At 65.7% G+C, this 57671-nt stretch carries 48 protein-coding genes and 4 pseudogenes (1 of these 52 running past the window's edge); 23 read left to right on the top strand and 29 right to left on the bottom strand.

Translation table 11 applies throughout. The features are described from left to right. On the top strand, positions 1–171 hold the end of the coding sequence (locus ABEA10_RS04555) for a hypothetical protein (RefSeq protein ID WP_345457861.1). Its footprint begins 555 nt before the window's first position; the window shows 171 of its 726 coding nt (coding positions 556–726); the start codon falls outside the window, past its left edge; its stop codon occupies positions 169–171. A 460-nt stretch (positions 172–631) separates the two neighbouring features. Here ABEA10_RS04555 and ABEA10_RS04550 read toward each other — a convergent pair whose 3' ends face one another. Continuing rightward, the gene (locus ABEA10_RS04550) at positions 632–1342 is read right to left on the bottom strand and encodes an SDR family oxidoreductase (protein ID WP_345457858.1); all 711 of its coding nucleotides are present in this window, start codon (positions 1340–1342) and stop codon (positions 632–634) included. Positions 1343–1400: 58 nt separating this feature from the next. Here ABEA10_RS04550 and ABEA10_RS04545 point away from each other — a divergent pair, with 58 nt between their 5' ends. Then, entirely contained in the window at positions 1401–1763 is a 363-nt protein-coding gene (locus tag ABEA10_RS04545; RefSeq protein WP_345457855.1) for a MerR family transcriptional regulator, read from the top strand. Between the two features lie 483 nt (positions 1764–2246). On the opposite strand, the gene ABEA10_RS04540 is transcribed toward ABEA10_RS04545, so the two are convergent. Both ABEA10_RS04540 and ABEA10_RS04535 read right to left on the bottom strand, forming a co-directional pair. After that, entirely contained in the window at positions 2247–2663 is a 417-nt protein-coding gene (locus ABEA10_RS04540; RefSeq protein ID WP_345457852.1) for a hypothetical protein, read from the bottom strand. 151 nt (positions 2664–2814) lie between these two features. Continuing rightward, a complete protein-coding gene (locus ABEA10_RS04535; protein ID WP_345457849.1) occupies positions 2815–2973 on the bottom strand; it encodes a hypothetical protein in 159 nt (52 codons plus the stop codon). Positions 2974–3751: 778 nt separating this feature from the next. Here ABEA10_RS04535 and ABEA10_RS50995 point away from each other — a divergent pair. The 13 genes and pseudogenes from ABEA10_RS50995 to dbpB (ABEA10_RS04475) all read left to right on the top strand — a co-directional run. Further along, positions 3752–4219, top strand: a pseudogene (locus tag ABEA10_RS50995) (IS110 family transposase); the annotation flags it as partial. A gap of 350 nt (positions 4220–4569) precedes the next feature. Then, positions 4570–4959 carry a transposase gene (locus ABEA10_RS50990; protein ID WP_425550866.1) on the top strand — a complete coding sequence of 130 codons (390 nt, stop codon included), beginning with the start codon at positions 4570–4572 and terminating at the stop codon, positions 4957–4959. Between the two features lie 50 nt (positions 4960–5009). Further along, on the top strand, positions 5010–5891 hold the full coding sequence (locus ABEA10_RS04525; protein ID WP_345457843.1) for an LLM class flavin-dependent oxidoreductase: 882 nt from the start codon (positions 5010–5012) through the stop codon (positions 5889–5891). Positions 5892–6516: 625 nt separating this feature from the next. Beyond that, positions 6517–6786: a hypothetical protein gene (locus tag ABEA10_RS04520; protein ID WP_345457840.1), complete on the top strand. Its 270-nt coding sequence runs from the start codon at positions 6517–6519 to the stop codon at positions 6784–6786. A gap of 589 nt (positions 6787–7375) precedes the next feature. After that, positions 7376–8057: pseudogene (locus ABEA10_RS04515) on the top strand (IS256 family transposase); the annotation flags it as partial. 546 nt (positions 8058–8603) lie between these two features. Then, positions 8604–9308: a 7-cyano-7-deazaguanine synthase QueC gene (gene queC / locus ABEA10_RS04510; protein WP_345457837.1), complete on the top strand. Its 705-nt coding sequence runs from the start codon at positions 8604–8606 to the stop codon at positions 9306–9308. Between the two features lie 8 nt (positions 9309–9316). Beyond that, complete coding sequence (queE, locus tag ABEA10_RS04505) at positions 9317–9955, top strand: 7-carboxy-7-deazaguanine synthase (RefSeq protein ID WP_345457835.1); 639 nt, start codon at positions 9317–9319, stop codon at positions 9953–9955. After that, entirely contained in the window at positions 9955–10311 is a 357-nt protein-coding gene (gene queD, locus ABEA10_RS04500) for a 6-carboxytetrahydropterin synthase QueD (RefSeq protein WP_345457832.1), read from the top strand. Before queE ends, queD begins: the two co-directional genes overlap by 1 nt. Further along, on the top strand, positions 10308–11108 hold the full coding sequence (gene folE2 / locus ABEA10_RS04495; RefSeq protein ID WP_345457829.1) for a GTP cyclohydrolase FolE2: 801 nt from the start codon (positions 10308–10310) through the stop codon (positions 11106–11108). Before queD ends, folE2 begins: the two co-directional genes overlap by 4 nt. 3 nt (positions 11109–11111) lie before the next feature. Then, complete coding sequence (locus ABEA10_RS04490) at positions 11112–12092, top strand: hypothetical protein (protein WP_345457826.1); 981 nt, start codon at positions 11112–11114, stop codon at positions 12090–12092. Then, entirely contained in the window at positions 12092–13240 is a 1149-nt protein-coding gene (dbpB, locus tag ABEA10_RS04485) for a DGQHR domain-containing protein DpdB (RefSeq protein ID WP_345457824.1), read from the top strand. Before ABEA10_RS04490 ends, dbpB (ABEA10_RS04485) begins: the two co-directional genes overlap by 1 nt. Beyond that, on the top strand, positions 13237–14502 hold the full coding sequence (dpdA, locus tag ABEA10_RS04480; protein ID WP_345457821.1) for a tRNA-guanine transglycosylase DpdA: 1266 nt from the start codon (positions 13237–13239) through the stop codon (positions 14500–14502). Before dbpB (ABEA10_RS04485) ends, dpdA begins: the two co-directional genes overlap by 4 nt. Further along, positions 14499–15611 (top strand): DGQHR domain-containing protein DpdB, encoded by a 1113-nt coding sequence (gene dbpB / locus ABEA10_RS04475; protein ID WP_345457818.1) that lies wholly within the window; start codon positions 14499–14501, stop codon positions 15609–15611. Before dpdA ends, dbpB (ABEA10_RS04475) begins: the two co-directional genes overlap by 4 nt. A gap of 18 nt (positions 15612–15629) precedes the next feature. Here dbpB (ABEA10_RS04475) and ABEA10_RS04470 read toward each other — a convergent pair. The 10 genes and pseudogenes from ABEA10_RS04470 to ABEA10_RS04425 all read right to left on the bottom strand — a co-directional run. Continuing rightward, positions 15630–16308: pseudogene (locus ABEA10_RS04470) on the bottom strand (transposase family protein); the annotation flags it as partial. 252 nt (positions 16309–16560) lie between these two features. Then, positions 16561–18603: a protein DpdD gene (dpdD, locus tag ABEA10_RS04465; RefSeq protein WP_345457815.1), complete on the bottom strand. Its 2043-nt coding sequence runs from the start codon at positions 18601–18603 to the stop codon at positions 16561–16563. Further along, complete coding sequence (gene dpdK, locus ABEA10_RS04460; protein ID WP_345457812.1) at positions 18593–19120, bottom strand: phospholipase D-like domain-containing protein DpdK; 528 nt, start codon at positions 19118–19120, stop codon at positions 18593–18595. Before dpdK ends, dpdD begins: the two co-directional genes overlap by 11 nt. Beyond that, the gene (dpdJ, locus tag ABEA10_RS04455) at positions 19117–23529 is read right to left on the bottom strand and encodes a protein DpdJ (RefSeq protein WP_345457809.1); all 4413 of its coding nucleotides are present in this window, start codon (positions 23527–23529) and stop codon (positions 19117–19119) included. Before dpdJ ends, dpdK begins: the two co-directional genes overlap by 4 nt. A gap of 72 nt (positions 23530–23601) precedes the next feature. After that, on the bottom strand, positions 23602–24285 hold the full coding sequence (locus tag ABEA10_RS04450; RefSeq protein ID WP_345457806.1) for a hypothetical protein: 684 nt from the start codon (positions 24283–24285) through the stop codon (positions 23602–23604). After that, the gene (gene dpdH, locus ABEA10_RS04445; RefSeq protein WP_345457803.1) at positions 24282–27347 is read right to left on the bottom strand and encodes a protein DpdH; all 3066 of its coding nucleotides are present in this window, start codon (positions 27345–27347) and stop codon (positions 24282–24284) included. The genes ABEA10_RS04450 and dpdH overlap by 4 nt, the downstream gene beginning before the upstream one ends. Continuing rightward, positions 27340–28206, bottom strand: coding sequence for a protein DpdG (gene dpdG / locus ABEA10_RS04440; RefSeq protein ID WP_345457799.1), 867 nt, complete (start codon positions 28204–28206; stop codon positions 27340–27342). Before dpdG ends, dpdH begins: the two co-directional genes overlap by 8 nt. Next, a complete protein-coding gene (gene dpdF / locus ABEA10_RS04435) occupies positions 28206–30800 on the bottom strand; it encodes a protein DpdF (protein ID WP_345457796.1) in 2595 nt (864 codons plus the stop codon). Before dpdF ends, dpdG begins: the two co-directional genes overlap by 1 nt. Further along, the gene (gene dpdE, locus ABEA10_RS04430) at positions 30800–34201 is read right to left on the bottom strand and encodes a protein DpdE (RefSeq protein WP_345457793.1); all 3402 of its coding nucleotides are present in this window, start codon (positions 34199–34201) and stop codon (positions 30800–30802) included. Before dpdE ends, dpdF begins: the two co-directional genes overlap by 1 nt. A gap of 107 nt (positions 34202–34308) precedes the next feature. Next, complete coding sequence (locus tag ABEA10_RS04425) at positions 34309–34620, bottom strand: integrase core domain-containing protein (RefSeq protein WP_345457790.1); 312 nt, start codon at positions 34618–34620, stop codon at positions 34309–34311. A 1289-nt stretch (positions 34621–35909) separates the two neighbouring features. On the opposite strand from ABEA10_RS04425, the gene ABEA10_RS04420 reads away from it, so the two are divergent. Continuing rightward, entirely contained in the window at positions 35910–36293 is a 384-nt protein-coding gene (locus ABEA10_RS04420; protein ID WP_345457787.1) for an alpha/beta fold hydrolase, read from the top strand. A gap of 69 nt (positions 36294–36362) precedes the next feature. Here the strand turns inward: ABEA10_RS04420 and ABEA10_RS50985 are convergent. After that, positions 36363–36512 (bottom strand): annotated as a pseudogene (locus ABEA10_RS50985) (IS5/IS1182 family transposase); the annotation flags it as partial. A gap of 239 nt (positions 36513–36751) precedes the next feature. Between ABEA10_RS50985 and ABEA10_RS04410 the strand changes: the two are divergent. Continuing rightward, entirely contained in the window at positions 36752–37447 is a 696-nt protein-coding gene (locus ABEA10_RS04410) for an HAD family hydrolase (protein WP_345457784.1), read from the top strand. A gap of 459 nt (positions 37448–37906) precedes the next feature. Here ABEA10_RS04410 and ABEA10_RS04405 read toward each other — a convergent pair whose 3' ends face one another. Continuing rightward, positions 37907–38344, bottom strand: a complete 438-nt coding sequence (locus ABEA10_RS04405; protein ID WP_345457781.1) for a hypothetical protein — start codon at positions 38342–38344, stop codon at positions 37907–37909. A gap of 357 nt (positions 38345–38701) precedes the next feature. Between ABEA10_RS04405 and ABEA10_RS04400 the strand changes: the two genes are divergently transcribed. The 3 genes from ABEA10_RS04400 to ABEA10_RS04390 all read left to right on the top strand — a co-directional run bounded on the left by ABEA10_RS04400 (position 38702) and on the right by ABEA10_RS04390 (position 40670). After that, positions 38702–38866 carry a hypothetical protein gene (locus ABEA10_RS04400; RefSeq protein WP_345457778.1) on the top strand — a complete coding sequence of 55 codons (165 nt, stop codon included), beginning with the start codon at positions 38702–38704 and terminating at the stop codon, positions 38864–38866. Positions 38867–39032: 166 nt separating this feature from the next. Continuing rightward, positions 39033–40103, top strand: coding sequence for a serine/threonine-protein kinase (locus ABEA10_RS04395; protein ID WP_345457775.1), 1071 nt, complete (start codon positions 39033–39035; stop codon positions 40101–40103). A gap of 171 nt (positions 40104–40274) precedes the next feature. Continuing rightward, positions 40275–40670 (top strand): hypothetical protein, encoded by a 396-nt coding sequence (locus ABEA10_RS04390; protein WP_345457772.1) that lies wholly within the window; start codon positions 40275–40277, stop codon positions 40668–40670. Between the two features lie 410 nt (positions 40671–41080). Here ABEA10_RS04390 and ABEA10_RS04385 read toward each other — a convergent pair whose 3' ends face one another. The 4 genes from ABEA10_RS04385 to ABEA10_RS04370 form a co-directional block, all read right to left on the bottom strand. After that, positions 41081–41845, bottom strand: a complete 765-nt coding sequence (locus tag ABEA10_RS04385; RefSeq protein ID WP_345457769.1) for a suppressor of fused domain protein — start codon at positions 41843–41845, stop codon at positions 41081–41083. Between the two features lie 132 nt (positions 41846–41977). Continuing rightward, positions 41978–42814, bottom strand: coding sequence for a hypothetical protein (locus tag ABEA10_RS04380; protein WP_345457766.1), 837 nt, complete (start codon positions 42812–42814; stop codon positions 41978–41980). Between the two features lie 587 nt (positions 42815–43401). Further along, positions 43402–43812, bottom strand: a complete 411-nt coding sequence (locus ABEA10_RS04375; protein ID WP_345457764.1) for a GNAT family N-acetyltransferase — start codon at positions 43810–43812, stop codon at positions 43402–43404. 157 nt (positions 43813–43969) lie between these two features. Continuing rightward, on the bottom strand, positions 43970–44500 hold the full coding sequence (locus ABEA10_RS04370; RefSeq protein WP_345457761.1) for a DinB family protein: 531 nt from the start codon (positions 44498–44500) through the stop codon (positions 43970–43972). Between the two features lie 196 nt (positions 44501–44696). Between ABEA10_RS04370 and ABEA10_RS04365 the strand changes: the two genes are divergently transcribed. Then, positions 44697–45251, top strand: a complete 555-nt coding sequence (locus tag ABEA10_RS04365; protein ID WP_345457758.1) for a DUF3885 domain-containing protein — start codon at positions 44697–44699, stop codon at positions 45249–45251. A gap of 66 nt (positions 45252–45317) precedes the next feature. On the opposite strand, the gene ABEA10_RS04360 is transcribed toward ABEA10_RS04365, so the two are convergent. The 10 genes from ABEA10_RS04360 to ABEA10_RS04315 all read right to left on the bottom strand — a co-directional run bounded on the left by ABEA10_RS04360 (position 45318) and on the right by ABEA10_RS04315 (position 54807). Further along, positions 45318–45761 (bottom strand): GlcG/HbpS family heme-binding protein, encoded by a 444-nt coding sequence (locus ABEA10_RS04360; protein WP_345457756.1) that lies wholly within the window; start codon positions 45759–45761, stop codon positions 45318–45320. Between the two features lie 54 nt (positions 45762–45815). After that, on the bottom strand, positions 45816–46466 hold the full coding sequence (locus ABEA10_RS04355; RefSeq protein ID WP_345457754.1) for a LysE family transporter: 651 nt from the start codon (positions 46464–46466) through the stop codon (positions 45816–45818). A 146-nt stretch (positions 46467–46612) separates the two neighbouring features. Then, positions 46613–47068 (bottom strand): GNAT family N-acetyltransferase, encoded by a 456-nt coding sequence (locus ABEA10_RS04350; RefSeq protein ID WP_345457752.1) that lies wholly within the window; start codon positions 47066–47068, stop codon positions 46613–46615. A 118-nt stretch (positions 47069–47186) separates the two neighbouring features. Then, positions 47187–48524, bottom strand: a complete 1338-nt coding sequence (locus tag ABEA10_RS04345; protein ID WP_345457749.1) for an FAD-dependent oxidoreductase — start codon at positions 48522–48524, stop codon at positions 47187–47189. Next, positions 48517–49179 carry a VC0807 family protein gene (locus tag ABEA10_RS04340; RefSeq protein ID WP_345457747.1) on the bottom strand — a complete coding sequence of 221 codons (663 nt, stop codon included), beginning with the start codon at positions 49177–49179 and terminating at the stop codon, positions 48517–48519. The genes ABEA10_RS04345 and ABEA10_RS04340 overlap by 8 nt, the downstream gene beginning before the upstream one ends. Positions 49180–49181: 2 nt before the next feature. Then, positions 49182–49778 carry a TetR/AcrR family transcriptional regulator gene (locus tag ABEA10_RS04335; RefSeq protein ID WP_345457745.1) on the bottom strand — a complete coding sequence of 199 codons (597 nt, stop codon included), beginning with the start codon at positions 49776–49778 and terminating at the stop codon, positions 49182–49184. 98 nt (positions 49779–49876) lie between these two features. Beyond that, positions 49877–50776 (bottom strand): sulfotransferase family protein, encoded by a 900-nt coding sequence (locus ABEA10_RS04330; protein WP_345457743.1) that lies wholly within the window; start codon positions 50774–50776, stop codon positions 49877–49879. 107 nt (positions 50777–50883) lie between these two features. Then, positions 50884–51528 carry a response regulator gene (locus ABEA10_RS04325; protein WP_345457740.1) on the bottom strand — a complete coding sequence of 215 codons (645 nt, stop codon included), beginning with the start codon at positions 51526–51528 and terminating at the stop codon, positions 50884–50886. 1 nt (position 51529) lies between these two features. Next, positions 51530–52657, bottom strand: a complete 1128-nt coding sequence (locus tag ABEA10_RS04320) for a sensor histidine kinase (protein ID WP_345457737.1) — start codon at positions 52655–52657, stop codon at positions 51530–51532. 5 nt (positions 52658–52662) lie between these two features. Continuing rightward, positions 52663–54807, bottom strand: a complete 2145-nt coding sequence (locus tag ABEA10_RS04315) for an MMPL family transporter (protein WP_345457734.1) — start codon at positions 54805–54807, stop codon at positions 52663–52665. Positions 54808–54983: 176 nt separating this feature from the next. Here ABEA10_RS04315 and ABEA10_RS04310 point away from each other — a divergent pair, with 176 nt between their 5' ends. Together ABEA10_RS04310 and ABEA10_RS04305 are read left to right on the top strand one after the other, a co-directional pair. Next, on the top strand, positions 54984–56117 hold the full coding sequence (locus ABEA10_RS04310; RefSeq protein WP_345457731.1) for a hypothetical protein: 1134 nt from the start codon (positions 54984–54986) through the stop codon (positions 56115–56117). Positions 56118–56404: 287 nt separating this feature from the next. Continuing rightward, complete coding sequence (locus ABEA10_RS04305; RefSeq protein WP_345457728.1) at positions 56405–57262, top strand: COG4705 family protein; 858 nt, start codon at positions 56405–56407, stop codon at positions 57260–57262. The last annotated feature ends 409 nt before the right edge of the window (positions 57263–57671 follow it).

Raw genomic sequence — 57671 nt, 5'->3', positions numbered from 1 at the left:
CCGGTCGGACGTAAATTGGATTTGGAATCCGCCCCGCCCGGTTTTAGCGAAGATGAGACTGTAAAGGCAGTCCGGGTCTTCAGTGTGCCCAGCTCCTCGACGCTGTGGAGCGTGGGAAGCGTCGGCCGGGAGGAGCTGACGGACTGGTTCATCCTCCGCCGCCGAGATTAGAGCGGCCACGGAACGCAGAGTTTTGCCTCTCGGCGTGCTCTCGCCGAGGCTGGCGTCGCGGAGCACTGGACAACCGCAGCGGGATCCCTGAATTCCGATCTTCCATCGGCGGAGATCAGCCGCGAGTGCTGAGCCTGGGCCGCGTTGGGGTCGCCCCAGCCCGCCGGGCCGCGAGCCCCGCCGCGTCTGACGATAACGGTGACGACAACGACGACAACCAGCGGCACACGAACCCAGCCACCCGGCGCCGTATGTCCACGGTCGCGGCACATCGGCCATGCGCCGCCGCTTCACGCCGTGTGTCACTCGCAGAGTCCCGGCCTCCCAGCCCAGCGCGGACCAGTGGAGGCCGAGCACCTCACCGCGGCGCACCCCGTACGCCAGCGCGATCACGATGACCCTGCCCTGGCTGGAAAATCAACATCCTCTCCGGAGATTGCCGCAGTTCAGAGGGAAAGTGTCAGCCGAACAGGGAGGTGGCGATGTCAGCGTAGAAGAGCGCGGGGTCGCGCGAGAGGGAGGCCTTGACGTTGGCGGTGGGTGTGTCGGCGATCACTTCGAGTTTGCCCGCTTCCAGACCGTCCAGGGCCATGGTGACCACCTCGTGGGGTGGGAGTTTGGGGATGTCGAAGGCGGCCATCATGTCGGTGTCGGCTATGGCCAGGGCCAAGGCGGTGACCTGGGTTTTCTGGTCGGCCAGTTCAAGTCTGACGCCGTTGGTGAGAGACCATTCCGCCGCTTTTGAGGCGGCGTAGCCGTTGCTGGCGGGGGCGAAGGTGTACCAGCTCAGCGCCGAGATGACGTTGAGGATCGCGCCGCCGGCAAGTCTGGGGGCGAAGGCCCGGGTGACGTTGAGGGTGCCCCAGAAGTTGGTCTCGAACTCGCGGCGGACGTTTTCCGTGGAGGGGCCGAGCAAGGGGGCGTCTGTGGAGATGCCGGCGTTGTTGATGAGGAGGTCGAGGTCGCCTACCTCGGTGGCCGCGGCTTCGATGGACGTCGGATCGGTGATGTCCAGCTGGAGGGGCACGACGCCGGGGATGTTGATGTGGTCGGGGCGGCGGGCGGTGGCGTAGACAGTGGTGGCGCCGCGGGCGAGGAGAGCCTCGGCGAACGCCTTGCCGAGTCCGCGATTGGCGCCGGTCACGAGGGCTTTTGTGCCGTTAATCTGCATGCCGCTACGTTAAAACCTCACGTTGATGTCAGAGGCAAGTATTGTGAGGTGGATCACTGTGCGGATCGGGGACCTGGCGAGCATGACGCGCGTGAGTGTGCGGGCGCTTCGGTACTACGAGGAGCAGGGGTTGCTGGCCTCGACGCGTAGTGAAAGCGGGCAGCGGCTCTATGAGAACGCGGCGGTCAACCGCGTGCGGCTGATTCAGCAGTTGTACGGCGCGGGACTGTCCAGCAAGACGATCGCGGAGCTTTTGCCGTGCGTCGACGCCAAGGTGAGCACGCCGGAATCGCGGGAACGGCTGGCCGCAGAGCGGGACCGGATCAACACGCAGATCGCCGAGCTGATTATCGCCCGGGACAGGCTCAACGACATCATCAACGCGACGTCAAGGCCGAGTCCGGAGTGCGACTACGTATGAGCGTGGGCGCTTGCCTCCGGTGTCGTCGAGCAGGCTGCGACAGGGGAATCCTGCCGACGCCGAGGAGCGGCCACGCAGCCCCCTATCGATTCCTGGACACCTGGCATCTACGTGAGAACAGACGCGCCGCCCCATAGTCCGATCGCACGTCATCACGGCCGAATACGGTCAACGTGCGCTCCCGATCATTGCTCCCAGGGCACTGGGGTTGACCGCATGGACGTAGGCGGCCGTACGGGCTGAGAGACCCCTGCCGTCCCGGCCGCCCGTCGCGGTAGAGCCTCGTGATCCGAGCCGGTCGTACGGCCCGCTGTGCCGCCTCCCGATGCCGACACCAGTCGTCGATGCTCCTATCGTCGTCGTCCGGCACCGGTGGTTCGCCATCGGGGCATCGCTCTGTCCAGGATCTTCTCTACGACCTGCGCGGAGGCGACGATCTCCTCCTCAGAGCCGACGTTCCACAGCTGGAGCCGCATGGCCGGGTCATCCGGCTTTGCGCTTGTCGAACTCGGCCGCGACTGCGTGGATGGAGCCCCGGCCCTCGAGCTCGACGCTCTTTCCGTCGGCCATGCTGATCGTGACCGGCTGCCAGCTCTTGCCGCCCTCGACCTTGATGGACGTGATGCGCTCCAGCGGAATCTGACCGAGGTGCTCGCCGACCCGGTTGAGCATCGGGTCGGCAGCCCACACGTGCAGGGCGTCGTCGCTGATGCCGAAGACGACGGCGGCATCGAGCGGAATGTCGGTCTGTTCGGTCATCTTCTTCGCCGCCGCGCGAGCGGCCGGCCTGGCGATCAGGTAGTTACCGAGCGGCGAAAGCATCCGCGCGGGGCTGAGCGCGGTGTCGACTCTGGCGTACGCGGCCGCGACGATCTTTTCGTCGCTGAGCTGCTCGGTCAAAGCGGCGGCCAGTTCAGCGTCTTTTGCGTGCATCAATACTGCCCTTCAGTCCGAGTTCGGGGTACAGGCCATCCCACCTGCCACCCGCCGGGTGATCGTTGTGCGCCCAAGTGAGCGCGCGAACGCCTCCGCGGCAGTCCGCGCACCCAGGTCATTGCTGGTGGTCGCCGGGGTGGTGGTACGGCACCGGGCCTCCGCCGTCGCGGTACTGCAGTGCCTTCTTGTCGCTGGACAATGTGAGCGTGGCCTCGTCCCGGCAGCGGTCACGCCGTGCAGAGCACGCATCCCAGAGCTCCTCGTGATCGCCCATACCGTCAGCTTCGCGGCAGCGGGCGCCTCACGCGATCGGTGATCCGGTCATTCCCATGTCCACCGAACGACGGACAAGCCACCAACCGAGCCCGCGCCCGCCGCTGCCACCGCCGATCGTCACCGAGATCATGTGGCCGGCGCGTCGCTAGGGCACATGCCGCTGGGGCGTCGAACAGACCATCGCCCTGCTGCCGGTTCAGACGCCTGCGCATCCGCTGGAGCATCGTGTACCACGCCGCTGTCGTCGTTGGTGCGGACGTGCTCATAGCAGGTCTCTTCTCAGCCAAGCGGAAGGACTACCTCGCGCCGATGGACGCGGTGGCGGCTTAGGCAATTGGGCTTGAGGGTGTGCTTGGCTCCGGCGGGTCTCTCGGTGCGTGGCGCCTTCGGCCGACGACAGCGGTGATGACAACGACGACAGTCAGCGCCGTCCGATCCCAATTATCGGGCACCGTCTGTCCACGGTCGTAGCGCATCTGCCATGCGCCACGGGCGGCTACGGATCTGTGAGTGTGTTTTCCGGCGGTTCTGGGTGGACTGCCGTCAGGATCGGTGTCGGCGATACCGGGTGACCCGCTACGGATCTGGCCGCGAGACCGCGTGCCTTTCGTCTGACCTGTCCCCGGGGTCGCCGGCTCCGGCCTGGCCCACCGTGTTGTCCTGATCAGAAGCCTGTCCGCCTGTTGGCGTGACCCATCACAGATATGCCACTCGGTGACTCCATCCAGGCCGGTGCCGACATCGGCCCCTGATCCTAGAAGGAGACGTGAGGCCGTATGACCATGCTGGCAGAGGTGATAGATGCCGTCATCGGGATCGATACCCATCGCGACAGTCATGAGGTGGAGATCGCCGATGTGGCCGGCAGGCCGATCACCACGATGCGGATCAGTAACGACAGCGCCGGGTTCACGCGGTTGCTGGCAGCCATCACAGACCTGGGACCCGAAATCCGTGCGGTGGCCTCGGTGGAAGGAAGCCGAAGCTACGGGGCCGGGCTGGCACGGGCGCTGAGCGCGGCGGGCGTGCAGGTGATCGAGTGTGAGCAGCCCCGCCGTGCCCAGCGCCGCGGGAAGGGAAAATCCGATGCCATCGACGCGCACCTGGCCGTGCTGGCCGCACTGCGGCTGGACGCAGACCAACTCACGGCCCCACGCGCCGATGGAGACCGAGAAGCGCTGCGGATCCTGCTGGTCGCACGCCAGGAGATCACCGTAATGCGCACCGCACAGACCAACCGGCTACGCGCGTTACTGCTCGCCGGAGACAACACCGACCGCCAAGCCGCTCGCGGCTCCTTGACGCAAAGATCCCTCGCCGCTCTGGCGGAGCGTGAACTGCCGGCTCCTGCCGCTCGGGAACAACTGGTGCGACAGGCCGAAATCCGCCGTCTCGCCCCGGCGCTGACCCAAGCCGAACGCGAACTCAAGGAAAACCGTGCACAGCTGCTGGCCATCGTCGATGACATCGCCCCCGGCCTGACCAGCCGGTACGGCGTCGGGCCCGTCAGCGCAGCCCAGGCCATCGTGAGCTTTTCCACCCGGGCAGATGCCGCAACGAGGCCGCGTTCGCCGCACTCAGCGGCACCAACCCGATCCCGGCAAGCAGCGGCAAAACCACCCGGCACCGCCTCAACCGTGGCGGCGACCGCGCACTCAACCGCGCCATCCACGCCATCGCGCTCACCCGGATACGGCAACTGCCCCCGCACCCGCGCCTACATCGACCGCCGCACCGCCGAAGGCAAGACCCCACGCGAGATCCGCCGCTGCCTCAAGCGCTACATCGCCCGCGAGCTCTACCGAACACTCAACACTGCCATGACCGCTTGACAAACGTCAGAAGGTTGGGGATTCGAATCCCTCCGGCTGCGCATGTGGTGTCGGATCGGGGCAACGGCGTTCGTAGCAGGGGTGAGGCCGCTCACACGGGGCGCTCGAGGAGAGAGGATCGCGATCAAGAGATCGACGGCGGGTGCAGGTGAAGGGCAGCGCGCTCTGATCCTCCGGCTGCCGGAGAACGATCTCGTGGCGCATGACATGCAGGACCGGCACCCCATTCCTCCTACTGACGAGGACAGGAACGATGACCGATTCGACGACGACCGGCGGACCCAGGCCATTCCGATTCGGGGTCGTTGCCCCACTCACAACTGACCTGCCGACGTGGCGAGACCGGGTGCGCCGTATCGCTGACAGCGGCTACTCCACGCTGCTGATGCCCGACGTCCCGCAATGGCAGCCGGCGCCCGGCCCCACGCTGGCCGTCGCGGCGACCTTTGCCGACCTGCGGGTCGGCACTTGGGTGTATGCCTCCCCGCTGCGCCCGGCTTGGAGCACCGCGTGGGAGGCGCACTCGCTGTCGGTGCTCACCGACGGTCGCTTCGAGATGGGCATCGGCACCGGCAGGCCCGGCATTGAAAACGAACTTCGCGAACTGGGAATGCCCGTCCTACCACCGAGCGAGCGGCTGGCCCCGGTCCGCGAGACCGTGGCGGTCCTGCGCGATCTCGACGGCCCCGGCCTGCACACGCCGGTGGTGATGGCCGTACGCGGGCCGAAGGCCCAGGCACTGGCGGCCGACCTCGCGGACACAGTCACCTTCGCGCTCATGCCGGGAGACGATCGGGCCGAGATCACGCGGCTGGTACGCGACTTCCGCGCCATCCGAGACGTCGAACTCGCGCAGCACGTGGCGGTGATCGGCGACACCGTCGCGCCGTTCATGGCGTCCCCCGACACCGATCCCGCTGCGCTTCGCGCGGCGGACTCGCTGGCGGTACTTCCGGATGATCCCGCCGCGGCCGCCGAGGAGATCCAGCGGCGACGGGAGGAGATCGGCTTCTCCTACTTCGTCTTCGGCGCCGACTTCGCCGACGTGCTCGCTCCGGTCGTAGCTGAGCTGGCCGGACATTAGGCCGGCGGGCCAGGGGCGGAATCAAGAGTTCGCCAGCCGAGTCCTCATGACCGGTCGGCGGTTCCGGACCCGGCGACCACAACGGTCAAAGGCCCGTTCCGATGGTGGAACGGGCCTTTCCGCTAAGGGGCTTGCTATTCGATGTGGGTTCGGTGGTGCTCGGCGAGACCGTATAGCGGGCATGGCTGCCTCGGTTCATCTGGACACAGGACCCACTCGGTCCGGTACCCGACCGGCTTCGGAGACCGGATGACCCAGGAGGAACGGTCGGAGATGCTGCGGACGGCGGTCACGGCAGTCGACGACGATTCGGCGACAGCCGCGATCCTCGCCGCCGCCCGGGCGTGGCATCAGGCAGACGAGCCCCACGATCCCACGGGGGCGGCCGAGATCACCGACGCCCACCACGTGGCCGTGACCGCCGCCGTGGCCGCGGGTGACCTGCCGGGCGCGCGTACCGCCTTCCAGCGGGCGAGCCTGCACGATCCGGTCGCCGATCACCCCTTTCCGTCACTACCGAGGCTGGTACGGGTGCTCGCCCTGTCCGCGGTTCGACCAGGCCACCGAGGCCGCACAACTCCTGTCGGACGGCTGGGTCCGCGACGGCCGACCGGCGATGGCCTGGATGTCATCCGCGATCGCCGCGGCCACACTCGTCCACGGCCTCCGTGGTGACGGGCGGTACGAGTCGTGGCGCTCGCGGGCGTACACCGCCGCCAGCCACGGCGCCTCTACGCGTTGCGGCGAAATCGAGGCGATCATGGCGTTCGTCGAGGTGCGGATCGCGATCCAATCCGCCGGCGTCGACCGCGTCGGCGCGCTGGTCGATCGGGCCTTTGCGGCCTCCGTGAACGCTGGTATGAGGGATACGCCCGGGCGGCCGGTGCCGAACTGACGGCCGTCGTCGGCCTACCGGACGCGGCGCGAAGGCTCGACCAACTGGTACCGGTGGCGGCCGAACACCGCTGGGCGGCAGCCTGCCGCGCCCGCGCATGTGGACGTGGACGTCTGACGGGCGACTCCGGTGCGATCACTGAAGCACTCGCGGAACGGGACCACCTCGGAGCCCGGTTCGAGTGGGCTTGCACGTTGCTGCTACTGCCCGACCGGGAGGCCGAGGGCCGAGCCGAACTGAGCACCCTCGGCTGCTCGCTACCAGGCTCCAGAGCCTGAAGGCGAACCGGACACGGCGAAGTTTCTGCCGCGGGTTGTGATGCTGAAGTCTGTGCAGTGCGGCTACCTGGTCGACGGAACAACTGGCGGCAGTCGATGGGCGCGGTGGGCACCAGCGCCGACACCACCGCCGCCGAGGCGTTCAACGCCAGCCTCAGTCGGGAGTGATCCGTTCGCGGTGTCAGGTGCGGGGGGTTGCTTCCACGTTTGCGCGTACTCGCAGCGGTCGCGATGCGTGGCGAAGTCATACCTGCCACTCAGCGCGTCGCTGGCCACCTGTGGACGCCGGCAAGGTTTTGTCGGTGGCCGCAGTTAGGGTCGCCAACCGGCCGATCTACGTGGCCCTGGCGGTCACCGTCGAGGGCACCCGCGACGTCCTCGGCTATTGACCGGCGTCGGTGGCGAAGGCGCCAAGTACTGGCTTCAGGTACTGACCGAGTTGAAGCATCGCGGCGTCGCCGATGCGTGCATGGTCATCTGCGACGGGCTGTCCGGCCTGCCGACGCGGTCGCGCACGTCTGGCCCCACACGCTGGTGCAGACCTGCATCGTCCATCTGCTGCGCAACGACTTCCGGTACGCGGCCCGACAGGATCGGGACAAGATCGCACGTGCGCTCAAGCCCGTCTACACCGCGCCGACCGCAGCCGCTGCGATGGAACGGTGGCTGGAGTTCGCCGAACAATGGGGGACCAAGTATCCGGCGATCTTGCGGCTGTGGGAGAACGCCTGGGCCGAGTTAGTCCCGTTCTTGCAGTTCGATCCCGAGATCCGCAAGGTCGTGTGCTCCACCAACGCCATCGAGAGCGTGAACGCCCGGATCGGCCCGCGGCCACTTCCCCAACGAACAAGCCGCGCTCAAGTGCGTCTACCTGGCGGTCATGAGCCTGGACCCACCGGCAAAGGCCGCAAACGCTGGATCACCCGCTGGAAAGCCGCGTTGAACGCCTTCGAGATCACCTTCGAAGGCCGCCTGACCGCAGCCCAAAACTAGACCCTGCAAGACCGAGTTACACCGTTAGCTGGACAGACCCGCGCCCAGGTGTTTCCTATGTCTTGAGACATGCGTTCCGCTGCCTTGAGCGAGCACACGCAGCCCATCCGCTCGTCATCTACACCCAGTCACCCAGACGCACCTCCGCGTCACCGGCTCAACGGCCGCCCCCGAGGACTCGGGAGTTACTCGGCAGGCTCCTGAACGCCATAGTTGCAGCCGGGCCCGGCCTGTCGAGAGGCCCGCAGTACCTCGGCGCCATCAGCCTGGATGCTGATCGCCGGTTAGCCGCCGCTCAACTGCACTCGCACCGTTGCCACTAAGTGCTCTCAGCTCGCGAGCAGCGGTTGATGCAGTTTCAGTGGGTCGCCGCATCGTTGCGTCCCGACCCTCCCACGTCGGTCAGCCGCGGGGCCTCGTACCTAAGAGACATGTGAGACCTCAAGCACATGGCGAATTGCGGAGGTCGCGCGCACGAAACTACACTCATACGGTTACCTATGAGGCTGCAGTTTCCGCGCGGTGCGCAGGATGGGGGAGCGACAGGTGAGCACGGACAAGCGCAGGGCAGTGGTCCTGCTGAGTGGTGGCCTCGATTCGACCACCGTGCTGGCGATCGCCCGCGATGAGGGATTCGAGACGTACGCCCTCAGCTTCCGGTATGGACAGCGGCACACCGAGGAGCTCGACGCGGCGAAGAAGGTGGCTCGCGAGCTGGGGGCTACCGAGCACGTGATCGCTGACATCAATCTTGCCGTCTTTGGTGGCTCGGCACTCACTGATGAATCTCTCGATGTCCCTCACCATGCCAACGCGGACGAGCTGGACGAGGAGATCCCGATCACCTACGTGCCTGCGCGTAACACCGTCTTCCTGTCGTTCGCGCTCGCTTGGGCTGAGACCCTGGGCTCGTCGGATGTGTTCATCGGTGTCAACGCCATGGACTACAGCGGCTACCCCGACTGCCGACCGGTGTACATCGAGGCGTACGAACGCATGGCGAATCTCGCCACCAAGGCCGGTGTCGAAGGCACTCAGAAGCTCAAGATCCACACCCCGCTGATCGATCTGACCAAAGCTCAGACGATCGAGCGAGGTCTGTCCCTCGGCGTCGACTATGGCTGGACGCACAGCTGCTATGACCCCGTCGACGGCCGCGCTTGCGAGACGTGCGACTCGTGCTTGCTTCGCAGTCGGGGCTTCGCTGAACTCGGGCTTGCCGATCCCTCCTTCACGTCAGCAAAGGCTTGACGAGTCCTATGTACCGAGTTAAAGAGATCTTCTACACGCTTCAGGGCGAAGGGAGTCACGCGGGGCGTCCGTCGGTATTCTGCCGATTTAGCAGCTGCAATCTGTGGACCGGCCGTGAGAAGGACCGCCATCGGGCGATATGCCAGTTCTGTGACACCGACTTCGTCGGAACCGACGGCCTAGGCGGCGGTCGGTTTCAGACAGCCGCCGATCTCGCTGCGGCTGTCGCGAAGACCTGGCAGGGACGCGCACACCCGCGCAGCCGCCCTTACGTGGTCTGCACAGGCGGCGAACCGCTCCTGCAACTGGACCGCGAGGCTGTAGACGCCCTCCACACCAAAGGGTTCGAGGTCGCGATCGAGACCAACGGAACACGCCCCGCGCCCGAGGGTCTCGACTGGATCTGCGTTAGCCCCAAAGCCGGCACCGAGATCGTACTGACCTCGGGAAATGATCTGAAGCTGGTCTATCCCCAGGTCGGAGCCGAGCCCGAACGCTTTGAACACCTTGCTTTCGACCAGTTGCTCCTGCAGCCGATGGACGGTCCTGACCTCGTCGCTAACACACAAGCGGCGATTGACTACTGCCTCGCCAACCCGCAATGGCAGTTGAGCGTCCAGACCCACAAGACCCTGGGAATCCGTTGATGGAGATTTTCCGCGAGTTTACGTTCGAGGCTGCCCACCGGCTGCCGAACGTACCCGACGGCCACAAGTGCGCCCGGCTGCATGGCCACAGCTACCGCTTCGAGATACGCGTCAGCGGCGAAGTCGACCCCGCCATGGGCTGGTTGATGGACTTCGCCGAGATCAAGGCCGCCGTCAAGCCACTGGTCGAACAACTCGACCACTACTACCTTAATGAGGTGCCGGGGCTGGAGAACCCGACCTGTGAGGTGCTCGCCGAATGGATCTGGGACAGGTTGGTCGACAAGTTGCCGCTCTCGGCCGTCATGGTGCGTGAGACCTGCACTTCCGGCTGCGTCTACCGGGGGGGAAAGTGATCCTGCAGGACGTTCAGGCCACGCCGGACTCGCGTGGTGTCCCCCTCGACGAAGTCGGCGTGGAAGGACTCCGTTATCCGGTCCTGGTCGCCGACGGCCAGGAGGCCAAGCGGGAGACCGTAGGCACCGCCGCTATGTCGGTCAGTCTCGGCCCAGAGGTCAAAGGAGCGCACCTTAGCCGCTTCATTGAGGTGCTGCACGAGGCTCGTGAGCAACTCAGCCTCAGTAGCATCGCCACCCTCGCAGAGAACCTGCGGCACCGTATGTCCAGTCCCGCAGCGCGCGTCAGCCTCGACTTCCCCTACTTCCTTGAACGGCCTGCGCCGGTGACCGGGGCGCGCGGCTTCATTGACTATGCGTGCACGCTGGCCGCCGTCAGCGCGCCCGAGGAAAGCCGGGTCACGATAGCCGTCACGGTACCGGTGACCAGTGTCTGCCCATGCAGCAAGGCCATCAGTGACCGGGGCGCCCACAACCAGCGTGGCCACATCACGATCGTGGTTGAGCCGATCAACCCGCAAGGGGATCTCTGGTTTGACGATCTGATCGGCATCGCGGAGAAGGCGGCGTCTTCGCCCGTCTACGCCGTCCTCAAACGGCCGGATGAGCGCCACGTGACCATGGCGGCCTACGACCATCCTGTCTTCGTTGAGGACATGGTCCGCAACGTCGCCCAAGTTTTGAAGACGCTGAAAACCGTTGCTGCGTACCGGATTCGGGCACTCAACGACGAGAGCATCCACAACCATGCCGCCTACGCAGCGGTATCTTGGACCCGCCAAGCCGGCGAAGCATGAGCCATGGGCGACCACACCAGCACTCCAGGCGAACAGTCCGTCCACTTGGTCGTCACCTGCGCTAACCGCAAGCGAGGCTCGCTTTCCTCCACGCTCCGGGCACGCGAACTTCCCCCGGGCCAGGACACACAGGCGCGTTGCCACGACTGGATCCGCCGCCTCGCCGCCGGGGTAGCGACCACCCGTGCCGCCGACCTGTACGCCGGTGAGTATTGGCAGGTAGCGAAACAACTTGGACAGGTGGTTGGCCCCGCTGCTTCGATGTGGGTTTGCTCCGCCGGCTACGGGCTGATGCCGGAGGACGCGCACATCGCTGCCTATGCGGCCACTTTCGCTTTCGGCCAGAAGGACTCCGTCGCCTCCACGACCGACGATGCTCGCAGGTGGTGGGGAACCTTGGCCGAGTGGACCGGCCCTGCCCCCGGTGCTCCTCGGACGTTCACCGACCTCGCCGCCAGCAATCCGGACGCTGTCGTCATTGCCGTCATGTCGGACGCCTATCTAAGGCCATGCGCTTACGATCTTCAGCGGGCGGCCGAGAAACTAGCCGATCCGGATAACTTCGTAATCATCGGGCCGGGCCGCCGGTACCCGGGGCTGGAAGATTTCATCGTCCCAGTCTCTGCAGCGGTCCAGCCTGCTGTAGGCGGGAGCCTGCTCTCTTTGCATGCACGGGCCGCCCGCCGCGTGCTGGAGATGGCTAGAAAGCAGCACAAACCGTTCGCGCGGCCAGCGCTCGCTGTCCTCATGAAGGAGTTGAGAGAGTCGGCTCCTCCAGCAGTCTCCCGAGTCCCGGGTGCCCGGCTTAGCGACCACGAGGTGTCCGCCTTCATACGTGCAGCCATGGCGGAGGAAGTGGGACCCGTCTCTGCGACCAAACTGCTGCGCCGCCTACGCAGTTCTGGGCAGTCTTGCGAGCAGGCCCGCTTCAAGGGGCTGTTCCAGGAAATCATGCAGGAAGACGCGTCCAAGGACTGGTCCTGATGTCCACGCCCAGAAGCGAGCCTTCCATCGAGGTGCGCGCGCTTCGGATCATCCAGGTCAAGGACTATCCGCTCTACATCTTCATGTTGAAGGCCGAGCAAATCCTAGAGTTCGCCGACATCTCCCGCGTGAGTCGTGATGAGGCAGGCAAACTAATCGGCTATCAGCGCCCCCAGGTGCGCAAGCACATCCAGGAAATCGTCGAGTATCTGGACAGCCCGCTGCCGATCTTCCCTAACCCGATCATTATGGCGCTCTCGCCCGATGTCCGTTTCAAAGCCACCCGCGGCGGCAACCGGCTCCCAGATGACGGCGCCTCCGACACTGGCCGGTTGTTCCTTCCTTTGCCCAGGGAGGGCAAGCCGAAGCCCGCCTGGATCGTCGACGGACAGCAACGCGCGTTGGCCCTAGCGCGCGCTAAACGCAGGGACTTGCCAGTGCCTGTTACGGCGTTTGTTGCTGACACGGTTAGTTTGCAACGCGATCAGTTTGTACGCATCAACAATACGCGTCCACTCCCTCGCGGCCTGGTTACCGAGTTGCTGCCCGAAGTGGACAGCCCTCTACCCGCCCGCCTGGCCGTACGTAAGGCTCCATCGAGTCTGTGTGATGTGCTGAACACCGACAAAAAATCTCCTTTTCACGGGATGATCAAACGAGCCTCCGGTGCCGGGAGTCGCCAGTTCGGCGCGGTAGTTACCGACACCGGTGTCGTCGACATGATCCAAGAAAGCCTGACTTCCCCTTCCGGCTGTCTCTTTCCGTATCGCGACATCGGTCGTGGTGAGACGGATTACGACGGAATCATCCAAGCTTTGATCATCTACTGGACGGCAGTCCAGGACACCTTCCCCGAAGCATGGGGAAAACCACCGGAAAAAAGCCGGTTGATGCACGGTGCCGGAATCAAGGCAATGGGCCGCCTCATGGATCGCATTCTCGGTACTATTGACCCTCAACGCGATGATGCATACGAGCAGGTTCGCCAACACCTCGAACTTATCGCTCCGCACTGTCATTGGACCACTGGGACCTGGGAGGGCCTTGGGCATCGCTGGAACGAGATTGAGAATGTGGGAAAGCATGTTCAAGAGCTTTCCAACTACCTGATCCGTCTGTACCAGAGCGCACGCAGGGAACTCCTTTGAAGTTTTTCTTCCCAGATAGTCAAGACCAGGTCAGTCCGACGTTCGACTTTCGCAACGAGGAGTACTCTCCGCACCGCGTACGGCAGCGCGACGACAAGTACGCGCATGAGGTTCTAGCAAAACGCCCTTACCACGGGATTCTGGTCAGCAAAGCTATTGTGGACGGTTCAGTGCGAGGATCCGGGAAGTACACGATGCCGCAGCGAGAACGGCTTCACAGGTTGGGTGTGCAGAAGTACTTCAGGCTCCCGAATGGTGTCACCACGCTGGGCGATTGCGGCGCCTTCAACTATATTGACGAAACCGAGCCACCGTACAGTGTCCCCGACGTCGTTGATTTCTATGAACGCTGCGGATTTGATGAAGGCGTTAGCGTTGACCATGTGATCTTCCACTACGACCGGGACGCTACGGAATCCACCGTTGACCCAAAGTGGGCTGAACGCCGCAGGATCACGCTTAAGTACGCGCGTGATTTTCTCGATGAGGTGGACAAGCGGGAGCGTCCCATCGTCCCGGTGGGCGCTGCCCAGGGGTGGAGTCCCGCCAGTTACGCGGACAGCGTCCATCAACTCGAGGAGATGGGTTACCGACGCATTGCGCTCGGAGGAATGGTGCCCTTGCGGACCGGCGACATCTTGGATTGTCTCTACGAGATAGACAAAGTGCGGGGGAACGCAGAGCTTCATCTGTTGGGGATCACTCGGGTCGGCACCATCGAAGAGTTCGCCGCTCTCGGGGTCACCAGCTTCGATAGCACATCACCGTTTCGCCAGTCGTTCATGGACGACAAAAATAACTACCACACCGCCGATGGTGCTTACATGGCGATCCGGGTGCCCCAGGTAGACGGCAATCCGTCTCTGAAGCGAAAGGTGCTAGCCGGCGAAGTGTCGCAAGCCGAAGCGAAGCGCCTCGAGCGCGAGACACTTCGCCTACTGCGGGCCTACGACGAAGGTGATGCTAAAGCCTCCCTGGAGAAAGTACTGAACGTGCTCCGCGACTATGAGCAACTGGTTGAGGGCGACAAACTGGATCCTAAAAGGAAAGGTGCCAAGAAGTCCCGCATCTCCAAGTATGAGATGCTTCTCCAAGAGAAACCATGGAAGACATGCAACTGTGGCCTGTGCAGCAAGCTTGGCATTGAGATAGCCGTATTTCGGGGCACAGAACGGAACAAGAGTCGCGGCTTCCACAACCTTGCGGTCTTCGCTGCCAAGATCCAGCACATCGGCCGTGCGCCTAGTCAGGAGAACCAATGACCGACCAGCACACGCTTCGTCTTCCGGCGCTGGAGGTCCGGCAGGGTGATCGCCGCATCTACTGCTTCGCGGTTGACGGCAAGCGCCTGCATGAGTTCGCGGCTGTGTCCCGAATCCGACGTGATGACCAGGAGGAGCTGCACGGCTACCAGCGCCCGGAGGTAACCAACCACATCAAAGCGATCAAGCGCTATCTTGAGTCACCCTCGGCGATGTTGCCGAACGCGATCGTGCTGGCGTTCGACAGCAGGGTGAAGTTCGAGGCCGGGACAACCCCTGAGACAGGGGAAGGCTACTCGGTGACCGGAGAACTCGTCATTCCCGTTGACGAGGAGCTTCCCGAGGACCAGAAACCTGCTTGGCTGGTGGACGGTCAGCAGCGCAGCGCTGCCATCAGGGAAGCAGAGATCGACACGTTTCCCGTTGCGGCTGTAGGTTTCATAGCCGACAACGAGGCTGAGCAGCGAGCCCAGTTCATTCTGGTCAACAACACCAAGCCGCTGCCCAAGGGCCTGATCCACGAACTGCTCCCCAACACCAGAGGCCACCTGCCGCCGGCATACGCCCGCCGCCAGTTGCCGGCGGTGCTCATGACCCGGCTCAACGGGACCGCCGCCGGCCCGTTCTACAGGGCGATCGCAACCCCCACCTCGCCGGACGGCTACATCAAGGACAACAGCGTCCTGAAGATGATCGAGAACAGCATGTATGAGGGGGCGCTCTACCAGTACCGCGATGAGCATGGCGGCGGAGACGTCGAACGTATGTTGCTACACCTCGACACGTTCTGGGGCTTGGTCAAGAAGGTCTTCCCGGACGCTTGGAGCAAGCCGCCTCGCACGTCGCGGCTAACTCACGGCGTCGGCATCCAGGCCATGGGCTACGTGATGGACAAGCTCACCGAGGACGAGCCCGCCGAGGAACTCGATCGCCAACACATCCTCGAGAAGTTGAAGAACATCAAGGTCGTAGCGGCCTGGACCGAGGGAAGCTGGCACTTCGGCAGGGACGACGAGCGCAAGTGGAACGGCCTGCAGAACACCCCCAACGACGTGAAGTGGCTGACCAAGGGCCTGCTCGTCATGGTCGACCAGGACCCGCTGTTCTGATCCTTCACAGAGCCTTTTTCAGCGTGCTGCGGTCTCGCGGAGTTGCAGGGCGTGGATGGCTTTGGCGAGGCGGCCGGCGCGGTGGGGGCAGCAGCGCAGCTTCCGGAGGATTCTCCAAGAGTTGAACTGGGCGTTCGCGCGCTCGCCGAGTCCGTGGACCTTGGCGTGTGCGCGGCTGGCGTCCTTTTGCGGCTCGGGCTTGTCGCGTCCCTTGTAGGCGTGGGGATGTGCGCGCCGGCGTCCTGGCAGGCCTTGTCGGCCAGGACGAGCAGCCCGGTGGCGGCCAGTGCCCGGATGACGCTCCAGATCCGGGTCGCGGTCAGGTCGTGGATCGAGCCGCGCAGCGGTCCCGACACCCACAGCAGGGTTCCGTCAGGGGCTGCGATGACCTGGAGGTTCATGCCGTAGCGGCGGTGTTTTCCCGAGTAGTAGGGCCGGTCGGCTGCGACCCTGTCGATTGAGATCAGGGTGCCGTCCGGCACCAGGTACGGCAACTCGGCTTTGACCGCTTTGGTCAGCGTCGCGCCGAGTTTGGGCGCGCGGGCGACCAGTACGTCGACGGTCTCGTTGAGGTAGCGCCACGCGGTGGTGGTGGAGACAGCGAATCCAGTGCCCAGTTCGGCGTAGGTCTCGTTTTGCGCAGGTAGTCCAGAATCATCAGGGCCTGCAAGCCCCGGGGCAGGACCTTTGATGTCGACGTACCAGGCCGTGTAGCGGTGCTTTCCCTCGTTGCCCTTGCGCTTCGCGGACCCCAAGGCACCATCCTCCCTGGTCGTCCGTACGTGATTTGTCCGTGGACGGTGGCGGACGGACCATCCTTGTCCGTGGTGGTTGACATCGCTGCAAGCCGCCTATTTGGGATTAACGCGAATCGTCTTTACTTGCACGACCTTGAATTGGCTTTGATTTCTGTTTCACCGACGGTATCTTTCAAGGCTGCCTCGAGATCTTACCGTGGTCGCCGTGTAGAAAGTTCCTGCTGCCGAACTGCCAAGTCGTACAAAGCGTTGATAACTGCGTGAGCTACCGATGCCGAACCTGCACCCCGCGGATACACGACTTCTTTGGCATACTGTCCAATGCAGTTGGTCGCCGCGTGCGCGGCGCACTGCGTGATCATCACACTGAAGGCTGAGTTGCGTGCTGCGTCTTTTAGGCGCCGAGATGCGACCTTCTCTGCCGAGAGCACCACCTTAACCTGGGGGAACCGTTGGACCACGCGCTCTTGGACGCGCTGGAGTACACCTTTATCCAAGCCATAAACGAGGATCTGCACCGCTCCTACAAGGGGCTCATTATCGGCACTTTCCGATGAGGTCGGTTCTGGCCATCCCAGGCTCAGGCCAAGCTCATCACTGAGGGAGTGGGCCGTGGAGAGATATGCCTCATCGAGCCGTCGCGCATGGACGCGGAGGGGAGTCAATAGCATCTGGGCCGTCTGAATGCGGGCCTCTGGCGCCGGTGAAGCAAAGGCCGCCAGTCGGTCCACAAAGTCGAGGGCTTGTCCGGCGGTCTCCGGTGCCACCCACTGGTCGAAGCCGACGCTCATATGTTCCAGGAATTCGGTGTACTCCTGAGCGTTCGGAGCGGTACGGAGGAACAGTTCCAGAAGGAGGTCCAAGACAGCAAGGTTCGCAGGGTCGCAACGCTGGTTCACGATGCTTCGCATGACCGTGGTCAGTGTCTGCGGATAGAAGGCCTCTGAGCGGGTGAGTTCCTGCAGGAACGGCCCGAGCGCGTATTGCCACACGGCTTCGTACTCGGGGTCGGTGAGGTCAGCGAAGACGCCTGCCATCTCTGCGTCGGATACTGCCTCCACCTGGATAGGGACATCGCTTCGGCGGACATCCATTCTGCGACAAAGATCGAAGGCAGCCCTGTCGCCCTGGGCGACAGCCTTGACTATTTCTGTCCATGTGTTGAGCGCCGCTTTGCCGGTCGTCTCTTCGGGCTCGGGCTCCGTGGTGGCTACCGACTCGCGTTCAGCCAACTCTGCTGTCACGGCGTCCGCATGCACCGACTGGCGGCGATACGAGGCCAGCGCCTCAGGGACGGTGTCCCCGCGACCTTCGGCGTCGAGCAGTGCGATGCTGCGGGAGAGTTCCGCCCCATCACCTCGTCCGTGCATACCGACGAGCAGTACCGTGACCGCCTGCTCGCTGAGGGCCAGCAGGTCTCCGTCTGCCAGCAACGAGAAATAGCTGTCAGGCGCCTTCAGCGCGTCTACGGCGCGAGCCGGGTCACCTTCAGCAAGCGCAGGTTCGATGTACGCCGTGAAGAGAGCCGACAGCACCATATCCTTCACCGGAACCGGCGGGTCCTGAAGCAGCACTTCTCGCAGCCCGCGCAGTACTAGGACCTCGTTCGCCCTTCCCTGCGCGGCCAGAAGCCTGATCTCCAGGTGTTTAACATTGGTCGGTGAGAGGCCGCCCTGGCGGTCGATCTGCTGGAGAAGAGTCTTGGCAGTCTCTGGTGCACCGCCGAGGAGGGCTGCCTCGAAATCCGCCAGAAGACGCCCCAAAGGTTTGGGTGCGGACCATGACCGTGTGGGACTCCGCTCCACCACCTTCACCATGCGTTCCAGCGCAGTCCTCAGGCGCTTCCTCTCATCGGTGTCGGTCGTCGCCTGGACAACGAAGGTGCTTCCTGCCCCATAGCGCTCAAGAATCGCAGACTCATGCGGCCTGTCGAGCATGGCAGGTGTGTCGTAGCCGTACTTCGCAAACGAGGGACCGACAAACGCAACGAGAAGGTCGCGAACAGAATGGAACTGCTTGCGCTGGCGAGGAATCACGTAGTAGGCCATGCGCTGAGTGTTCTCATTCAGCCAAGGCAGCACCATGGGCGACTTACGATAATGGATGGCCGCGTTCCGAAGCAGCGTGATGCCGCGCGGGTACTTACCAGCGTCGTTGCGGTCCGGATGAAGAAAGTGGTCCACGAACTCCTGTGTACCGCCGGCCTGTTCCGCTACTTCTTCTTCAGACGCCACGTGCCGTCCATTCATGCTGATAGTCCACTATTGCCTGTGCCGCAGCGGATTCATCCAACGAATAGGTGATCTTCTCCTTGTTTCGGGCAAGGCCGTTGCGCGTGAAGTTCATGGAGCCCTCGAGCATCCAGCCCGGACCCACCAGGCTTTTCTCGTGAATTACCTGATCCAGGAACACCTCGAGATCCGTGGTCTCGTCACGGCCCAAGGTGAGGCGTTCCAGGAAAAGTGCGTTCGCAGGAGCGTCCTGTGTCACCACGCGCACGGCGGTGCCGCTGTTCGCCAGCATCAGCAGCAGGTCGGACAGCCGGCACTGCAGGGGGGGATCTTCGCCCAAAAGGTAGTCGAAGGAGCCATCAGCGTTGTCGACCAGGTCCACATCACTGACCCATGCAGACACCAGCCAAACTTCACCGCCGGGCGCCGACAATTGAGCCAGCAGTGCCGTCCGAATTAGTGAGTCCGCACGCAGGGCGCTGCGCGCATTGGTGCGGAGCGTACGAGGAGGGACAATCACTGCTCGGACTCCTTGATGACGGCCTTCACGACGACCTTGCGGCTGTCCCTGTACACCTGGGTTACCTCGCCGAACAGTTTGAGATTTCCACGGTCCACTCGCAGGGCGGGGATGTTCAGCAGCACACGGCGCAGCAGATCGGGCCTGTCCAGAGGAACGACCACTTCGGCTGCAGGGTGCGACGAAAGTGCCTGGACATACCTGGTGTGCCAATCTGGCGTCGTGGCATCCAGGCGCGGCCATGCCTGCGTGTGCACGGCGGCTGCCAGAAGCCGATCCAAGATCCGCGGGTTGTCTACCGCGCGGTATGGCTGGTAGGAGTCCAGATGGTAGTTCCGTGCCTGGTCTCCCCGGGGCCACAGGATGCTGAAGGCCTGGTCCGGGCTGGTCTTGCGAGGCAATTGGATCTTGGACGCGCCCACGGCGTAGGCGATTACCCGGGAGTCGAGCTCGATCCCGGTTGCTTCTTCCAACTGATCCCAAGCCTGCACCAGGGCAAGGGCCGTCGTGTCGGTCAGGCTGTCGGAGCCGCGGCGAAGCAAGCGCATCGCGAGGGACGCGACATCACCGTGCCGCGGCGCACCATCCAGTTCGCTCCAGGCGGACCGTATGCGCTGCAGTGCGTCTTGGCTGTCCTGAGCCGACGTCGCAGCCCGCATCTCGCTCATCGCCTGGGCCAACTCGCCGTTTGGTTCGGCCTCCACTACATGACGAAGCAGATTCGTGAGCCGTATGTCGGTCTGTTCGAAGCTGTTGGGACGCAGGGCCGCGCTCACCAGGCTCCAGAAGCGGGCAGGATCGCGCCCGTAGGTCTCCGCCAACTTCTCGATCACGCCGAGCCCGCCCTCGGACGTCTCGCTGATCCAGATGTGATCTGGCGTCGAGCCGGCACCCGGTACCACGTCGAGCATCAGGTCCTGCTCGCGTGCGTCGGGACAGGCTCGGGTCACTGCCTCCAGGATCGCGGCGGCCAAGGTGTCCCGGTAGGCGCGACGGGCGAGGCCGGCCGTGCGGACCTGGAGGTTCTCGCCGAACAGCAGTGAGCCGGCGTCGTCCAGTACGGCTACGACATCGGGGGTTTGGCTGAGTTCCTGCAGATCGCTGATGACGCGGTCGGTAGGACTGCCGGCGTCCGTAGGCGAGGCAGAGGGATCCTGCCTATACAGCAGCGGGATGACCTTCGTGATGCTGTCCCGCCAGGCACCCTGCGACAGTCCCGCGTGAATCGTCTCGGGCTTGGTGCCCTCCAGTCCCTCGAGCGCGAACGCGGAGAGATAGACCAAGGACAACCATCCGCGCTGGAACGAGTTAGTTGCCTCAGCGATCCGCTGGTCCTCCAGGACGGTGTTCATAAAGGCCTTCGAACGCCACTGGGGAGAGTTCAAATGCTCCACCACGCCCGGCGCACAGGGATCCAGGGCCTTGACCTGAATCCGGACAGCGTCGACGGATGAGGTGAAGCCCATGGCTGCCCTCGCTCCTTCGAGAGCGTAGCTGACTTGCACCTTGTGCCGCTTCCCCGGCCTGCCCGTGATCACTTCAGCCACAGCGCCATAGGTCATCCGTCGCACCTCGGTTGGGTTGCCTGAGGCGTGAGCGGCGAACCCGACGGACAGCACCCGATCACGCCACTCAGGCACCTTGGGTACGTCCGCTGCAACCGGAGGACCCGCAGGGTTGTCCACGAATTGGGTTGCCCACAAGGGGATACCTTGTGAGGAAGTCGCGATCTCCTGGTCTGGCTGCGCAAGGTTGATGCGTCGCGGGCGAGTGACCTCGACCGTCTTCACATCCGCGCGGCCGGTGTACCAACGGCCCTGCCGCTCCGCCGAGTCGAGAATCTTACCCAAATCGATCACTGCATCATCGACCCCGGTGGGAACCTCCAGCCACGTACGGTGGCGATCATCGCGATACCCGAAGCGGCGGCTGACACGCCCGGGCACAGCTTCACGCAGTGCGCGGCCGACGGGAAGCCTGTCCTCATCGTCGGACGTGGCGAAGGGAAGAACAAAGCTCACCTCCGGAAGATTCAGCGGAGCAAAGAGCGAGGTCGTGACGAACTCGGGCAGAAAAGCCCGTCGGTCGTCCGTGCCAGGATCCTGATGGATTGGCGACGCGCCGACACTAAGACGTCGCAAAAGGGTCGGAGCGACTGCCAACAGCAAAGACCGGGGCTGCTCCCACAGCAGGGCCTGCACTTCGTCGGGGCTCAGGCGCAGCGCCCCTCGTAGATGTTCGGCCAGAGAACGCAGGAGGGTGTCGTCCCCGTCGAGGAGTTTCTCCAGGTCCTCAATGATCGCGCGCCGGGCGGCGGGCAACTGCTCATCGTCATAGTCGGGGCAGGTGTTTCCTGTCGCCAGCGTTCGGGCGCTGGCCCAAAGGCGCCGGTAACGCAGTCGGCTGCCGAGCCAATCAATGAAAGCTTGAGCGCCTTGGATCTTAATGATGTGGCGGTTGTTCACAGGCAGGGTGCGAGGAGTTACCTCGGGAGCGAAGAGGGACACGTAGCCCTGGTAGGCCAGCCGGTCTCGCCCGAAGTCGGACAGTGCAACGATCGTGAGCGGGCGCGTGCCCCTCTCACGTCCGGCCCGGCCCCGGCGCTGCAGGAAGGAAGCTGGATCGCGAGGTGCCTTGTGCTGGACTACCAGGCCGACGTCGGGATCGTTGAAACCGACTTCGAGAGAGGCCGTCGCGACGATAAGGTCGGCGTCCGTGTCGACGCCTGCATCCTGGGATGAGGTCCGGCCGATCCTCAAAGGACGCTGGCTGAGATCGGAACTGAGGTTGTGCCCGATCAACTCCGGGAGGTTCCAGGACTGGCCCGCGAGGTAACGCTCCTCTTCCGCCGGCAAGTCCATGGAACGTAGGGCCGCCAAAATCGCGGCACCCCGCTTTCTACGGTTTTTCCCGTACTGCCCACCCTCCGCATCTCGCAGGTCGTCATACAGGCGGTTGGTGACGTCTAGATCGTCGGTGAAGAGGAATCCCTTGGTGCCGTGCAGCGTCGTTCCTGCCGGCCTATTCCTGTCGAGCAGGCGTCCATGGAGCATCGCCGTCTGGATTGTGGTAGACAAAAGGCTCGTGCCCGACAAAGGATCACCGCGCAGCGCGAGGTGGTACTCGCGGCCCTCCGATTCCATGTCCCTGCTGTGCGGCTCGATGAGGGTAACGTCTTCCGCGGGTAGTCCGACGAGTTCCGCCATGAAGCGGTCGGCCTGACGCAGGGTGGCGCTGAGCCCGACGAAGGCGACGGGGTCACGGCGTGCGTGGCGCCAGCGGCGCAGCAGCAGGGCTGTTTGGGCACCTGTGGAATCGGAGTACGTGTGCACCTCGTCGAGCAGGACGACGCGGGGACCGTACCCCGTCCAGCCGAGAGTCCTGCTCAACTTCGACCCAGTGCTGTTGCGGTTAAGCATCTCCGTTGTGGTGAAAAGCAGCTTGGGCGGAACCCTCTTAATTGACTCTCGGGTGAGAGCCATCACATCGTCAGGTATCTCCTCCTGACACACAGAGCACCGCAGCATCTCAACGTTGCGAACCCTGTCGTTCTCGGGCCAGAGCATGGCGCCGCCGTCCCCGGTCGGACAGGTTAGATAGGGACAGACACGGGCCTCTCCCTGTACGGCCCACTCATAGGTTCCGTGCGTTACATCGTCGCCTCGATGCGGCGTACGCCCGTAGAGCACGCCGATCCGGGGACTGGGAAGGCCTCGCCGCCGTAGTTCAAGGGCGTTTTTGATCGCTTCACGCAACTGGTCGCGCAGCAGTTCGATGCGCGGATACAGCGCGAGAGTATGCACCCCCACGCCCTTGTGGTTGGCCATCGCGGCGAAGGCCGGAAGGTAGAACGCGAGGGTCTTGCCGCTACCCGTGCCGGCACCGACCACGACGCCACGCGAACCCCCGTTAGCCAAGGAGTTGATGACTGCCTTGGCTGCGTCGACCTGGAAGCGTGAGAGTGCGTACGAACCGATCAGCACCCCGGCGACCACGGAATGCCTCTCGGTCCACCCCGGTATCGCTTCCATCTCGGCGATCGCCTGTGCGGCGGGGATGTTGCGCGTCGGATAGCGGCGCTCGGATACGTGCAGGCGGTAGTCGGCGACCAGAGGCTTGCCTCTCTCCCACCAGTCAGCCTGCAGTGCTGTTCCAGGCCAAGGGCCGAAGATCTGCCGCAGGGAGGCAGTCAGACGAATCCCCTCGGCGAACCTTGTCCGGTATCGTCCGGCTCCGCCGAAGGGAACATAGAAGAGAAGTTGCTGGTTTAGTAGCACCGCCTTCAACTGGTCGGCATCAGAGAACAGGGACGCCGCGTCCTCGTCCTTGTCGAGTACCGACCACAGAGCGTCAGCAACCTCTTCTTCGGAGAGCGCGCCGTCGGTGACGCCCCACTCAAGAAGGGGCAACTCCCGCTCCTCCAGGGCAGTGAGTGCCTTCCCCAAAATAGCGCGGCGCCGTGTCGTTGATGCCACAGGTTGTCAGTTCGCCTTCCGAGTGATGGTGTACCAGCGGTCCTGGTCGTACTCTCGCAGCAGCGCGATGTCCGCGTTCGTGAGCTCTCGGAGAGTGACTCCGCCTGCATCAAGCCGGTTGATGAGTTCGAGGAGATTTTCTGGTGTATCGGTCGGCGCATGCCGAAGGAGTGCCAAAAGCGTGTCACGCCTGTTGCAAAATGTCAGGATGCTTTCGCTGTCGACCTTGGGCCGGTTTGCCTTGGCCTTCATCGACTCATAGAGCTCACTCGCCTCCCGTCGCTCATCGGGGCCGAGGGTGGCGAAACGAGCAGGAGAGATCTCATGAATCCGTGCGGTGGCCCACGTCTTCCAGAACTGCCTGATAGAGGTATTCAACTCGCTGGTGAACGCCTCCAAGGCGCGTCTGGCATCAACGAAAGCCCGGTCTCCGGGCAGACCACCGCGCGACTTCGATGCGAGCTTGGCTCGTGCGGTGTCGAACCCGGAGACATCAAGAGCCTGGCCGGTGCGCTCGTGCAGCAGCACCGCGGTCCGCTGCTGCACCATCGCTGCCTGCAACGCTGTCCGCACCTCATCGATACGGCGGAGCACCCGCTCCTGGTCGTCTCGCTCCTTTTGGCTTTCAGCGATGCTGCGGGCCGTGTTCTGCAACTCCTGCGCCTTCTCCAGAACCGTCACGTTGCTCATATGCCTGCCTCCGTCTGGGATGATGTGGCGTCATCTACGGCCTGCTGCCACTCCGCGAGCAGGCCTGCCAACTGGTCCGCGGCATCGCTGACCGCATTCTGGGTCTGCATCCGCGCTGCCGCGAGGGCCGTGTCAAGCAAGGCGTCGGCGGTCTTCAGGTAGTCGTGCATCTCCCGCAGATGCGGTGACCGTGGCGCGGCAACTATAACCAGGAGGCTCTCGGCCGACTGGTCTTGGAGGCTATCGGTGACACGGGACAGTTCTTTCTCCAGCACGGACACCGTATTCCAGTCGGCTTCTGCGACGGCTGCAGCCCGCGCCTCCAGTTCGGGTCCCTGGGGTCCAGTGATGCCTTGGGCGTTGGCCATCTGCAATGCCGTGGACACTTGCAGGATGAGACGGTCACCGGGGCCGCTCGACTTGGGGAAATGTTCTCGAATCTCGTGGACCAGCGTGGTCAACTCTTGCAGTTGACCGCGTACCGTAACATCCCATCCGGAGCGAAGGGGAAGTGCGGCCTCCTTGGCCCATTTCGGCAGTTCGACGCTCGACAAGTCCCACTTCTGCGCAGCCTTCCTCACGAGGGCAACGGCACGTGCCGCGTCAAGGACGTGGACGGCCCCCGTGGCACCCTGGCCGAGCCCCAGAGAACTCAGCAGGGCTTCCACAAGACCGGCGCGATGCTGCAGGTGCGCCTCAAGCCGCTTCATCCACGTCTCAGTGCGCGATGAGCTATCCGGTCGAGCCCACGCCTGCCCCTTGTCGAAGGCGGCGGCATAGAGGGCATCGATCGGCATACCCGGCACAACCTGCCCGGCAAGGGCAGCCCCGAGCAGAGATACGCGCAGTCCAGCGACCAGGTCCTCATCGGAGTGTTCAGCATTGAGTGCGACCCGTTCACGCAGGGCCGTTCGGTACGTCTCGGCAGTGCTGGCGAGTCTGACCACGTCTTGAGGCCGCATCCCGTCGGCATCCTGGGCGTGAACCCGTACCAGGCTCTTGAAGAACTCACCGTTTGAGGGATTGCGCTCCAGGACGATCGCTGCGCTCTTGTTGAGCGCCTCGGCACTGGCGTCCTCGATCGAGACTGTGCTGGCTTTGACAGTCCAGCCAGCCGCTTCCGCATCGCCGACTCCGATCGGCTTCATGGGAGGCGTGAGCCAATCCTCCCTGTAATGAACCGATCGGGAGACCATGGTGCGGACGATGTTTGCCACCTCGGTGGTGAGGCGGGATCCGCTAGCCGCCCAGTCTTCCACTACTTGGAGTTTGCGCTGGAGAGCGGGGGGAACGGGAGGTGCCTGCGGCGCATCGACGAGAGTGATCGCGGGCTTAGACGTCTCTCCCGCGGGCAGGGAGCCGACGGGACCGGCACCTCGCCCGTCTACGTCCAACTCCGGCAGAGAGAATGCCTCGCCGATGCCCTGCGGCAGGTTCACCAACTGGGCGGGGGCATCAGCCCAGAACTCCAGCGCCTTGCGTCGGCGCTTGGCGTTCAGGGGGTCACGTGCATCGACGTCTTCGCTGACGCTGTTGGGCAGTGCTTTGTCGACGCCCCTGACGGCCTTGTAGTTCTCCTGGAAAAAGGCGCTCGGGAACTCGCCCTTCCCGATCGACCTATAAGCATCGTTGAGGATCGGGATGACTCCGCTGCCCAGAACGGTGCGCGGGACGAATGCGTAGGGGTTTTCCTGCGGAGCCACGCTGTGAACGACACGCATCAGAGCCGCCCGATTGAAGGGGTAGAGGCCGAACCCGTCGGCCGATGCACCGAAAGAACTGTGACACAGGCCCTTTATGGTGCAGTCGTCGCACTTGTTGGGGATCGAGTCGTCGCCAGCACGCTCCAGTGCGTCACGCCCCACTCGTGCGGCGTTGAGGTACTTCGCGACAAAAGTGACGATCTCCTCTGTCCCCGTCTTGCCTTCTCCTAGGACGATGTTCAGGTTGTAGACAAATCCTCCGGTAGATGTGCTGATCCTGGTGGCTGCGGTTTCCGGAAGGTCGTGGAAATACCCGCTCGTGATCGCCATGAGGGTCCGCATGGGTGCGAGAGCTGTTTTCCCGTACCGCTCCGACGTCTCGGTGATCGCGTCGAGCAGGTCTCCCTGGACACCTTGGATGAGGGCGAAGTCCTCTACCAGGAGGACGATCTCCTTGCCCTGGCGGGCGTAGATCTCACGTACTTTCTGCATCGCTCCCAGGAGGCGACCGCCTCCCAGCGACGATAGTTCCTGGACGGCCTTGTCCCAGTGCGCGTTGAGCAACTCAACAGCCAGCACCTGTAGTTCAGGTCTGGACATTAGCATGCCGAAGATTTGTCGCGTAGGAGCCGCCATGTCGCCGGTGATGGCGTCCGGGCTCAAGGGGAGGTCGTCCAAAGAAAAACGTGGAGGGCGTTCCTCGCCGGTCTCCCGATCGCTGAGGAAATGCTCGGCGAACCGGGGAATGAAGTTGTCGGGCTCCAACATCTGTCCCTGCAGAAGCGGATCCTGCAGGAGCAGGGAGATGCCTCGTGGCCCGACGAGTTGCCGTTTCTTCCCGGAGACCGCGTCCTTGCCGAGGTCGGCTAGAGTGACACTCAACTGGGTAATGAGACGGCGCGCCAACGAGGCGGCGGTGAAGGTCCCGGTGACCTGCCGGATGTCCTTGCGGATCTGTTCGATCTCTTCGTCTTCAACTCCGTCGAGGAGGGAGTCGATCACATGCCGCAGACTCGTTTTAGACTTCTCGAGGTAGATGATCTTTCGGTCATCGGAGTGCTTGATCTTCTCTTTGACCCAGCGCACCAGATGGGATTTCCCGGATCCTGATTCACCAACCACCGGCAGCAGCAGCGTCCCGGTGTTCGTGCGTCGGCTTAGGAAGTCGTTCCGGACATCCTCTTCAGTAACGCTCTCACCCGTGCTGCTGAACGACCGGCCATTAATCCGGCAACGCTGAATACCCAGCCGCGTGTGTGTGGAGAGGAAGACACCAGGTGAGGCGACAACCGCCTCCGTCTGGATCGTGGAAATGACCTTCTCCACGTCCCAGCAGACGTAACGATGGAAGTCAGACATGGGCGGCCTCCTGTCGGGCGATGGAGGAGCAAAGGCGCATGGACGACTGCTCGGGGTCCTGCACTTTGATCGGTTGCTTCGCGTCCGAGTCGCTGCTCAATACGAGCCATTTCTCGTACTTGCCTCGCATCAGAGCGAAGGAAAGTGCCGCGCCGGCAGTCCGGTCGTCTGCAAGCCCATAACCCAAATTGTTGGAGATGGCTCCACCCGGAAGGACGGGAAGGTGTTCGCGTAGCAGGCGCAGGACATCCAGAGCATCAGCAGGAGCCCCTGGCGGCAGATGCTCTTCCAACACCTGTTGCACGGCCCGCGTGCAGTCCGGAATGTACCGTTGGGCGATGTGCGGTGCCGGGGCTCCCAAGCCGAGGGAGGTCGCCCACGCCATGAACGGCGACCATCGAGTGTCGTTCACAAAGACCAACTCTCCGTCAGGTGCGTCCCTTTGGTGCCGACTGTCCACCACGGTCCAATTGAAGGACTCCGAGAACGGATCGCGGGTCAGGCTCCAGACCAGAGCCCGCCGCAGGTCATCGGCGGTCTCGGCCGGTTGATGCCCGCGCAGGCCCAGCACGGCGGACCGCAGGGCGCGTTGGAAGGCCGCATAGTCGTCCCAAGAAAGCGCTGTAAGGTCACCCGCCAAGGCCCACTCTTGACTGTCGCCGCTTTTCTCGGCGAGCCCTAGTGATCGCAGGGTGGTGAGGGCGTAGTGGACTGTGGTGAGCTTCTTCGATTCGCGGCTGTCGGGCTCGAGGAAGGTACGGAGCGTGTCGTAGGCCACAGGCCCGGACCGCGAGGCCAGGAAGCGCACGACGGCCCAGATTTCGCCGGGATACGGTACGGGCGTGTTGAGCAATGCCATTACCTGAACTCGCTTCTCGCGTGCTCGATGTTCAACGACGGGTGGGTGGTCACGAAGGGGACCCCAGGCCTGGTCGGGTCCTCTACCTGCCGGGGGAGCAGGAGGTAGACAGGGTCCCCGTCCTCAAGCCGGTACCGGACTTCTTCTTCGAGGAGCGATGTCGCCTCATCGGCAACCCAGGCGACGGTGGCCGGGGTGCCACTGCTCATAAGGCTGCTGTCATGATCGACGAGCACCGGATGACCTGGTGCCTGTTCCTGCATCTGCCGGGCCAGTTCCGCGCCAAGGCCGGGGCCGGCGAAATGAGAGACACCCGACCGTGCCAGCTTCACCAGCACAGGCAGCAAGTTCTCTCTGCGCTGCGCAGGGTCATGCCAGTAGATGCTGAGGTGAGAGGTCTGGGGGTGCAGGTGGGCCAGAGGACTGTCGGACAGGGGCCACTCAACAGCGGCCGGATCCGGCGAGAGCGGCCCGCGATAGTGAAACGCCGCTCCTTCAAGCGGAAGTCCCTGACGCCGACACGCAGGACAGCCACGGCAGGATGCCATGGTGTAGTGGCGCCCACCGCTGCTTCCCGCGATCGAGTAGTACTCGGCCAGGGTGTCAGCAATGCACCGCTTGTGACCCAAGACCGTCAACATCGCGCGCAGAGAGTTGCGCTGGGCATCCTTGGCACTCGAGCGAATGCGCTCGTAGGCGACACGGAAGTGCTCTGGATTGTTGGTCTGCCCATCCACCAATTCGATCTCGATCCGGTCCCGGGCGGTTTCGTAGAACTCTGTGATCAGCGCCTGCCAGGCCACGGCATCTTCGCCGGGCTCATGCATCGGCGGTGTGGGAGGGAACACCCGGATCAGGCCGATGCGATCCATCATGTTGAGCAGGCGAACGTTCCAGTCCTTGTGCGTGGCGTACCCAACGGACATCCGCGGTGGCCGCACGGTCAAGTCGAGCAAGTAGCGGTTCCCGTGCAGGTGATGCCCCTTGGTGAACATCGCCCGCCACCGTTCCCACGCCGTGTCCGCCATGAGGATCTTCTGCTCGTTCAGGGACTGGGCTGTGGTCTGGTCGGCAGGGGCCGACGCCAGGTAGGCGATCGAGGGACTGCCGTCGCGGCCGCCTCGTCCGACCTCCTGGTAGTAGCGGTCCACCGTCTCGGGCACGCAGGCGTGTACGACACTGCGGACGTCGTCGAGATCGACGCCCAACCCGAAGGCGGAGGTGCCGACGACGACGTCGTACTCGGTCGCGACAGCACCATGGCTCGTGCGGCCCGACCAGCCCTCAAGCGCGCGACGACGCCCCGCGTCGTTGATGTCTCCGTGCACGACGGTGACGCGCTGCATCCCTGCAGCGCGCAGAGCATGGACCCACTCGGTGGCGCGCTTCTTCTGGGTCGCATACAGCACCATCGGTTTCGGGAGGCGTGCAACAGCCAGGAGCACTGCTTGGGCGCGCGCCTCTTCCGAGTCGAAGGCATCCAAGAAGTAGGCAGGTTCGCTGCGCAGTTCGGAGGACCAGACCACGCGGGTGCTTTCGCCGGAACCGAACAGGTCACGCAGCGTTGTGACCTGTTGCTCGGTGAGCGTGGCACTCATCGCGACCGTCCTGGGGGCACGCCCTTGGGGTGCGATCTCGCGCCAAGCCCGGTGCGGGGCGGCGAGACTCTGAAACCCTGAACGGAACTCGTTGCCCCACTGTTCGACGAGGTGCGCCTCGTCCAGGATGACGTAGTTCAGGTGCCCGTCCTGAGCGGCGTCGCGCAGGGCTTTGCTCAGGCCGGCGACCACGGCTTCCGGCGAAGCGATCACCAGTCCCTGCCGTCCCACTGAGATATCCGATCGCATTTGCTCCTTGTCGGCCTCGCTCAACTCCCCGAAATAGGCGTACCGCTTGTGAAGAGCGCCGGGATCACGCCTGCTCAGCAACTCACGGACACGCCGCTCCATGTCGATAGCCAAGACCACGGTGGGCACAACCATCACGGACACGCCGCTGCGTCGGTTGGCCAGCATGGCCCCAGTGAGCGCCACCGGTGTCTTGCCGTGGCCGGTAGGCAGGCAGACCAGGAGGGTCTCACCCGGCGGCATAAGGGCTACCGCGCGAGCTGCTTGACGCTGCCCTTTGGAAAGGTAGTGCTCGTAGCCGAGGACGTCTGTCCAAAATGGATCGGCCGGCGCAGCTTGCAGAACCCGGGCCAGACCGGAGTCCTTGCCCAGGACCGCTTCACGGACCTGCGCAAGACCTGCCTCGTGCGCAGGTTTGTCACCCTCGCCGGGAGCCCACTCCTGGCCCCGCACCAGCGCGCGGCTCCCGTCGACCACCACGTCGCAACCGCCCGCTCGCCACTGATCGACGGTGGGCAGACCCTCTCGCAACGGCACCGACAACCGGCCTGTCCGTCCCAGTGCCTGGTGGTGCAACAGCAGTTGTCGAGTCAGCGAGACGATGTCCAGCCAGCCAGTGCTGCCGTTGTCTATCCCACTCAGGGCATCTGCCAGACGGCGTAGAACGCCTTTGGCCAGTATGTCCGGCTTCACCTCGGGCCATTGGTTGAGAAGGTGCTGAGCGCTTACCCATGCGTCGTCAGACATCAGTAGGCCAGTTCCAATCCGCGGCGGACCAGGCAGGCAGCCGCCACGACCCGGACAACCGGCTGCGACAGCCCCTCGGCGAGCGAAGTCAGCACCTTCGCATCGGTGATCAGGCTTTCGGTGTCGCGCAGCAGTCGGCCAGCTGCCTGCCGAGCCTGGGCCTGCGAGTGCAAAATGGCGGAAACCTCCAGCGCCTTCTGCTGGGCGTTCTGGCAAGCTGCCGCGAGATCCGTACGTTGGTGCAGGAACCTCAGTGCTGCCTGCTGTGCGTCACGGACGTACGTGGCCGCATGCTCCTGGCCTCCGAACACCTCAAACAGCTCCGAGACGCGCTGGCTGTTGTAGTTTCGGTCACCCTTGCTCTTGTTGTAGCGACGATTCAAAAAGGCCAACTGGCCCTCGACGGTCACGGGCTCGTTCGTGCCCGCCTCGATCCAGACGCGCCTGATGACAGGAGGGAAGATCCGATCCGCCTGGCGGCGCAAAGCCCTTGCCGCGTCCGCGCTGCCTTGGACGTGCTTCAGCGCGGCAGAGGTGTCCGCCTGGATGAGGAAGTCGAATCCGAAATACGGCTGCGGTTCGTGCCCCGGCGGCATCCCCCGGTCGATACGCCGGAAGGCGGCACTCTGTCCGAGACTGTCATTGAGGACGGCATCGGACAGCATGTCCACCAGGGGATTGCCGACGCGGAACAGCCGTGCGTCCCGACTGCGCAGCGCACGCGACCGGTTGAACATCGCATGAGCGATCTCATCGTTCGGGATACGAGTCTTGATCCGTTCCCAGTGGCGGGGAGCAAGAAGCGGACGGCTCGAACCGTTGTTGATCAGAAAGCGCCGCGCCGGGGATCCTTCGATGGAACGAACGAGGGAAGGCAGCTTGATCCCCCCTCCAGCGGCGTCCGTATAAGCCAGGAGCGCCTCTTCTGTCTCGGACCAGTCACGCTCGATATCAGTCAGCGCGGCCGGAACGCTGCGCAAACGCTGCGACGACACGTGGATGGATTCCAAGAGGTCCATCTTGCGGATCTCGTCGCGTTCCTTGCCGAGCCGGGCAAGCACGTCCTGCTGCTGCGCCACCAGCCCTTCCGGTCCGTCCTCAACTGCCCCGGTCCATACACTCATGAGCGACTGGGTTATGGCGTTCTGGAGGGTAGAGACGGAACCGTCGAAGACCTTGTAGGCATCCCTGAGCAGGGTGGCCCATGCCTCAGCGAAGGAGCCGTCGGGGCCGTGTTCCTCGGCCAGCCGCAACTGGGGCGCGGGACCAGCGGCTCCAGGCAAAGCCGGGCCCGGGTAGCGGTCGACGCGGCCCAGACGCTGTTCCAGTTGGTTGGGTGACCAGGGAAGCCTCAGATGGACGACGCAGTCGGCTGCCTGCAGGTTCAGGCCGTCTTCGGCCGTGTCGTCGGCCAGGAGCACCGCTTGCCCGGGCATGGGGGCGGCCCACCGAGAGATTTCGGTTGCCGCCTTGGCCGCGCCGAGCGTACGCGTGTGCTGGGCGGTCACTACCTTCGGGAAGTCACGGCGCAACCTGCCTGCGAGCGCGTCAGCCAGCCGGCCGGGTCCGCAGAAGACGACGGCGCGCTTTGCCTTGCGCATCACGGGAAGAAGCGCCCGGATGACGTGCTTCAGGTTCTCCTCGCTCGGCTCGGCCCCCGCAGGCCAGTCTTTCTCGGCCTCAGCCAGCACGGTCTTCTCACATGCAACCACCGGCACGCCGAGGAGCAGTTCCCTCTCCCGCGGTGAGAGCCCGGCACGTTCGCCAGCATCGGCGTCGCCCTGTACCCGCCACCGGAGAGCATCGATGGTGTCGTAGGGAAGCGCGGGTGCCCGCGAGGTGAGAATCGCCAAGGGCATGGCGAACCGCGAGAGCTGGATGGTCATGCCCTCGTTCTCCAGGTGCTCGCGCACCTTGCTCCACCAGCGCATCACGAATGCATCCCCGGCCTCTACGATCGCCGAGGGCGAATGGATGAGTTCAGGTCGCCGGCGGCCGCGTACTTCATAGGGGAGTGCCTCGGCGTCCGGGCCGCTGCCCTCTCGTAGCACCGCCTCACGCCGGTTACGAATCACTCGGCGGTGGATCCGGTACGTCTCACTGATGTGAGCGCGCAGCTCAATGACCCGACGGGCGAACTCATCTTGCGCATCGGGGTTGATCAGCTCGTCCTCCTCGTCGAGCAAGCTGAGGACCTCATCCGCGAGCCGAGCCAGACGGACATCACTGGAGGGAACCTGTGCTCGGATCTCCTCGATGGAGTCCCGGATGACATACGTGTACTCCGGGTTCAGGGAGTAGACCGAGTTGGCCAGATCCTCGCGCATGCGGTAACGGTCCTCGAAGTCCTGGCGCCGCTCCCACGAGTAGAGTTCTTTGTCGAGCAGGTGAAGCAGACCGAGGTTCGTCAGGTATCCGGACGTCACGGGGGTGGCGGACAGCAGCAGCAGCCGCTGGGCCGAGTGCGCGAGTTCGCGCAACTCCTTGTAAGGCGTCTCATCCGGACCTACCTGCACCAGTGCGTGAGCCTCGTCCACGACGACGAGGTCAGCCTGCCTGTAGCTAGCCCACTTCTCGGGATTCTCGTGACTGATGACGACGATCGTTGCATTAGGGAAGTCCCCGATGTGGAACTTGTCCCTGAGTTCGGATAGCCACTGTCGGCGAAGAGCGGCCGGCGAGACCACCACCACGCACGCCTCGGGATTGTCGATGAGGATCTGACGCACGACGTATCCGGCCTCAATCGTCTTCCCGAGGCCGACCTCATCGGCCAGGAGGTACCGCTGGACCGGGTCGGAAAGGACCGTGAGCGCGGCGTTCACCTGGTGCGGAAAAATCTCCACCGTCGACGACAGGAACGTGCTCATGCCAGCGCAGGCGCCACGCTGCCGGACGAGGTTTTTAAGGATAGGGAGCCTTGCGTCCCGGTACGGCGTTGTACTGCCGCCGCGGACTGTCAGATCCGCTGTGGGGTCCAACACAGGGCGATCCCACCGCACGTAGAGATGTTCCTCGCGAACAGGTAGGTCGTAGTCCACATTGGGGAACCGCACGATGTAGGAACGCTGGGCGGGCTCTGCCTGTATCACTCGACCTGCGTTCCATAGACCATCCGGGCTCTTCCACCAGATGCGCTCCTCGCGCTTCAGGAGGACACGGCGAACCAGGTGCTCCGCCACCCACTGCGACTGTGCGATCGTCGCGGCCGGCGACTCAAAGTAGTCAACGCGGACGCGCCCCGCATCCGCCTCCCCGACCTTGCCGATCCCCGGACCCCCCGGTATCCGGACGAAGGCACCAAGTTGTCTTGCGCTGCTCGCGTGGCCCTGCTTCACGATCTTGCCCCCACCTGTTGTGCAGATCGCCCTTCCCCAGGGCGCAGCGCCCCCCGGCGCCATAGCAGCACATCTTCTACCATTTGATCACAAGTTCTCTAGGTCGTTGAACCCTTGAGGATGCGCCGTCTGTAAAGAGCGGATGCAGTGACACCCCAGGGTGCGTCCAGTTAATGGCTCTGTCGCTCTTTCGGCTGGTGAGCCGTACTGGGTTTGGTGAGGTCCGGGTTACCTGGCATCGGTTGGCGCGGGGTGTTGATGGAACGGTAGTGGTTGGCTTCGTATTCGGCAGGTGGTACGTCACCGATAGTGGAGTGCAGACGGCGGTGGTTGTACCAGCCGATCCATTCGACGATGGAGTATTCGACCTGGTCACGGGTGCGCCATGTCTGCCGGTGAATCAGTTCGGCCTTGAAGGTGCCGTTCAAGGCTCTGGCCACGGCGTTGTCATAGAAGTTGGCGACCGAACCGACCGACGCCATGACGTTGACGTCGGCTAGGCGGGCGACGTACCGGGAACTGGTGTACTGGCAGCCGTTGTCGCTGTGGTGAATCAGGCGGTCGGCCCGCGGACGTCCCTCGCGCCGCCGTTGCCACAGCCCATCTCCAGGGCGTCCAGGAGCAGATCGGTACGTAGGCGGTCGGCCAGTTGCTAGCCCACGATCCGGCGGGAGAAGGCGTCCATCACGAACGCCACGTACACCAGCCCTCCCAGGTGCGCTCAGCAACCCGTCGCCGAATGGTATGGGCCGCAGCCTCGCCGTGCCCCTCACGGCCAGTGTCGACCCAGCCGAAGACTAGTCGTTTGTCTGGGTCACTCGCCCAGCGAGGGAGGATCCAGATGCCGCCGAGAAGAAGATCCAAGACTACCTGCGCGCAAAGAAGTATCAGCTTCCTGCACGACGAATCGACTCGGGATCTCGTCGGGCCTACTACGACGGACACATCGGGCCGCTCGACACCGAGTTCACAGCTACCGTGAGGTACCTGCGGCCCGCTTCGGACCTACAGAGCCGACTCCATCCGAGCGCCAAGCTGCCACCGAACGCCACCAAGAACAATCGGAGAACGCGAAGCGGAAGCAGAAGCGTTAGCACCTCAGCGTAGCGAGCGACTGGCAGTCAGTGGCCGTGGCGGATAGCCATGAACGGGGGGTGGACTGTAAAGCATCTTGCTAACGGGAACGCTAACAACGCTGGTTGCTGCGACCTCCCTGACGACAGCGTTGACGACAACGGTGACAAGCGAGGCCACACGATCTCAGCCACCAACCACCGTCAACCCATGGTCGAGGTGTACCCGGGCGTGCGCGGCCGTCGGCTACGGATCAGCAGGTAGGGGTTTGAATCCCTCCGGCTGTGCAGGTCAAGGGCCTACTCCGATCATTGGAGTAGGCGCCCTTTTCGACATTCGGGACTGCTCGGTGTCACTACTTCTCATGCCCACCAGCAGAACGCGAGGCCGCCAGCACGGCCATACACACTGCAGACGGCTCACAGCCACCTCCGGTACCCAGGGGCGTTCGAGCCCTACGACGGTCCGAGCAACCGACGAAGAAGGTAGGGCGAACGGACGGCCAGGCTGGCGTTTGTGAGTGTTGATAGGGCGGATGTACAGGGATATATGAGGATTTGACCGCCGTCGGCGGGACATGAGAACAACGGGGACTGCCATGGACGTGAACGCAAGCGATCATCATCATCGGGAGCGCGTCGCTGTCTGCAGCACGGAGATGAGCTACGTGGACGTCGGCGAGGGCGACCCGTGAGTCTTGCTGCACGGCAACCCGACATGGTCCTACCTGTGGCGCAACGTGATCCCCTACCTCGCCGGCCAGCGGCGATGCCTCGCGCCTGATCTCGTTGGCATGGGCCGGTCCGGACCTGCCTCGGACGGGCAGTACCGCTTCACCGACCACGCCAGGTACCTGGATGCCTGGTTCGACGCCGTCCTACCGGACCAGCCGGTCGTCCTCGTCGTGCTCGACTATACGGGGGTCTGCGGATCTGAAACACGGCTTGCGAGAGCTATCCGAATCCAAGAAAATGGCGTTACGGGTGCAGGGCTATTGGTGGGCTTGACTCGCGTGCACGCAGCCTTAGAGGTGATTGTGATCACCTCCGCTTGGCCAGTCACGCGCGAAGTGAAGGGATGAGGACGCCTGTTGCCGACGGGCAGAGAAGACCGCACGCCAACTCCTCCATGAGGTATACGGAGCCTTTTCACTGGCTTCGCGGTTGTGCAGGACGTGGATGGCTTGCCGAGGTGACCGGCCCGGTGGGGGGCAGCAGCGGAGCTTGGTCAGGGTCTTCCATGTCTTGAGTTGCGCGTTCGCTCGTTCGCCGGGGCCACGGAACTTGGCGTGGGAGCGGTTGGTCACCGACGCCGGCAGGGCCTCCTCCCGCTGTCCGACTGCCGCCGGCAGCCATCGCAGCAAGGCCCCCGCCAAGATCCCCACGCAGTCCAACAGCGTCTCGGCGGACGGGCGTCCTACCAGTTTGATCACCGTGGCCGGTCCCTGCTCACACGGTATGAAATTGTGAGGCGGCAGATTCGGAGCGGCGTTGCGGCACCCTTCGGCAGAGTTGTCCGCACGGCGAGAAGGAGCGGGTTGTGAGGGAAAACCGTGACGGGCGGAAGGTTGTTTCCGACCCATCGGCATGGGCCGGCATAGTCTTCGTCGACATTGACGGCACCCTCGTACCGGCCCCCGGCTCCGCTGTCCACGTAGCCCGATATCTGGGCACGGAGGAGGAGATGGCTAAGGCCGAGGCAGCCTACGCGGCTGGTCAATTGACCAACCCCGAGATCGCGGCGGTGGACGCCCTCGCATGGGCGGACCGTACCGAACGGGAGATCGACGACTGGCTGACTCAACTGCCGCTCGTCGACGGAATCGCGGAGACGGTCCAGTGGTGCCGTGCGCATCGTCTGCTGCCGGTACTGGCCACCCTGGCCTGGCAGCCGATCGGAAAGCATCTCGGGAAAAGGTTCGGGTTCGCCGCCTACTGCGGACCTGAGCTGGAAATTCTCAACGGGTCCTTCACCGGCCGAGTTCGGGCCACCTTCGATGAGTTCGATAAACGCGACTTCGCGCTGCGCTACGCGGAGAACCTCGGCTTCGGCCCGTCCCAGTGCGCCGCCATCGGCGACAGCCGGTCGGACCTGCCGCTGTTCGACGAAGTCGGCCTCAGTGTCGCCTTCAACGCGGACCAGCAGGCACGTGACAGGGCCTCGACGACGGTGGACGGCGGGGACCTACGGGCCGTGACACCGCTTCTGGCGGATTGGCATCAGCGCATTCGTTGAAGCGCCCAGCCGGGTCCGGCGCATGTCGTCATCCGTACCCGGCCTGGGTGTTCGGGAGTAACGGCAAAGCGGGGGCGCCTGGACGGCTCTGGCGAGGTGGCTGTGCCGAATCCGTGCCCCAGACGAAGGGCGTACGCGCGCTTGGGATCCTGTTCCAGCTGGTCAGCGGGCGATCCATTCCCGCGGGGATCGAATGTGGCGTTATCCGGCCTCCGGCCGCAGCTCAAAACGCGGCGAGCCGCGGCCGGAGCCCTCAGAGTCCGGGGCACGATGGATACGAGTCCGCTCAAGCGCCGGCACTGCCATTCGTTGATCCACCGCCGGATTTCCGTAAGCCAGCCGACGCGGTCCACGTCGCGGTGCGCCACGATGAAGCGACGGGCCGGAGCCTTCCCGCCGTGCCGATCGGGCGGCCTGGCCCACGATCGCCTTCCTCCGACCATGTACCGGCGCTGGCCGTCATGCCATCCAGCAGTACACCTCGTGACCCTCCTGGATGGCCAGCCGTGCCAATCCGGCGACGTCATCGAGGATGAGCCGCGCCATCTCCGGGTCGAAGGCACCGCCGTCGCCGGCATCCCGCCGAACCCACTCTGAAACAACACCATCGAGCCGGGCATCATCGGCCGCGGCCAACCCGACACGAAGAGCAGGAGAGAACGCGAAGACCAGGCAGGAGCTCCCGTCCCCTGCATCGGCGACGATGCGCGGCATACCGAGCGCGACAAGCTCGGCGAAGCCACGGCCGGTCAGAATGCTCTCCCACTCGATCACAGCCGTACCGGCGACGAAGTTGCCGAACGGCACCGACTCGAAGACACCCTCCGGTCCGGCATCCAACACACCGGCCGCCGCCACGTCATCCGGCGCGACAAAGAACTCGACGATGATGCTCACCGCCGCATCCTGCCTGCCATCCCGGGCCATGTCATCCGCGACGTCATCCGCGACGCCCGATGCAGACGGTCGGCCTCCCGCCGACGTGATCGCGCCTCCGGCGGGAGCCTCCGCCTCGGGGATCGCAGGGGCCGGGCGCCGGGGTGAAGGTGGTCACGGGATTGGGGATGAACGAGGTCACCAGCAGGTCAGCGTCGTAGTCGCCCCGCGTACTATGCGCGTCCTCGCCAAGGCGCTTGCCCGTCATTGTCGCCCACGTAGTACAGGCTTCGAAGACGGATACCGCCACGCGGCAGGATCGCTAAAGCCGTCGTCGGTGCGCGGCCCCCGGGAGCCACCCGGGCGCACGATCTCGAGATGGACCAGCTCGCGGCCCCACGCGCCGACGGGGAGCGAGAAGCGCTGCGCATCCTGCTGGTCGCGCGCCAGGAGATCACCGTGATGTGCACCGCAGACCAACCGGCTACGCGCCTTGAGGGTGCTTTCCACGCTAAGCCGCCAGAAACCGAAGTCCGCTGCTGAGCGCGGCCGGGTCGGCCATAGGTTCAGATAGACCGACCCGCCATCCTCGGTCGGGACCCGATGTACGCAGGGAGCCTCGGTGATGCGCGGCGAGAGCAGGAGCCTCAAGGAGGACACTGGGGATCACCCAACACAGGCCATGACCTTTGATAATGTCCTCTAAATTATGCCGGGCCTGGGAGGGTTCTTAGCCATGCAGGCAGGACCGTCTGAGCCCTTCATTGCCTCTACTATCATCCCGGCTGCGATTCTAGTCGTCGTTTTCATCCTGTGGCGGGCCGCGATCCGACGGAGTCAAAAACAACGCCGGCGGGTAGCGCAGCATCCCAGGGTTGCGGTTCAGTCGATGACGGCTCCGATAGCCGCCGCTGCGCGGCCTCACTCGACACCGCCTCTGCCCGGGAGCGGGCACGGACCTGGGGCCATCACTTTGTCGGCGGGCCGGTTCACGCCGTTGGAAGAACTCGGCCGTGGCGGCATGGGTGTGGTCTGGCGCGCGAGGGACACGGTGCTGGGTCGGCAAGTGGCGATCAAACAGCTCCTCCCGCCCGTTGGGCTCTCTGCCGACGCGAGAGGAGCCATGCGAGCTCGCATGCTCCGCGAGGCGCGGGCCGCCGCGCAACTCGACCACAGGAATGCCGTGACCGTTCACGATGTCCTCCTGGATCAGGACTCGGTGCTCATCGTGATGGAACTGGTCAAAGCAGTGACGCTGGCCAAGACCGTGGAGCGCGAGGGGCCGCTGCCTCACGCACGGGTTGCCGAAATCGGCCTTGACATGCTCGATGTGCTGACCGAAGCGCATGAACTCGGAATCATTCATCGCGACGTTAAGCCCGCGAATGTCCTTGTACGGGGAGACGGATCGATAAAACTCGCCGACTTCGGCATTGCCAGGTTCGAGAGTGACCCAACGCTCACCGAAGCGGGCGCCATCATCGGTACCCCGGCCTACATGGCCCCAGAGCAGATCCGAGGGCTGGAGAGCTCACCCGCCATCGACCTGTGGGGACTTGGAGCCACGCTCTTCTACGCTGCTGAAGGGCGGCCCGCGTTCGGTGGACCGAGCCCGACAGCGGTAATGGCCGCCGTCCTGACCGACCCACCACGTACCCCGCAACGCGCAGGATCTCCACTGGGTCAGCTGCTCATCAGCTTGCTCGCGAAAGATCCAAAGGACAGGCCAACAACGGCACAGCTACGTTCCGGCCTTTCACAGCTCACATCGAGGTCTTGATGTATCGCAGGTTGGGAACTCAACCAGAAGGTGGGGCGTTAGTGAGCAGGGCCATTACTCTGAGCACCTTGCTAAAAGTTCCATATCGAGGGTGGACGTATGTTGAGACGACGTAAGCGGCAGGGTCGCAGCGCATCACCGGTCCCCACGGACGCCGAGACAGCCGCCTTCATGCAGCGACTGGCGGACACCTTCGTCGAGAAGACACGAGCGGACGGTTACGTCTTCGACTGGAACCCGGAACACGTCGATCAGCTCGACAAGTACTGTGACGAATTCATCGCCGGCCTTCCCCCGAGGGAGGTCAAAGAAAGTGTGGCCCTGGGCGTGGGGGCATATCTCGGTGAACTCATGCTCCGCAGCAGCGGAGGACGCTGGACCTACTGTACGGAACAGAACCATGCGCGTCTTGAACTGGCCAACGGGCTCGTGGGATACCCCCACGGCAAGGTCGCCAAGCGCCTGGAGCACGGCAGCGAGCACAGCCTTGAAGCCTTCTATTGGTACGGCGTCACCCGCGAGCCGCCCCCGAACACGATCGCCACGCTGGTGAACCCCACCGACTGAGTCGGTCTCCTAGCTCCTGTTTCCTTCTCCGACAAATCAACGCCGTCTCGATCGGCGAGCAACCGATGTTGCCAATCTGTCGGATGCACCACTTGGCGGAGTGGTCGCATACTCGTCGCATGGGGCGACGTACGGAGCCGCGGGAGGTTGTGAGGCGGGAGGGCCGTAAGCAGTTCGCGTTCCTCATCGCGGAGGGTGGCTTCACGGGTCCAAAGGAGATCGAGGACGGCGTGGTCTACGACCAACCTGAAGACGGTGACCAAACGTGTCCATCAACGGGGTTGCCCAAGATCTTGCCCGCCGTGTTGGGGCCCAACCTTCGCGAGACGGTGCGGTGCTGTCAGGGGCGGCTACTGCCCGATACGTGATCCGTCGGAACGGTCGGCGTTTCCTTGCGTGCCGTTGCGGTCTTAGACGACGGGGCGTCTAGCGACGTCGTAAGCGTCCCAGTCGAGTTCCCAGAATGGCTGAAGGCCGTGTTCGTCGATGTACTGCCGCTCGGTCCCGTGGATCGGGTACAGGCCGGCGAGGTGGATGATGTCGTGTCCCTCGTGGCCGGGAGGGCTGACGTCGATGCGGCAGTCGGTTCGATCGGCAACGGCTGGGGCGAAGACGACGAATGCCGTCATGTCCGATTCCGGGGACACTCGTTCTCCGAAGTCGATGGTGTTGCCGTAGCTGAATGGACAGGATCCGCGAAGGTCTTCGGCGAGATACCCGACGGCCCACGCCCAACGGTCGTCTTTGGATCGCACGCTGAGACACAGCTCCGGGCGACCGAACTTCCAGTCGGGATGCTCGGCCAGCGACAGACCGTAGGTGAGAGCGGTCGTCAGATCCTCGGGCATGTCCTGGTAGGCGATGACCGTCACGCCCTTGAGGTTCTCCTTGGTCGAGGCGACGGGTAGGAATCGCGGCTCGACACCGCCGCTGAGACGGTCCAAGTGAGCAAGGTAGCTCTCCACACGGCTGGGCACACACCGATCTTCCCGAACATGCTCGCCCCGTGGAAACCTAGCTAGAGCTCGTGCGATCCGGAGAAGGCTGCGGGTCTTCATGTCGTTGACGGGCTTACACGGATACCCCTCCAGCATCCCACCGTAGGTCGAGGACAGCCGCGGCTCGGAGAGCTCAATCGAGCGACCGGACGAGAGGGCGAGGCTGCTCAGCGGCATGTCCACACCCTACGGCCCAAGATCCATTCCAATACACGGTTCCGACCCCAGCGCGATGCGCCGATGGGTGAGGTGCCGGCTCGGCGAGGGGCAGGCCGGCGCCTCATTCAGGCGCGCACGCCGGGGGGCAGGTCACGCCGGAACGATGTAGAGGTGGCTCATCGCCGATCGATGCGTCGAGGCGGAACCGCGCCGGTCGGGTAGGCCGACCGCCGTGCCCTGCACCGCGCCGGTCTGGCCGCGCAGCCAGTCCACCCGCACGTAGGCGTTGAAGACCGGGGCGCAGCCCGGTGCTGTCGACACCGCGAAGTGCGGGGTGTACAGCGGCACCACGACGTGGTGCACCCAGTACGGGACCGTCTTGGTGACACTGCTCGTCGACGAGTCCGTGTGGCAGACTTTCGTGCCCGCTGCGTTCCACTGGTTGACGATCAGCGTGAACCGGGCAGTCGAGGAACCGGTCTTGTCGCAGGCGACGCCGCGCGCACACACCTGGTAGTCCACGTCGCCGAAGACGTTGAGCTGGTGGAGCCCGGCCGGTGCAGTGGTGATCGGGAGCGCGGGCTGCCGTACGGTCCGGTGGGTCGAGTCCACCGGCAGGTCGCCGTAGGGCATCTCGTCGTCGAGCGGCTTGCCGTTCGCCGCGTTGTCGACCGACGTGTCGGCGAACCGCAACGAACCGCCCGCGATCCGCACCGCGGATGTCTGCTTGTAAAGCGAGGCGACCCTCGCGTACGTCGTGCAGGTGGCCGTCGCGGCCACGCCGGGGTGCAGCAGGAACTTGGTCACGATCCAGGTGTCTTCCCACTGCGGGTTCTGGCCCGTGCCCGCATAGATGTTCTGGCCCATCACCAGGTTCTTGCTGCCACCCGGCCACGTGCACCGCACCTCGTTGTCCACCAGCGTTCGTACGGTGGCCGCGTTCGCGCGCAACGACGAGACCACGTACGCGGTCTGCTTCGCGGTCATTGCCAGCCGTACGGTGCCGAGCGCTACGACGTTATGGTCGATCCCCGATTTCGGCGGCGGCGGGCCGGTGACCCGCTGCGCCTTGAACGTGACCGACGTGACCGACGTGGCGGCGGAAGCCGGGACCGGAGGGCAGTGGTCTGTGGACTTGGAATCACCCGAATGGTCGTTCTGATCGGTGCACTTCGTGCTGGCCTTCGCCTGCGCACTCGCCGTAGCGCTCGCGCTTTCCTGGGCCGGAGTCGCGGTGCTGGTGGGAGACGAAGCGGCGTCCACCGCATTTCCTCTGCAACCGGTCAGGGAGATTCCCAGTGTCACTAGTGCGACCGCACCGAAGACAGCCCTCTTCGCCGCCAAAAGACTCTCCTCAGATCGCTGTGCGTGCTCCTGCGATCGTGCCACATATTGGTGATGCGGTGGGGCCGGAGAAGTTTTCCGGCGAGAAAAGGCATCCGAAGAAGCATGATTCCCCGTTCGGCCAGAAGGCCACCGGCCGGACCCGCGGCGGATTCGGCCGCCGCCGCTGGCCCCCACGGCGCCATCGCGGCCGTACGTCGAGTCGGTCAGTGGTCGAGGTGGAGGCCGGGTCATTCCGGGGCAAGCGTCTTGCGCAGAATCACCGCTTGCCTGTCATAGCCCATCCGGTTTTCGTAGAACGGCACGGACAGGGGGCTGCTCAGATTCGTGTCGGTCACGGCGACCTCCGCGCCCTTCCGCCGTCCCCACGTCTGAGCGGCTTCCATGAGCGCCGTACCTGCGCCCTTGCGGCGATATCCCTCGGCGACGGCAAGCGCGGTGATCACGAGTCGTACCCGGGACAGATCACGTTGAAGTTGCCAACGGGCGTCCGGGCTCGGCCGGTTCACCACGGCTTCGATGACCCCGACCACCTGCCCGTCATCCTCGGCGACGAGCCACAGCGTGTCATCGCTCCGCTCATCGGCTATGCCCCGCTCGAACCACTCCGCCAGGCCCTGAGCATCGGGTTCATGGATCACCTCGGGTACGAGCGCGGCGTAATACCTGCCGGCGTCTCGCCATGCCCGCGCGCATCCGTCACCGTCCCCTGGCCGGATTCCGCGCACTATGAGTCCGCTCATCTCATCAATATCCACCCATCGGGCGAACATCGGCTCGCCCGACCGAGGCAGGGCATCAGGCCACCGTCAGATGCGGGTACAGGTCCCGCAAGACCCCCAATTCAGCAGCGTGGTGGACGAACTCATCCAGCACATGGAGCACGATGTCCGTCGCAGGGCGATCGGCGAAGGCGAAGAAGGGTGCCCCGGCCGGCTCCCACCACCGCTCGTCGGCCATCCTGCCGAGCGGCTCACGCCAGTGGACGCGATAAGCGTTCTCCAGGAACTCCGTCCCGGCCGCCGCTGTGCCGAAGAACTCGACATCGTCGAGCGTGATGTTGCGTCCGTGAAAGAGGCGCGTTCCGAAGTCGATGAACATCAATCCGATATGCCCCATGCGCCACGCGATCGTGCTGATCGGCACGGGGTCGGGTGCCGGGCCACCACCGCCCTCCCCATCCATGCGCCACCGTCCCTCGGCGTCCGCACGCAGCGTCCAACCGCCCGGAGCGGGTTCCCAGAGGTACTCGTCATCAGTAAGGCCCGCAAGCCGGTGCTGAGTGCGCTGCCAGACATCGTCGAATACCGAGGTGATCGAGGTGCGCATGGCGGCCATGGAACAAGTTCCCCTCTCTCGGCGGCCCGTGATCCGAGAAAATGCTGGAGAGCCGGCCGCCGCGGATGAGCCCCTTCCACAATGACGTGCAGGACGTCGATGGACTTCGGTTAGGCAGGAAAACATCGCCGTCGTCCGTGGCCGTGGGCGACCACGTACGACTGGGGGGTTCGTGACAGAAGACGAGGTGGCATCGCTCACGGCGGCGTGGCGTACGCGGTGGGGCGGGGCTCCGATCGCGTACGAGTTCCGCGGCCGATATGCCGATCGCTGGATTCGGTTTCACAGCCTTCCCCGGTCCAAGCGGTACGCGGAGACCGAGGAGGAGTACGGCATCATCCTCGCGCGGCATCACGACGTGCTGGCCGAGCTCGGTGCGGGCGATGATCTTTACGTGATCGCCGGCTACTTCGCGGACGCGCAGGGCCGGATCATCGTCGCCCGCGCTCATCAGGGGGCGGTCCCCTGGATGACGATCCAGCCCGATGAGCGTTCGGCCTTCGAGATTCCGATGACGCTCTACGCCGGCACGACCTCCCTCGAGGGATCGACTCTGAATCCGTTCTTGCGGGCCGTGGCCGACGACCGGATCGCGTACGCGATCATCGCTCCGCCGGACCTGAGGTGGCTGTATCACCCCTACGACGGCGGAGCCGATGTCATCGCCCCGACCGCGCACGACCGGGATGTGCTGAAGGAACGCCACGCGGACTGGCTGTCGGCACACCCCGCGGGTCTGTAGCGGCTCAGGCGGCCGGTGACGACGGGTGCGGAAGAGAGGCGACCCGGCACTCCCCGTAGAGCCGCGTCACTCCTGGCCGTCGGCGGAGCGGTTCTCCTGCCATCGCTGCACCGCCGTCCGTACGGCCTCTTCGTCTTCAACGGCATGGGCACCGGACGCGCCCGCGGCACCGAGGATCAGCTCACCGTCGGTGACCAGAACACCGCCCGCCCACGGGACGAAGTCGCCGCGGTAGAGATGCTGGATGCCGTCGACGATCCCCCCAGGCAGGTCGATCAGGCCGGAGGGCTTCAGCGCGTACAGCGCAGTGCGCGCCTTGGCGACAGCGATCCGGCTGGTCATGGGCATACCGCCATCGGCACGCCGCAGGGCGATCACCTCTCCGGCGACATCGATGACGGCCACCGCCAGCGGAGGGAAACCTCGCTCCGCACCGACCGCCAACGCGGCTCGCACCAACCAGTCCGCCTCGGCCGACTTCAGTCCGGGAAGACGCGGAGTATCAGGCATGAACCGGGAAATTAACGGCGACGGCCCTGATGGTCAAAGCGGCCGGATCCCCGCTCACTGGGCGAGCAGATGCACGGCGAGGGCGAAGATCACGGCGCTGGAGGTCACCGTCGTGATCAGCCGCCCTCGGCCGCCGGTCAGCGCGCGGCCGAGCAGCGCTCCACCGCCGGCCAGGAGCAGTTGCCAGCTGGCGGACGCCCCGAACGCCGCGAGGACGAACACCCCTTGCCGCAGATGATCCGGTGCGACCGTGCCCTGGTCGCCGAGCACGAGCGCGGCGAAGTAGATCACGGTGATGGGGTTCATCATGGTCAGTCCCAGCAGCGCCAGGTACGCCCGGACGGGGCTGATCGGGGTCTCACCGGCCTGAGCCGTCGCCTGGGCCCCGCGGTGCCGGCGGATCGCCCGCGCCGCCGACCGGGCCGCCAGCGCGATCAGTACCAGGGCCGAGGCCCAGCGCAGAGGCTGCATGATCGGCCGGATCACCGGGGTGACCGCTGAACCCGCCACCGCGGCGACCAGGGCGTACAGGCCGTCGGCGGTCGCGACACCGAGTGCGGCGAACGCGCCGATCCGCAGGGTCGTCCGAGCGGTGAGAGCCACCAGGTAGGTCGCGACCGCTCCCACCGGCATGGCGATGCCGTAGCCGGCGAACAGCCCCGCGACCAAGGCGGCGATCACGCCTTTGAGAGCGTCGACCTCCATGGCCGGCCGGACTGCTGTCGGCCGCGCACCGAACGGACGGCGTGGCACGGCAACAGAGAACGGACGAACGTGGTCATGGCCAGATCCTCCGGGTAGCGGGCGCACCCGTACAACTCATTTTCAAGCCAACCCGGCGATCGGAGTCTCTAGAGCAGCCTTGTCATGAAAACGCTGTTCGGATCGGGGCGGTAGGCCGCGAAGGGCTCGCAGTAGTCGAAGCCGAACTTCTCATACAGCTTCCTCGCCGGGAGGAAGAACTCGGCGGAGCCGGTCTCCAGGCTCAGCCGGGCGAAGCCCATCCCCTTGGCTTCGGTGAGGATGTGACTCAGCAGCCGGGACGCGATTCCGCTGCGCTTGCGCGCGGTCGCGGTACGCATCGACTTCAGCTCGGCGTGGACCGCGTCCAGTCTCTTGATCGCGCCACAGCCCAGCACCGAGTCGCCGTCCATCACCGACCAGAATGTGACCTCCGGCCCGCGCAGCGCGTCGAGGTCGAGCGCGTGTTTGCTCTCCAACGGCGTAATGGACCGCATCTGTCGCACGTGCTCGTGGAGGAACTCGGCGATCTGCGGGCCGGACAGGTCGTCCACCACGATGTTCATCTCGCTCCTTCGTCGACGCCTCTCATGACCGACAGGTCCCCGCGCGTTTCAGCGGCCGTACGCGAATCTAACCGTGGAAGAGCCGCCCCCGTACGGCGAGGTGCCCCGAGAGTGCCGTTCAGTTCGCACTCGAAGGGCCGCACCATCGGCGCAGCGCCGCGTCCAGGCCCGGTCCGCCGGCCCATGCCACGTAGCCGTCGGGCCGGATGAGCCGCGGTTCCGTGCCGTCGCGGGCCTCGACGCGGCCGGCCCAGCCCACGGGCGGTGACGCGCCGACGAGCACGGCGCGGCCGTCGGGCGCGACCGGGACGTCGGCGGCGCGGCCGACGATGCCGGGGTAGGTGATCCCGATGCCCGACAGCTCGAACGCCACGGCCCGGCGCGCCTCGGGGACGGCGAGCAGCCCGGTGACGATCTCCCGGACGGCCGCGGCGTCGGGGATGGGCACGCCGAGCACTCCCTGCGCCCGGGTGCTGAGCAGCACGCGGGCGGCGATCGGGTGGCGCTCGTCGTGGTAGCTGTCGAGCAGCCCGTCGGCGGCGTGCCCGCGGACCTGCGCGGCCAGCTTCCAGCCGAGGTTCACCGCGTCCTGCAGACCCAGGTTGAGCCCCTGGCCGCCGACCGGAAGGTGGATGTGCGCGGCGTCGCCCGCGAACAGCACACGGCCGTGGCGGTAGCGCTCCAGCTGCCGTGCCGCGTCGCCGAACCGTGAGGCCCACAGCACCTCGCCCACCTCGATCCCCGGCCCGTGCGCGTCGGTCAGCCCCCGCTGCATCTCGTCGGCCGTGACGGGCGCGTCGCGGCCGAGCCGCTGCTGCTCCTCGCCGCCGACGACCGCGCGGTAGCGCCCACCCGAGAGCGGCAGCAGGAACCCCGACCCGCCCGACGGCAACTGCCAGTCGTCGGCGAGCCCGGCGGGCTTCCGTGCGAGCGTGAGGTCGGCGACGACCAGGGAGATCCGCGCCGAGGTGCCGGGGAACGCCGCCCCCAGCAGCCTCCGGACCGTGCTGTGCCCGCCGTCCGCCGCGACGAGCCACCCCGCCCGGTGACGGCGCCCGCCCGCGGTGACGGTGACGCCCTCGCCGTCCTGCTCCACGGCGGTGACGGCGGCGTCGCGCAGCACCGGCAGGCGCAGCCGCGCCTCGATCGCCGCCGCGACGTACGCCTGCTCGACACCGAGCTGGTACGGGAAGCGCGTCGGCAGGTCGGCGTAGTCGATCGGGATGCCCGAGAAGTGCCCCGCGGGCACCCGAGCCTCGGCGTGCGCCTCGACCGCCGCCAGCAGGCCGCGTTCGTGCAGCACCTCGATCGACCGGGGCTGGAGGGCGAGTGCCTTCGACTGCGTGGTCGGCCGGGCGTCGCGCTCCAGGACCAGGACGTCGAGCCCGGCGCGCTCCAGCTCGAACGCGGTCAGCAGGCCGGTCGGGCCGCCGCCCGCCACCAGGACGTCAGGCATCGAGGTTCTCCTTGCGGAGGTACCAGACGTGCCAGGCGATCAGGCAGCCCAGTGCGCCGAACCACGCCACGTTGGTGACCAGGGCGATGAGGTCGATCGGCAGGGTGTAGACGAGCACGATGTGCACCACCGCGTTGGCCACGAGTACGCCGCCCCAGGCGGCCGTGTTGATGCGCAGCCCGCGCCGGAACCGCGCGTCGGTGTCCCAGCGGGCCGCCCACGCGGCCGCGCCCTCGGCACCACGCTTGATCTCGGCGATCGTACGGCCCAACGTCAGCTGGGCGGGTTTGCCGACGACGATCGTGACCAGCATCCACGCGCCGAACAGGCCACCCAGAGCGGCGGTCCACCCTTCCCGGATCGCGAGGGTGCGCGGGTCGTCTGACAACAGGCCGAGCACGACGGACAGCACCAGGACGCTCAGCGTGACCAGGGCGATGAGGTCGATGCGGCGGTTGCGCACGATGGCCCACACCGCGTACGGCGCGGCCACGAGGACGCCGGCCATCAGCGCCCACCACTGGCTCACGCCCGCGGCGCGCAGGCCGTAGAAGAGCACCATCGGCACGACCACCTCGAACACGACGGCCATCACGTTGGCGCGGATCACCCGGCGCAGGCCCATGTCGGGCGCGGTCTTCTCCTGGGTCAGCATTCTCAGGCTCCCTCGGGATCGGCTGCGGTCGCCCGCACGTACAGGTCGGCGAGCTCGCGGCCGATGCGGGCGAGCTCGGGGGGTTCGGTCGCGGCGGCGGCCGCGGTGACGACCACGGCGTCGAGGCCGCTGGTGAGGGCGATCGCCACGGTCCGTGGATCGAAGGGGCGGAAGACGCCCGCCGCCTGCCCGGTGCGGAAGTGCTCCTCGAACAGGGCGAGACGTCCGTTGACGGAGGCGCTCTGCGCGCTGCCGTTTTTCACGATGTCGATCAGCGCCCGTACCGCGGTGGGGTGTTCGCCGACGAGTGCGACGTTCGATTCGACATAGGCGCGCAACTGCGCGACGTGGCCCTCGGCGGCGTCGACGCGCGGCCCCATGAACGCCTCGGTGACCTGCTCGATCTCGGCGACGCACGCCGTGAGCAGGTCGTCCTTGCCGGCGAAGTGGTAGCTGATCATGCCGGTGCTCGACAGGCCCGCGTGCTTGGCGATCCGGCTGAACGACGCCTTGGCGAAGCCGACCTCGGCGATCACCTCGATCGCCGCCGTCACGATCTGGGCGCGCCGGCCCGACTCGGTGAAGGTTTTTGCTCGCATGAGCAAAACTTAGCTTGCTCAAGCAAATCGCGCAAGGCGTGCGGTCGTAGAGGACTTCGGGGTTCAGAGTCGTGCGGGTACGGCCACCGCTCGTGCGGTCAGTAGCCGAGTGAGTGCGCGAGGGTCGTCATCCGGTCGCAGATCTCGTCGTCCAGGCCCCAGGAGGGGTCGAAGACGACCGGCCCCGGCGCCGGAACCGGGCGGAGCGCCGGAGAGCGAAGGAACTTCGGGTCGCCGCCGAGGAGGTCGTCCGAACGACCCGTTCCGGCGAACCGCCAGTGCTCGGTGAGCAACATCCGTTCGACGAGCCGTGGCTCGCTGTCGAGCCTCAGCCAGGACAGGATCCGCGGCAGCCAGACCCTTGGTTCCGTGAGCAGGTCCTCGGCCCGTACCCGCATCCACTGCTCCGGGGGCAACGGCGCCAGTGCCTCGATGATCCGCTGATGTGACCGGTACCAGAAGGCGGCGGCCTCGGCGACGAGCGCCTGCTCGGAGCGGAAACGCCCGGCCGGCCGCCAATGATCGTGCAGCGACCGCTGGTTCGTCACCGGATGGCGTACGAGGTGCAGGAAGCGCGCACGTGGATAGGCCGTCATGCACCGGGCGAGCATCGCGTCGTCGCTGGAGGTGTCCGGCGACTTCTCCAGGCTGACGCGAGGCCGTACGAGGTCGATGAGGTGGTCCATCAGACGCTTGGTCGACCACTCGGCGCGGTCGGCGAGCCAGGTACGGGCGCGGGCCACCGCGTCGTCGTCCTGGCCGCCCTCGTGCAGGTCGGCGACGGCCCGCCAGAGGCCGCTCAGCCGTAGCGGAAACCGCGCCCATTCCGCTCGTTCGCCGATCAGCTCACCGACCGTGGCGGCGGTGAAGACCAGCGTCTCCGGAAAGCCGTACACGTCGGGGTGGCCCGACAGCATGGCCACGGCGACGGTCGAGTAGCTGCGGGCCGGCGCGAGGAGGAAGACCGGCTCGGCTCCCGCACCGTCGGATTCACTCACCGGATCGCAGCTCAGTGACATATCCGCAATTTACGCACAAGATCTACTCCGGACACATGCCTTGAAGTCGTCGCGGTCCTGTGCGTGAAGGTACTACCGCCCGCGCCTCAGGAGAGAGGGCGCGTCAGCAGGCCCCGCTCCAGGGCGACGACGACGGCGCGGGTGCGGTCGGCGACGTCGAGCTTGGCGAAGATGCGCAGCAGGTGGGTCTTCACCGTGGCCTCCGCGATGACCAGTCGCTTACCGATGTCGGCGTTGGACAGGCCGTCGGCCACGGCGTTCAGCACGTCCACCTCACGCGGGGTGAGCGCCGTCGGCGCGGGCCGGCGCATCCGCGCCACGAGGTGCCGGGCGACGCGTGGGGAGAGGACGGTCTCGCCGCGGGCGGCGGAGCGCACGGCGTCGATGAGCTGCTCACGCGTGGTGTCCTTCAGGAGGTAGCCGACGGCGCCCGCCTCGACCGCCCGTTCGATGTCGGCGTCGGTGTCGTAGGTGGTGAGGATGAGTACCTGCGTCGAGGTGGGACCCTCGACGATCCGGGACGTGGCGGCGACGCCGTCGAGGACGGGCATCCGCAGGTCCAGCAGCGCCACGTCGGGGGCATGGCGTTCGACGAGGTCGACCGCCTCGCGGCCGTCGGCCGCCTCACCGACGACGGCGATGGCCGGTTCGGCGGCGAGCAGAGCGGCGACACCCGCCCGCATCGCCGGGTGATCGTCGGCCAAGACGACCCGGAGCACGTCCTTGGGCATGTCACTCCTCGATGGGGAGCACGGCGAGGACACGCGTGCCGTCGCCGGGCGAGCTGGTGACGGTGAGCTCGCCGCCGAGCTCGGTGAGGCGCCGGCGCATCCCGGTGAGGCCGAACCCGCGGGCGTCCGCGACCGAGAAGCCGCGGCCGTCGTCGGTGACCTCCAGCTCGACGCCGTGCGGCTGCGACGCGAGGACGACGCCGACCGTGGAGGCGGCGGCGTGTTTGCGGACGTTGGCCAGCGACTCCTGGACGCAGCGCAGGAGCGCGATCCGGGTGGTCGGGTCGCACTCGACGTCGGCCAGGTCGGCGTCGACGGCGATGCCGGTGTCCTCGGTGAAGCGATCGAGGGTGCGCCGCAGTGTCCGGGAGACGGAGCCGGCCGCGATCGTCTCCTGCGGGGACGTGCCGACCAGCACCCGCGCCTCGGCGAGGTTCTCGCGTGCGGTGCGTTCGATCGACAGCAGTTGCCGGGCCGCCCCCTCCGGATCGTCGGCCAGCCCCGACCGTACGGCCTCGGCGAGCACGACGATGGAGGCGAACCCTTGGGCGAGAGTGTCGTGGATCTCGCGGGCGAGCCGTTCGCGTTCTTCGGCGGCCCCCTGCCGCCGGTGCGCCTCGGCCAGGTCGGCGCGGGTCGACGTCAGTTCGTCATCGAGCCGGCGGGCGCGGGCCTCGGCCCGGTCCGCGACGCGCCGCGCGGCCAGGCCGAGTGCGGTGCCCGCGGCGTACGCGACCAGGGTCACGACCGTGTTGCCGGTGGCGAGGCCGCCGCCTCCCAGCACTCCGCCGCCGACGGCCGTCGCCGCACCTGCCGCGCTCAGCAGCACCGGCCACCGTGCGCTCCGGACCGGGAGCCAGAAGTACGGGAGCGAGACGATGTAGAGGGACGCGGCCCCGTCCCGCAGGAACGACACCGCCCCCAGCCCGGCGATCAGCGCGTAGGGGAACCAGGAGCGGCGAGCCGACACCGCGCCGACGAGGGCGAGGACGACCGGCACCGGCAACGACCAGACCCGGGTCCCCGCCGGATCGCCCAGCCCGGCCACGAACTCGGGGGCCGGGCCGAACACCACCCACAGGAGGGTGTACCAGCGCAGAATCGAGATCTGGTCGTCGGAGGCCGGCACGCCGATCAGCCTACGTTCTCCAGCGCGCCCGGAGCGGGGGCGGGGACGGCCCTCCGCCGGGACGGCCACCAGGCCGTCCGTCCGAGAAGCAGCAGGAGCGCGGGGAGGATCAGCAGCCGGATCACGAAGGCGTCCAGCAGTACCGCCACCGCCAGGCTGAATCCGATCTGCTTCATCTCGATCAGGTGCAGCGGGACGAAGGAGGCGAACACCGTCACCATGACGATCGCGGCGCTGGTCACCACTCCAGCCGAGCCGCGGATCCCGTCCAGCGCGGCGGCCCGGGCGGGCACGCCACGCCGTACCGCCTCCTCGATCCGGCTGAGCGTGAACACCTGGTAGTCCATTGACAGCCCGAACAGGATCACGAACAGGAAGAGCGGCACCCGGGACCCGATGGAGCCCATCGAGGTGAAGTCCAGCAGCCCCTCGGCCCAACGGTGTTGGAAGACCGCCGTCAGCACGCCGAGCGAGGCCGCGGCCGACAGAAGGTTGAGCACGACGCCGGCCAGCCCCAGCACGATCGAACGGAACGCCCGCGCGGTGATGGCGAAGGTGACCAGCAGCAGCGCGCCCAGGATGATCGGCAGGCGTTGCTTCTGGTGTTCGGGATAGTCGGCGTAGCGGGCGACGTCCCCGGTCACCGCGACCTCGGCTCCGCGCAGGCGGCCGACGGTGGCCGGAATGTGGTCGGCGCGCAGCCGCTCGAGCGACGTCTGCGCCCGCTTCTCGCTCGGATACGCCGCGACCGGCACCTCCAGCAGGGTGATCCGGCCGTCGGCCGAGGCGCGCATCCTGGTCCGGCCGGCGTACAGGGGATCGGCCGTCACCCGGTGAGCCAGCGCGTCCAGCGCCGCGAGCACCTGTGCCCGGCGCTCGGGGGCGGCCTTGACGACGACCTGGTTCACCGCCTTCAGCTCGGGGAACGCCGCGTTGACACGGTCGTAGGCCCGCATGGCGGGCAGGTCGCGGGAGTAGGCCTCCCGGCCGACGTCGGTCAGCTTCATGTACGACAGCGGCGCCGCCAGAACGAGCATGGCGGCCACCGCGACGCCCAGCGTGAGCGCCGGGCGCCCGGCGACCGGGCGCAGCACGGCCGAGGTGAGTCCGCCGTCCCGGGGCCTCGCGGCCCGCCGCGGCGTACGACGGCCGAGCGTGGCCAGCAGCGCGGGCAGTACGGTGAGGGAGCTGACCACGGCCGCGAGGGTGACCACGATGGCCCCGGTCGCCAGCGAGGCGAAGATGACGTCGCCGGCCAGGTACAGCGTCGCGCTGGAGGCGGCGACGGCCAGCCCGGAGACCACCACCGCGCGTCCTGAGGTGGCCGCGGCGATCTCCACGGCGGCGGCTCGCGGGAGCCCTCCGCCCGAGCGCGCTCGCTCCTCGCGGTCCCGCTTGAGGTAGAAGAGGGTGTAGTCGACGCCGACGGCCATCCCGATCAGCAGGATGACGTTGGTGCCGACGCCGGCGTCCGGGAAGATGTGTGAGGCCACCATCGACAGTCCGACGCCGGCCATGATCGAGGAGATCGACAGCAGCAGCGGCACCACGGCCATCACCACGGACCGGAACACCAGCAGCAGGACGATCAGCGTCACGGGCAGCGCGATGAGCTCGGTCCGGGAGAGGTCGTCGCCCCGCTGACCCTGCACGTCCTCGCTGATGGAGGGACTGCCGGACTCTTCCACCACCAGCCCCGGATGCGCCTTCCGAACCTCGGCGGTCTGCGCGAGCAAGGGCGCGACGTGCTTCTTGCCCTCCAGCTCGGGGCCCTTCATCGTCACATCGACCCGCACGGCCCGCCCGTCCGCCGACCGGATCGGCGCCGCGACCGACGCGACCTCCGCGAGCCCCGCCATCCGGCCGCGCACCTCCTGAGCGACCGCATCGGCCGTCGCCTCGTCCAGCCGCCCGGAGCCCTTGGCCGAGATGAGCACGCGCTCCACGGGTTTCTGCTGGAGCCCGCCCTGCGCCGCCAGCGCCTCGGCCCGCCCGGCCTCGCCGACCCGGAAGTCCGCGGAGGTGGCGGCGTGTCCGCCGATCGCAAGGCCGCCACCGAGGCAGATGATGACGAAAACGATCCATCCGGCGATCGCGCGCCAGGGATGATGGGCGCTCCACCGCGCCACGCGCACTGAGGGGTTTTTCATACCGTTAAGGCTGGTCGCAGGCTGATATCGCCCGACAGCGTCGACCGGTCCAACCTGCCGTCCACCGATCGGTGGACAAGCCACGTCACCCGGGCGGTCTGCCCTCCGGGGGAGAGGTGACCGCCTTTTTGCGGCAAACGCACCTTATGGTGGGTTTTACCCATTACTCTCCCGCCATGGGGAGCATGATCGCGCTGCTGGTGCGCTCACCGTACGAGGTGGCCCGGCTGCGCAGTTCACAGCACTGGCCAGGGGATTTCACCGAGGAGACCGACTGCGGAGACGGCTGGCGGGCGGCCTTCTCCGATGACGGTCCACAAGACATGAACGGAGCCGTCCAGGCGTACATGCGGGAGACCGGCTGTTCGGCCCTGCTCTTTCTCATCCTCGACGAAGGATGCGCTCTGGTTCACACCGCGGTGCCCGGCGGCCCGACCCGTCACGCGATTCTCGGACTGCGGACGGCGATCGGCGCCGGCATCGACACCACGGGCTATCAGGTCGCCGAGACCCGGCAGGAGTTGCTGGCCTGGGCCTATGCGGCCGGCACCGCGCCACGCCCGGACATGCTCGACACCGTTCTGTTCCACGATGGCGGCGAGGGCCTCGGGATCAAACTGACGGCCGGGCTCTTCGCCGGCCTGGGCATTCCCGACTTTCGTGACACCAACCCCTTCGAGCCGTCGGCCCAGCAGGACGACAAGGTCATCACCGGACCGAAGCAGGAGGTGGAGGCCGAAGCGGTGATGCTCGCCCGCTCGCCGGTGAACATCTCCAAGCTCCGCGCCGCGTACGGCTGGCCCGGTGGCTGGGGCCACGAGCAGAAGTTCAAGAAGAACTGGCGTGCGGCCAGTTCGGGCGAATGGCCCGACGATACCCACGGGGTGCTCAACGCCTTCGCCACCGAGACCGGCGGCCCCGTCCTGCTCTCCTACGTCACGGACGCCGGATTCGTGATCGTCAAGGGCACCTCCCGGCCGGGGCAGTACTGGGAGACCGTTCTCGGACTCGACGCGGCGCACGCCGTCGGGCACGGCGCACAGTATGACGAGTCCGATATCTACCCCTTCCACAAGAATTCCCGCATCTGGTCGGCGGACGCCGGACTGACGAGCGACGACCAGACCCTCCGGATCGCGTACGAGCGTCCTGGCGCCCTGGGCGAGGAGGTGCCCCTGCTGTTCGTGCTCTACGCGGGGTTGGGCATTCCCGGCTGCGAGCACATCCCGCCGTACTGGGACGGGTCTCCGCTGGAACCGGACGCCGGCGGCTGGGTGATCGTGCCGAGTTTCCAGATCAGCTTCGGCTGACCGGCGCCGGAGCGGCCCGGGCCGCGGTACTCGCCTATGCGGAACATTGCGACTGCCCGGACATATCACCACCGTGTAACGGCGCCGCTACGAGATGTAGTACAACTATTGCTGTAGTAGATCGCGGAGTGGGAGGCCGGCCGTCACCGGCGGTGCACGTCGGTGACGGCCTTCGGCTGCCGAGGTCGCCGGAAGCGGCCGGATGCCGTCGGAAGCGTCGGCGGAAGCTCGCCGTCGAACCGCACTCCGCGCCGGACCCGCAGCAGCAACAAGCGCCTGGAGCGTCAGTGGCACGACCCGAAGTCCTCACCGAGGCCGACATCGCCGGTGCCGGAAGGTACGTGATGAAGAAACTGCCAGAGGTCACTCTGGCCTTCTGGGTGATGAAGATCGCAGCGACCACGCTCGGCGAGACGGCGGGCGACCTTTTCTCCCAGAGCCTTGAGCTCGGTTACTTCCTCACGACCATCGCGCTGTTCCTGATATTCATCGCCACACTGGTGATCCAGCTGGCCTCGAAGCGGTACAACCCGTTCTTCTACTGGGCCGTCATCCTGTCCACCAGCATGGCCGGTACGACGATGTCGGACTTCATGAACCGCGAAGCGAGCGCCGAATACCTCCCCAAGGGCGAGAAATCGCTCGGCTGGGGACCGCAAGGACTGGGCTTGGGCTACCCGGCCGGCGCGACGATTCTGATCTCGATACTGGTCGTCATCTTCGTCATCTGGAAGTTCACCGGCCTGACCTTCGAGATCCGCGACATCGACACGTTCCGCGGTGAAAGCCTGTTCTGGGCGGCGATCCTGGTCTCCAACACACTGGGCACCTCGATGGGCGACTTTCTGTCCGACAGTTCCGGGCTCGGCTACGGCGGCGGTGCACTGCTCATCACCGCGCTGCTCGCCGCGCTCCTCGCCCTCAAGTACGCGCCCGCCGTGCCGAACGCGCTGCTGTTCTGGCTCGCCTTCGTCCTCACTCGCCCGTTCGGCGCCACCGCCGGTGACCTGCTCACCAAACCGGCCGCGAAAGGCGGGCTGAACCTCGGCACGGCCGGGTCGTCCGCCGTTCTTCTCGCCGTGCTGTTCGCCCTGATGAGCTGGGCACATCTCAGGGAGCGCCGCTCCAGGCCTCAGCCGGCCTGACGGCCAGTCCGGGCGTGAGGAAGCTTACTTAGACATCAATGTCTGCTGGAGGCTAACCTGTGGCTCGCTGATCTTCCCGGCGGACCACCTTGTGAGGGCGGCCGCTGACCATGAGCCAGCCACAGGAGCCGAACGCCGGACCCGGCCCATCGCCGGAAGTTCCACGCCCGGGGGCAGGCGCCGGCCTGGGGACCTCCCGCGCAGTGGTTCGGCCCTCCCGGAACGCAACCGGGCGGGCCGGCCGGCCTGGGCGCGTTCGGTCCTGCCCAGCAGGCGCCGGGGCCGTACGCTCCGGTGGATCAGCGGCAGGGACCCCACTGGCTGGGGCTGGTCGTCGCGGGAGTGGCGGCACTGCTGCTGGTCTCGGCGTTCTTGCCCTGGACGCGCGTCACGCTGCACATGCCGTCGG

The sequence above is a fragment of the Actinoallomurus oryzae genome (assembly GCF_039541955.1).
Lineage (GTDB): Bacteria > Actinomycetota > Actinomycetes > Streptosporangiales > Streptosporangiaceae > Actinoallomurus > Actinoallomurus oryzae.
This window is presented reverse-complemented; position numbering and strand designations above follow the sequence as displayed.

Excerpts from the sequence above, each read along its gene's own strand:
- ABEA10_RS04550 (WP_345457858.1), bottom strand. The coding sequence starts at position 1,342 with ATGCAGATTAACGGCACAAAAGCCCTCGTGACCGGCGCCAATCGCGGA.
- ABEA10_RS04535 (WP_345457849.1), bottom strand. The coding sequence starts at position 2,973 with ATGGGCGATCACGAGGAGCTCTGGGATGCGTGCTCTGCACGGCGTGAC.
- ABEA10_RS04525 (WP_345457843.1), top strand. The coding sequence starts at position 5,010 with ATGACATGCAGGACCGGCACCCCATTCCTCCTACTGACGAGGACAGGA.
- ABEA10_RS04520 (WP_345457840.1), top strand. The coding sequence starts at position 6,517 with ATGTCATCCGCGATCGCCGCGGCCACACTCGTCCACGGCCTCCGTGGT.
- queE (WP_345457835.1), top strand. The coding sequence starts at position 9,317 with ATGTACCGAGTTAAAGAGATCTTCTACACGCTTCAGGGCGAAGGGAGT.
- queD (WP_345457832.1), top strand. The coding sequence starts at position 9,955 with ATGGAGATTTTCCGCGAGTTTACGTTCGAGGCTGCCCACCGGCTGCCG.
- ABEA10_RS04490 (WP_345457826.1), top strand. The coding sequence starts at position 11,112 with ATGGGCGACCACACCAGCACTCCAGGCGAACAGTCCGTCCACTTGGTC.
- dbpB (WP_345457824.1), top strand. The coding sequence starts at position 12,092 with ATGTCCACGCCCAGAAGCGAGCCTTCCATCGAGGTGCGCGCGCTTCGG.
- dbpB (WP_345457818.1), top strand. The coding sequence starts at position 14,499 with ATGACCGACCAGCACACGCTTCGTCTTCCGGCGCTGGAGGTCCGGCAG.
- ABEA10_RS04450 (WP_345457806.1), bottom strand. The coding sequence starts at position 24,285 with ATGAGCAACGTGACGGTTCTGGAGAAGGCGCAGGAGTTGCAGAACACG.
- dpdH (WP_345457803.1), bottom strand. The coding sequence starts at position 27,347 with ATGTCTGACTTCCATCGTTACGTCTGCTGGGACGTGGAGAAGGTCATT.
- dpdG (WP_345457799.1), bottom strand. The coding sequence starts at position 28,206 with ATGGCATTGCTCAACACGCCCGTACCGTATCCCGGCGAAATCTGGGCC.
- dpdF (WP_345457796.1), bottom strand. The coding sequence starts at position 30,800 with ATGTCTGACGACGCATGGGTAAGCGCTCAGCACCTTCTCAACCAATGG.
- dpdE (WP_345457793.1), bottom strand. The coding sequence starts at position 34,201 with ATGGCGCCGGGGGGCGCTGCGCCCTGGGGAAGGGCGATCTGCACAACA.
- ABEA10_RS04425 (WP_345457790.1), bottom strand. The coding sequence starts at position 34,620 with ATGGCGTCGGTCGGTTCGGTCGCCAACTTCTATGACAACGCCGTGGCC.
- ABEA10_RS04400 (WP_345457778.1), top strand. The coding sequence starts at position 38,702 with ATGGACCAGCTCGCGGCCCCACGCGCCGACGGGGAGCGAGAAGCGCTG.
- ABEA10_RS04395 (WP_345457775.1), top strand. The coding sequence starts at position 39,033 with ATGCCGGGCCTGGGAGGGTTCTTAGCCATGCAGGCAGGACCGTCTGAG.
- ABEA10_RS04390 (WP_345457772.1), top strand. The coding sequence starts at position 40,275 with ATGCAGCGACTGGCGGACACCTTCGTCGAGAAGACACGAGCGGACGGT.
- ABEA10_RS04385 (WP_345457769.1), bottom strand. The coding sequence starts at position 41,845 with ATGCCGCTGAGCAGCCTCGCCCTCTCGTCCGGTCGCTCGATTGAGCTC.
- ABEA10_RS04380 (WP_345457766.1), bottom strand. The coding sequence starts at position 42,814 with ATGACCGCGAAGCAGACCGCGTACGTGGTCTCGTCGTTGCGCGCGAAC.
- ABEA10_RS04370 (WP_345457761.1), bottom strand. The coding sequence starts at position 44,500 with ATGCGCACCTCGATCACCTCGGTATTCGACGATGTCTGGCAGCGCACT.
- ABEA10_RS04360 (WP_345457756.1), bottom strand. The coding sequence starts at position 45,761 with ATGCCTGATACTCCGCGTCTTCCCGGACTGAAGTCGGCCGAGGCGGAC.
- ABEA10_RS04355 (WP_345457754.1), bottom strand. The coding sequence starts at position 46,466 with ATGGAGGTCGACGCTCTCAAAGGCGTGATCGCCGCCTTGGTCGCGGGG.
- ABEA10_RS04350 (WP_345457752.1), bottom strand. The coding sequence starts at position 47,068 with ATGAACATCGTGGTGGACGACCTGTCCGGCCCGCAGATCGCCGAGTTC.
- ABEA10_RS04345 (WP_345457749.1), bottom strand. The coding sequence starts at position 48,524 with ATGCCTGACGTCCTGGTGGCGGGCGGCGGCCCGACCGGCCTGCTGACC.
- ABEA10_RS04340 (WP_345457747.1), bottom strand. The coding sequence starts at position 49,179 with ATGCTGACCCAGGAGAAGACCGCGCCCGACATGGGCCTGCGCCGGGTG.
- ABEA10_RS04335 (WP_345457745.1), bottom strand. The coding sequence starts at position 49,778 with ATGCGAGCAAAAACCTTCACCGAGTCGGGCCGGCGCGCCCAGATCGTG.
- ABEA10_RS04325 (WP_345457740.1), bottom strand. The coding sequence starts at position 51,528 with ATGCCCAAGGACGTGCTCCGGGTCGTCTTGGCCGACGATCACCCGGCG.
- ABEA10_RS04315 (WP_345457734.1), bottom strand. The coding sequence starts at position 54,807 with ATGAAAAACCCCTCAGTGCGCGTGGCGCGGTGGAGCGCCCATCATCCC.
- ABEA10_RS04310 (WP_345457731.1), top strand. The coding sequence starts at position 54,984 with ATGGGGAGCATGATCGCGCTGCTGGTGCGCTCACCGTACGAGGTGGCC.